Raw genomic sequence first — 56,543 nt, forward strand, 5'->3', positions numbered from 1 at the left:
CGCGGCGGGACCGCGCCACCGGCCCGACCTCCTGGCGGCCGACTGCACCGGCTTGCTGCATGCCCATCCGCCGGTGACCGCGGAGGGGGCGGCCTGGCGGTGCGGCGGCTGGACCGTCCGGTCGGTCGAGGGCGGCCACGGGCTGCAGCTCGCCGGTCCCGACGGCGACGTGCCTGCTGCGGACGGGGAGTCCGACGGGCTGGACGGCCTGCGGGCGCTCTGCGTCGCCCACTGGGCCGCACATCCCGACGACGGCGCGCCGGTGCGCGTGGTCGGCACCGGCCGGGCGGCGGCCGACCTGGTGGCGAGCTGGGGCCTCGCGGCGCCGGGGGGCAGCTGACCTGCCGCCGTCAGAGCAGCTTGCGCAACCGCAGCAGGTCGCGCAGTCCCGCCTCCAGCTTCACCCGGCCGCTGGCCCACGCCGAGCCGAACGACAGCCGGCCGTCGGTCAGGGCCACCAGGTCGTCGCTGGTCATGGTCAGCCTGATGTCGGCCTTGGGAACAGCCGGCCCGTCGGGAACCGAGTGCAGATTGCGGACGGCACCGGAGCTCAGCCGGCCGAGCACCACCTGGTCCAGGTCGGTGAGCCGGCAGGAGAGGCTGCGGTCCAGCCCCGCGGCAGCCGGGTTAGCGGCGAGGTCGCCGAGGATCCCGGTCAGGGCGGTCATGCACTGATCCATCGTGGCCACGCGGGCAGGTCTCCCCTGGGGTCGGCGGCGGGCGGTCGTCCCGACGCTATCGCGCTGCTGCGTCCGGCCCGTCCGCGTCGCCCCCGGCCGGTAACCTCCGCAGGAGACCCCGGCACGGGCCGCAGCTCCGCCCCACCCCCGCCGGCCGCCGCCCGACCCTGCATCCGAGAGGCGCACCCATGACCGAGCCGACCGCGTCGCGACCGGTACCCGGGCCGTTCCGGCCCGGACCCCGGCCGGTGCCGGTTCCGGCTCGTGACGCCGCCTCCGCCCCGGCCGCGGCGCCCGAGGGCGAACCGATCGATGCCGCGGACTCGCCGACGGGGGAGGGCGCGGACACCCAGCGTGCGCTCGCCCGTCTCACGGAGCTGCCCGTGGCCGAGCACGTCGCCGTCTTCGAGGCCGAGCACGCGCGCCTGCAGCGCGAGCTCGGCACGATCGACCCCCGCTGATGGCCCGTCGCTCCCGGCTCGACGCCGAGCTCGTCCGCCGCGGCCTTGCCCGGTCCCGCGAGCACGCCGTCTCCCTCATCGCGGAGGGGCGGGTCGCGGTCGCCGGTCAGGCCGCCACCAAGCCGGCCACCGGCGTGGAGGCGGGCACCCCGGTCGTCGTGCGGACCGATCCCCACCAGCCGTCCTGGGTCTCGCGCGGGGCGCACAAGCTGCTCGGCGCGCTCGAGGCGTTCCCCGTCGCCGTCGAGGGGCGTCGTGCGCTGGACGCCGGTGCCTCCACCGGCGGGTTCACCGAGGTGCTGCTGCGTGGCGGCGCCGACGAGGTCGTCGCGGTCGACGTCGGGTACGGGGAGCTGGCGTGGTCACTGCGCACCGACGAGCGCGTCCGGGTGCACGAGCGCACGAACGTCCGCACGCTGACGCCGGAGGCGATCGGCGGGCCGGTCGACCTCGTGGTCGCCGACCTCTCGTTCATCTCGCTGCGGCTGGTGTTGCCCGCGCTCACCGCCTGCGCCCGGCCCGGTGCCGACCTGCTGCCCATGGTCAAGCCTCAGTTCGAGGTCGGCCGCGAGCGGCTGGGCGCCGGCGGGGTGGTGCGCGATCCCGAGCACCGCGTGCAGGCGGTGCTCGACGTGGGCAGAGCAGCGGCAGCACTCGGCTGGGGAACCACCGGCGTGGTGGCCAGCCCGCTGCCGGGCCCCGCCGGCAACGTGGAGTTCTTCCTCTGGCTGCGGTCCGACGCCGGGCCGATCGAGGAGGACGCCGTCCGTCGAGCAGTTCAGGAGGGACCGCAGTGAGCAAGCCGAGCACGGCATCGCCCGACGGGCAGGAGGCCCGGCGGGTCCTGCTCACGGTCCACACGGGGCGGCGCGACGTCGTCGAGCTGGCCCAGACATCCGCGGCGCGGCTGCTCCGCGGGGGCATCGAGGTGAAGATCCTCGAGGAGGAGGCCCCTGGCCTGGACATCCCCGGCGCCGAGGTCGTCCCGTGCGACGAGGCCGCCGCCCAGGACGCCGAGATCGTCATGGTCTTCGGTGGCGACGGGACGTTCCTGCGCGCCGCCGAGCTGGCCCGGTACACCGACGCGGCACTGATGGGGGTCAATCTCGGCCGCGTCGGTTTCCTCGCCGAGACCGAGCCCGAAGCCGTCGAGGAGACCCTGGCCGCCATCGAGAACTGCGAGTACTCGGTCGAGGAGCGGCTGGCCATCCGGGTCGACGTCCTCGACGCCGCCGGCACGGTCGTCGGCGGCACGTGGGCGCTGAACGAGGTGTCGGTGGAGAAGGCCGAGCGCTCCCGCGTGCTCGACGTCGTCATCGCGATCGACGGGCGGCCGCTGACCAGCTTCGGCTGCGACGGCGTGCTGTGCGCCACCCCCACGGGGTCCACCGCCTACGCCTTCTCCGCCGGCGGCCCGGTGGTGTGGCCCGACGTCGAGGCGCTGCTGCTGGTCCCCACGAACGCGCACGCGCTCTTCGCCCGGCCGCTGGTCACCTCGCCGAACTCGGTGCTCACCGTGGCGGTCCCCGCCGACGGCAACCGGGCCCGGGTGTCGGCCGACGGACGGCGCACCGTGCAGGTCCCCGACGGCGGCCGGGTCGACGTGCGGCGAGCCAACCGGCCGGTGCGCATCGCCCGCGTGCACGCCGCCACCTTCGGTGACCGGCTGGTCGCGAAGTTCGGCCTTCCGGTGCGCGGTTTCCGCGATGCCCGGCACGCCGGACCGGGGCACGAGCTGTTCACCAGCCGCAATGTCCTGGCCCGCGACGTCCTCACCGCCGACGGCGCGGACGTCCCGGCCCCGGCGCGGGAGGTGAGCGGTGGCGGCACGCACGACGACGTCTGAGCGACCGACCCCGGCGACGACCGCCGCCGGCCGTCTCTCCGAGCTGCGCATCCGCGGCCTCGGCGCCATCGACGACGTCATGCTGGAGCTCGGCCGTGGGCTGACCGTGGTGACGGGGGAGACCGGCGCTGGGAAGACCATGGTGGTGACGGGCCTGACCCTGCTCTTCGGCGGCCGCGCCGACCCGGGGCGGGTCCGGTCGAGCGGGCGAGCGGGGGTCGAGGGACGGCTGGAGCTGCCGCCCGAGTCGCCGGCCTGGGCCCGCGCCATCGACGCCGGCGCCGACCCCGACGACGACGGCAGCCTAATCCTGGCGCGCACCGTCAGCGCCGAGGGCCGGTCCCGCGCCTACCTGGGCGGGCGCAGCGTTCCGGTCGGGGTCGTCGCCGAGCTGGCCGAGAACCTGCTGGCCGTGCACGGGCAGACCGACCAGCTGCGCCTGTCGCGGCCGGCCGAGCAGCGCCGGGCGCTCGACCGGTACGCCGGCGCCGACCACCTGGCCCTGCTGGAGCGGTACCGCCAGGCGCACCAGCGCTGGCGCGCGCTCGCGGCCGACCTCGAGCGCCGGCACGGCCAGGCCCGGGAGCTGGCGCAGGCGGCCGACGTGCTCCGGCACGGCCTCGAGGAGATCGAGACGGTCGCGCCGGAGCCCGGGGAGGACGAGGCGCTCGACACCCAGGCGAAGCGGCTCAGCGACGCCGACGCGCTGCGCGCCGCCGCCGACGAGGCGCGCATGGCGCTGATCGGCGACGTGACCGGCGACCTCGGTGGCGGCGAGCTGCCCCAGGACGCCACCGCCGCGCTGGCCATCGCCGAGCGGGCGCTGGCCGCCTCCGACGACCCCACCCTGGTCCTGCTCGCCCAGGACCTCGCCGACGCCGTCGCCGTGGTGTCCGACGTCGCCGGTCAGCTCGCCGGGTACGTCGCCGACCTGGACGCCGATCCGGGTCGGCTGGCCGAGGTGCTCGACCGGCGGGCCGTCATCACCGCGCTGGTCCGCAAGTACGCCGACGCGGGCGCGGGCGTGGCGGGGATGCTCGTCTGGGCCGAGGACGCGCAGCGTCGGCTCGCCGAGCTCGACGTCTCCGACGAGGCGCTGGAGGCGCTGGCGGCCGAACGGGACGCCGCCCGCGCCGAGGTCGACCGGCTGGGCGCGGGGATCTCGGCCGGCCGCCGGGCCGCCGCGGAGGGCTTCGCCGCCGACGTGGGCGCCGAGCTGGCCGGCCTGGCGATGAAGAGCGCCCGGGTCTCCTTCAGCATCGACAGCCACCCCGACGACCCGGGCCCGGACGGCATCGACGAGGTGGCGCTGCTGCTCGCCGCCCACCCCGGCGCGCCGCCACGGCCGGTGCACAAGGGCGCCTCCGGCGGTGAGCTCTCCCGGGTCATGCTGGCCATCGAGGTCGTGTTCGCCGGCGCGGACCCGGTGCCCGTCATGGTCTTCGACGAGGTGGACGCCGGCGTCGGCGGTCAGGCGGCCGGGGAGATCGGCCGGCGGCTGGCCCGGCTGGCTCGGGACCACCAGGTCGTCGTCGTCACGCACCTGGCGCAGGTGGCGGCTTTCGCCGACACCCACCTCGTCGTGGACAAGTCGCCGGACACCGGCGCCGGGGTCACCGCCACCGACATCCGCTCGGTCGACGGCGAGGACCGGGTGCGCGAGCTCGCCCGGATGCTCTCCGGCCTGGCCGACAGCGACACCGGCCAGGCGCACGCCCGGGAGCTCCTCGCCGTGGCCGCGGCCGCCCGCTGACCCTGTGTCGCCGGGTCGGGGTGACCGGGGGAGTGCCGCGGTGCGCGGCGGGGTAGGGGGCGCCGGTGACCTGCTTCTCCTCCACCGACGAGTCCGCGCACTACGGGTTCTCGGTGTGCATGCTGCTCGACCAGTACCGCGACCAGCTGCCCTGGGCGGAGGAGGGCGTCGACGAGCTGGGCACCGGTGACGCCACCGCCATCGCCGACGTCGTGCGCGCGCTCGCCGGGCTGCGGGTGCGCAGCTACGACATCAGCGCGCCGTCGGTCGAGCGGGCCCGCGCCAACATCGCCGAGCTCGGGGTCGCCGACCGCTACACCGTGGAGCTGGGTGACTTCTTCGACCAAGCTGACTCGGCCGGTGGGCACCAGGCGACCACGGTGATCTCCAACCCGCCCTACCTCCCGGCCCCTGACCGCGACATCCTGATGCCCGAGCTCTGGGGCGGCGTCCGCGGCAACGACCTGGTGCTGCAGCTGCTCAAGGCCGGGTACACCAACGTCATCTCCGCCGTGGCCAGCTACTCCGATCCGCAGGGAACCCTGCGCACCGCCGAGGACCTCGGCTACCGCGTCGTCAACTTCCTCGCCATGGGCCTGGACTACGGGCCCTACAGCAGCGAGCCGAAGGTGCGGGAGCACATCCGCCGGCTGTGCGAGGACGGCCACGGCTGGGCGGGGGAGGACGGCTACATGGTCGCCGTCGCCCTCTTCACCCGGGACCCCGGCCTCCCGGGCGACCGCGCCGACCAGCTGCTGAACTCGCTTCAGATCACTCCGTGATCCGACCGCGGCCAGGTGCCGTGCCCCGGATGGGCTGAGCCGTTGTCCGCGCCCCCTCGGGGAGCCTCCGGCCCCCCCTCGGCGGCTCGCCTCGCGGGGGCGGCTCCGCGACCTCCTCGGGGACCCTTCGGGCCCCCTCGTCGGTCACCTCCGCTTGGCGTAGCCGGCGAGGCCGAACTGCAGGAGTGCGAGCCCGCGACGGCCCTGCCGGCGCAGCTCAGCGGACAACTCCGGCCCGCTGATCCCGTCGAGCACCCGGTCCCGTGCCAGGTCGAGCAGGGAGGCGTACAGCCCCAGGATGGCGTGCGCGGCCAGCCAGGGCTCGATCTGGCCCGGCTTCGCGGCGGTCTCCTCGGCGATGAGATCGGCCAGCGAGCCGGTGAGCTCGCCGAGGATCTCCCGTTCACGGATCTGCAGCGTGCGGCTGCCCCGGATCACCCGCGCCATCTGCCCGACGCCGTCGGCCGCCTCGGGCGTTCCGAGCAGGCTGATCGCCGCGACGACGAAGCTGCCGGCGGCTGCGGCCACGGACTCACCGGCGGGGCGTCGGCGCACGGCGTCCAGCAGGGCCGCGCGCATGGGCGGGTCGGCGTCGAAGACCAGGCCTTCCTTGACCGGGAAGTGGTTGAACACCGTCTTCTCCACGACCCCGGCGCGCTGGGCGATCTCCACCACGCTGACCGCGTCGAACCCACGCTCGGCGAACAGTTCGGTCGCGGCGTCGACGATCCGGTTGCGCGTCTGCTGGCGACGGCGTTCCCGTAGTCCGGATCCGCGCAGAGCCCGGCGACCGCGGCGCCGGTCGTCCCCGTCACCCTCGGTCACGCCGGCCGGACCGCCGCCGGCCGGCGCGCTCGTGGTCCCGGTGGCCGGCTCGGCGGCCGCGGCGGCCGCCGGCGGGGCGGGTTGGGCGGGCGGGCGAGTCAGCGCCACCGCCGGCCCGGCGGACGGCTGCGCCGGTGGGGCCGGCGCCGTCGCGATCGGGTCGTCGACGTGGTCGGGCTCGGAACCGCCCAGATCAGGCGCAGGGACCGCCCGGATCACCGCGCCACCGACGGGCGCCACGGCGTCCTGGTCGGTCTGCGGGTAGGACGACGCAGTCGTCAGCGCACCTGCCACTCCAGTCACGAGGGCAACGTTAGTCACAACTCGGTAACGGTCCCGCGCAGGCGGCGCGAGGACGTCGCCGGCGTGTCGGCCGGACCCGGTGTCGGACACGGTCCGTGACCGGAACGTCGCCCATGCGCGTCGGACGAACGGCCGCGGAACTTCGCGTGGCAGCATGCGGTGTCATGCGCATCGGCACCGTTCGCCGCGGCCGGGCACAGGAGACAGGGTCCGGCGTCGCCGGCACCGTCCGTCTGGACCGCCGCACCAAGAACCTGACGAAACGGCTGCGCCCCGGCGACATCGCCGTCATCGACCACGTCGACATCGACCGGGTCTCCGCCGATGCGCTCGTCGGCTGCAAGGTCGCCGCGGTGGTCAACGCCGCCCCCAGCATCTCCGGCCGGTATCCGAACCTGGGCCCCGAGATCCTGATCAACGCCGGCATCCCGCTGCTCGACGACGTCGGCAAGGACGTGTTCGCCAAGCTCAAGGAGGGAACCCGGGTCCGCCTCGACGACGGCAAGCTGCTCGACGAGCAGGGCGCGGTGGTCGCGGAGGGCACCGTCCACGACAGCGCGACGGTGGCGGCCGCGATGGCGGATGCCAAGGCCGGTCTCTCGGTGCAGCTGGAAGCGTTCGCCGCCAACACGATGGAGTACATGAAGCGGGAGCGCGCGCTCCTGCTCGACGGTGTCGGCGTCCCCGACGTCACCACGTCCATCGAGGGCCGGCACGTACTCGTGGTCGTCCGCGGCTACGACTACAAGGAGGACCTGCACGCCCTCCGCTCCTACATCCGCGACTACCGCCCGGTCCTCATCGGCGTCGACGGCGGCGCCGACGCGCTGGTCGAGGCCGGCTACTCGCCCGACATGATCATCGGCGACATGGACTCGGTTAGCGACGACGTCCTGCGCTCCGGCGCCGAGGTGGTCGTGCACGCCTACGCCGACGGCCGCGCTCCCGGCCTGGCCCGGGTGCAGGACCTCGGCGTGGAGGCCATCACCTTCCCCGCCGCCGCCACCAGCGAGGACATCGCGATGCTCCTCGCCGATGAGAAGGGCGCCACGCTCATCGTCGCCGTCGGCACCCACGCCACCCTCGTGGAGTTCCTGGACAAGGGCCGCGGGGGCATGGCCTCGACCTTCCTCACCCGCCTGCGCCTCGGCGGCAAGCTCGTCGACGCCAAGGGCGTCAGCCGGCTTTACCGCAGCCGCATCTCGACCACCGCCCTCGTGATCCTGGTGATCGCCGCCCTCATCGCCATCGGATCGGCGCTGGCCCTCTCCGCAGCCGGGCGCGTCTACCTGGATCTGCTGCTCGACCAATGGAACAGCTTCATGTTCTGGCTGGAGAACCTCTTCTCGTGATCGACTTCCGTTACCACCTGGTCTCGCTGATCGCGGTCTTCCTGGCGGTGGCGCTGGGCATCGTCATCGGCACGACCGCGCTCAACGAGCCGATCCTGGCCGACATCGAGAACCAGGTCGCCGCTCTCGAGCGGGACAAGCGGAACCTCGAGGACCGCACCCAGGAGCTGCAGTCCCAGCTGGACACCTCTCAGGAGTTCGAGGAGGCCGTGGGCCCCGCACTGGTCGAGGGCACGCTCACCGACCGCAGCGTCCTGCTGATCCCGACCAACGAGACCGTCACGCCGGAGACGGTCGAGGCGGTCACCGACCTGATCGGCGAGGCCGGCGGCTCGGTCAGCGGCGTGGTGCGGCTGGAGCCCGCGTACAGCGACCCGGCGACCGGCGCCGCCCTGCAGAGCTACGTCACCGGCTCCGGCCTCCCCGCGGGTGTGCAGCTGCCCGAGAGCGGCGACGCCGACGCGCTGGTGGCCTCGTTGCTGTCCCAGGTCCTGATGGTCCCGCCGGGCGGCCCGGTCCCCGACCCCGCCGCGGTGTCCTCGGTCCTCGCCGGCCTCAGCTCGCTGGACGTGCTCATCCCCGAGGGCGCGTCGGTCACGCCCGCCGACCACGCGGTGCTCCTCACCGGGAGCGGTTTCACCGGCGACGACGCCGAGCGCCGCAACGCCGCCCTCGTGGAGCTGGCCACCGCGCTGGACGCCCGCGGGCAGGGGGCCGTCGTGGCCGGCGACGCGACATCGGCCCGCCCGAACGGGCTCATCGGCACCATCCGTGCCGACCCGGCGCTCGCGACGGCGATCTCCACGGTCGACAACGTCGCCACCGTCGTCGGGCGGATCAGCACCGTCCTGGCGCTGGGGCAGGAGTCGCAGGGCACGTCGGGCAAGTACGGGACCGGCGAGGACACCCAGCCGGTGCCGCCGGTGCCCGCCGCCGCGCAGTGAGCGGCCGGCGCCCCGCGCTGCTCGCGCTGGCCGGCGTCGCGTCGGCGCGGGCCGCCCTCGCCGGAGCCGCCGCGCTGACCGACCGCCCGGCCGGCGCGCCGTGGCGGCGGACCAACTACGCCGGTCGTCCGGTGAGCCTGCTCGGGGGCCCCGCGCTGGCGTTCTCGGCCACGGCGGGCGCGGTGCTGGGCGCACCGCCCGGTACCCGTGCCGCGGCTGCGCTCGTCGGCGCCGTGTCGGGTCTGGTGGGCGGTTACGACGACCTCGCCGGCGCCCGACCGGAGCAGGCCCGCGACAAGGGGCTGGCCGGGCACCTGCGGGCGCTGCGGGAGGGCCGGGTCTCGGCCGGCGCGGTCAAGGTGACCGGCATCGGTGCCGCCGCTGCCGCGGCCGCGTTCCTGACCCGCGGCCCCGGCCGGGGGAGCGCGGCCCTGGTCGACGGCGTCCTCACCACCGGCCTGGTCGCTGGAACCGCCAACCTCCTGAACCTCCTGGACCTGCGGCCCGGGCGCGCGGCCAAGGCCGGGGCGATCGCCGCGGTCGCCGGTCTCGGCGGTCCGGCCGGCGGTCTGGTGGCCGGGCCGCTCGGGGCGACCCTCGCGGTGCTCCCCGAGGACCTCGGGGAGCGGATCATGCTCGGCGACTGCGGCGCGAACGCGCTGGGCGCCCTCCTCGGGCTGCGGCTGGCCGGAGCGCACTCGCGCGGGGCCCGGGCCGGCGCGCTCGCCGCGATCACCGCGCTCACCCTGGCCAGCGAGCGGATCAGCTTCACCAGGGTCATCGAGGCCACCCCGGGACTCCGCGATCTGGACCGCCTCGGTCGCCGCTCGTCGTGAGCACCCGGCAGGTGGCGCGCGGGGTGGCCGGCGCCGCCGCCCTGATCGCGGCGCTCACCCTCCTGGCCCGGCTGGCCGGCTTCGGCCGCACGCTGGTGTTCACCAACACGGTGGGCGCCGGCAGCACCGGTGACGCCTACCTGGCGGCCAACAACGTCCCGAACATCGTCTTCGAGGTCGTCGCGGGCGGCGCGCTGGCCAGCCTGGTCGTGCCGATGCTCGCCGGCGGCATCGCCGCGGGCGACCGCGAGCAGGTGCGCCGCACCGCCTCGGCCCTGCTCGGCTGGACCCTCCTGCTGCTGATCCCGCTGGCGGTCCTGCTCGCGGTGCTCGCCGAGCCGATCGCCCGGCTGCTGCTCGGCGGGGGCGACGAGGTCGAGGTGGCGCTGGCCAGCCGCTTCCTGCTGGTCTTCGCGCCGCAGGTCGTCCTCTACGGGGTCGGCATCGTCCTCACCGGCGTGCTCCAGGCGCACCGGCGCTTCGCCGGCCCGGCGCTGGCGCCGCTGCTGTCCAGCGTGGTGGTGGCGACGACGTACCTGCTCTTCGCCGCCATGGGCGGCGACCGGGACGTCGCCGGGCTCTCCACCCCGGCGGAGCTGGTGCTCGGCGTCGGGACGACGGTCGGCGTGGTCGCCCTCAGCCTGAGCCTGCTGCTCCCGATGCGGGGGCTACGCCTGGGCCTGCGGCCCGCCTTGCGCTTCCCGGTCGGCGCGGCGCCCCGGGTGCGCCGGCTCGCCCTGGCCGGCGTGCTCACCCTCGCGGGGCAGCAGCTGCTGGCCGCCGTCGCCATCCGGCTGGCCAACGACGGGGCTCCCGACGGCACCCAGGTGATCTACGCGGCCGGCCTCACCGTCTTCCTCCTGCCCTGGGCCGCCCTGGCCGTCCCGCTGGCGACGTCGGCCTACCCCGGGCTGGCCGAGCGGGCCGAGAGCGGCGACGAGGCCGGTTACCGCCGTGCGCTCGCGCCGGTCACCGTGCTCACGGTCACCGCCGTGGCCGTCGCCGCCGCGGCCCTGGTCGCGACCGCCGGGCCGATGGCGCGCGTCTTCCTCGGGTCGGGCACGGACGCCGAGGTGTCCGCGCTGCGCGACACGATCGTCGCCTTCGCTCCGGGCCTGCTCGGCTACGGGCTGGTGGCGCTGCTGACCCGGGCGCTCTACGCGCGCGGCGTGTGGCAGGCGCCCACCGTCTGCCTGCTCGGCGGGTGGCTGCTCGCCGTCGTCGCCGACATCGTGCTCGCCCGGGCCCTGCCCGCCGAGGACCGGGCGCTGGCGCTCGGGCTGGGGCACACCGTCGGCGTGACCGTCGCCGGGGCCGGGCTGCTGGTCGTGGTCGCCCGCGTCGCGGGCCGGGGGGCGCTGGGGGGCCTGGCCCGCACCGGCCCCGCGGCGGTCCTGGCGGCAGCCGCGGGCGGGGCCGCCGGGCTCTGGCTCGCCCGGGCCCTGGACGCGGATCCGGTGCCTGACGGTGGGCTGCTGGCCACGCTCGCCGCCGGCATCCTGGCCGGGGGAACCGTGCTCGTCGTGGCGCTGGCGGTCATGATGGGCACGGCCCGCGCGCAGCTGGTGGGGGCGATCCGGGAATTGCGGTCCACGGGCGAGCAGGAGGTGCGCAGTGGCTGAGCCGGCCCTGCGGGACCGCCGGATCATCGAGGTGCTGGCCACCAGCACCGGCGGGGTCGGCACCCACGTGCGCTCGGTGCTGCCGGCGCTGGTCGCCTCCGGCGCCGCCGTCGATGTCTGCGGGCCGCGGGCCACCGACGAGCTGTTCGGTTTCTCCGGCCGGGGCGCGACCTTCACCCCGGTGGAGATCTCCGCCGGGCTGGCGCCCGGGGCCGACGCCCGGGCGGTGCAGGCGCTCCGTGCGGCGCTGGCCGGCAGCGACCTGGTGCACGCCCACGGTCTGCGCGCCGGCCTGGTCGCCGCGGCCGCGCGGCGGCTGGGCGCACCCTCGACCCGGCTGGTCCTCACGCTGCACAACGCCCTGCCGGAGGGCGGCGGGCTGCGCCGCCGGGTGCTGGAGCGGGCCGAACGGGCCACCGTGCGCGCTGCGGACGTCGTGCTGGCCGCCTCGGCGGACCTGGCGGAGAACGCCCGGCGGCTGGGCGCCGGGGACGTGCGCCTGGCACCGGTGTCCGCTCCGCTGCTGCCGCCGGCCACGCGCGCCCCCGGCGAGGTCCGCGAGGAGCTCGGGCTCGATGACGACCGGGCGCTGGTCGTGGCGGTCGGCCGGCTGCACCCGCAGAAGGGATACGACGTCCTCCTGGACGCGGTGGCCCGCTGGTCGGCCGACCAGCGCCTGCGCCCCGCGCCCCTGGTCGTCGTCGCCGGCAACGGGCCGCTGCACGACGAGCTGACCGCGCGGATCCGTGCCGAGGCGCTGCCGGTGACCCTGCTCGGCCGGCGGGACGACGTCCCCGACCTGCTCGCCGCCGCCGACCTCTGCGTGCTGCCCTCCCGCTGGGAGGCGCGGTCGCTCACCGCCCAGGAGGCACTCCGCGCGGGCGTCCCGCTGGTGGCCACCCGCACCGGCGGGCTGCCGGAGCTGCTCGGCGACGCCGCCGAGCTGGTTCCGGTGGGTGACGCCGACGCGCTGGCGGAGGCGGTGGTGCGGGTGCTGTGCGACAGGGCGCACGCCGCCGAGCTCACCGCGGCGGGGCTCCGGCAGGCGGCCAGCTGGCCCGACGAGGAGGGCACGGCCGCCCAGCTGGTCGGGATCTACCGCGAGCTGCTGGGGACGACGGCCCGGCCCGGGGCATGAACGGCCCGGCGGTGCGGACCGCGCGCCGGGCCACCGCCCTCCTGGCGCTCCTCGTGCTGCTCCTGGTCGGCCTGCCCGCCCGGGCCGGCGCGGCGGCGGACGGGAGCCCCTACCCGGCCGACCGGGTCGTGGTGGTGGGCGTGCCAGGGTTGACCTGGGCCGACCTGGACCCGGATACCACCCCCGAGCTGTGGTCGCTGGCCGAGGAGTCGGCCATCGGTGCGACCTCGGTGCGGGCCGCCCGCTCGACCAGCTGCCTGCTCGACGGCTGGGCGACGCTGGGCGCGGGCAACCGGGCACGCTTCCCGGGCACTGACGACGGGCTGCCCCCGGTGCCGCTGCCCACGGTGCCCGTGCCCGACGGCGGGGGCGAGCCCGTGCCGGACGGCGAGGGCGCCGAGCAGCCGGAGGCCGCCGAGGAGCCGCGGCTGGACACCTCGCTCACGCACTGCGGCCTGCAGGAGCGGGTGGCGGGAGTCGCGCTGGGCGATCCGCAGGCCACCGTGGCCCGCATCGCCGAGGACGAGGGCACCGTCCGCTTCGGCGCCGAGCCCGGTGCCCTCGGGGAGTCGGTCGGGTGCGCCACGGTGGTCGGCCGGGCCGCGGCCCTGGCCGCCGCCGCGCCGGGCGTGCCGCTCACCGCGGCGCCCACCCTGCCGGGCGATCCGGAGGAGCTCGCCGAGCTGCTCACCGCCTGCCCGCTCGGCCTGGTCTCGCTGGACCAGCTCACCGACGCCGGGGTGCCCGGTGCCGAGCCCACCGACGACGGCACCCGGCCCGAGCCCCGTGCCGCCGCGCTCGGCCGGATCGACGAGGCCGTGGGGCGGGTGCTGACCGCAGTCGACCAGCTGCCGGGGGACACCCTGCTGCTGCTCGCCGGCATCTCCGAGGTCAACGACGGCCGTCCCCAGCTGCACGTCGGGATCGCCACCGGCCCCGGGTTCGGCGCGGGCTGGCTGACCTCCGCGAGCACCGGGCGGGCGCCGTTCGTGCAGCTGATCGACGTCGCCCCGACGGCCCTGCGGGCCCTCGGCCTCCCGACGCCGCCGTCGATGAACGGGCAGCCGTGGCGCAGCACGGGGCAGCGGCCGGCGCTGGCCGAGGCGGTGGCCGAGCTGGAGCGGGTCAACACCGCGGCGATCACCCACCACCGCAACACCGGCGGATTCTTCTGGACCTTCGTGCTCATCGGCGCCGCCGTCGTCGGGCTGGGGATCCTGGTCGTCGGCACCGGCCGGCGGCACCGGCCGCCCGGCACGTGGACGCGGGCGCGCCGGGCGGTGCGCCTGCTCTGCCTGGCGGCGGCCGCGCTGCCCGCGGCGACCTACCTGGCGGGGCTCGCCCCCTGGGAGCGGGCCGGCGCACCGCTGGCCGCACTCGTAGCGGCTGTCGTCGTCGCCGACCTGGTCGTGCTGGCCGTCGCCACCCTCGGACCGTGGCGCCGGCGCCCGCTGGGCCCGCCGCTGGCGGTCCTGGCCATCACCCTCGGCACCCTGGTCGCCGACGTCCTCACCGGCTCACCGCTCGAGCTCAACGGACCCCTGGGCTACGACGCGGTCGTCGCCGGGCGGTTCACCGGCTACGGCAACCTGACCTTCGGGCTGCTCTCGGTGAGCGCGCTGGCGGTCACCGCCGCCCTGGCCACGGCGGCGGGCCGGCGGGCCGCCCCGGCGCGTCGCCGGGTCCGCACCGGGGCGGTCGTCCTCGCCGCGGGGCTGCTGGCCGTCGGGCTCATCGGGGCGCCCCCGCTCGGCCGGGACTTCGGCGGGGTCCTGGCGGCGTTGCCCGGGTTCCTGCTGCTGGCCATGCTGCTCACCGGGGTGCGGGTCACGGTCGTCCGCCTGGTCGCCATCCTGGCCGCCGCCGTCGTCGCCGTGGGGACGGTGGCGGTCCTGGACTGGCTCCGTCCGGCCGGCGAGCGCACCCACCTCGGTCGCTTCATCGAGCAGGTGCAGAGCGGCGAGGCGTGGACAGTGGTCAGCCGCAAGGCCTCGGCCAACATCGGCATCCTGCTCGGCAGCCCGCTGGCCTGGATGCTGCCGGTTGCCCTGGTGGCCGGGGTCTGGCTGCTGCGGCGCGGCGGACCGCTGCGCAGCGCCGCCGCCGGTGCCGGTGCCCCGGCGCGCGGGCCGGGCGGTCTTCCGCCTGCGGACACCGCCGTGCTGCGCGCGACCCTGCTGGCGATCGCGCTGAGCCTCACGATCGGGGCGGCGGTGAACGACTCGGGCGTGGCCGTCCCGGCGACCGCGGCGGCGCTGCTGGTCCCGCTGCTCGTGTGGCTCGCGGTCGTTCCGGACGCCCGGGCCCCCGGAACGGAGGAGGCGACCGGTCGCGGCCCCGACTCCGGTCGGGCAGACGGCGCCGGTCGTGTTACGGTCGTATCCCGTGGGTCGACCGTCTGGAACACGTGATCGCGGGCTTCTGCACAACTCCCAGCCGACGAAGTTCGTCTTCGTCACCGGCGGGGTTGTCTCCTCTCTGGGCAAGGGGTTGACGGCCAGTTCGCTGGGCGCCCTCCTGGCCAGTCGTGGCCTCCGCGTCACGATGCAGAAGCTCGACCCGTACCTCAACGTCGACCCCGGGACGATGAACCCCTTCCAGCACGGCGAGGTGTTCGTCACCGAGGACGGCGCCGAGACCGACCTGGACATCGGCCACTACGAGCGGTTCCTCGACACCGACCTCTCGGGCAGCGCGAACGTCACCACCGGCCAGGTGTACTCCGACGTGATCGCCAAGGAGCGCCGTGGCGAGTACCTCGGCGACACCGTCCAGGTGATCCCGCACATCACCAACGAGATCAAGGCCCGCATCCTCGCCGGCGCCGACAGTGCCGAGCGCGTGGACGTGGTGATCACCGAGATCGGCGGCACGGTCGGCGACATCGAGTCGCTGCCCTTCCTGGAGGCCGCCCGCCAGGTGCGGCACGAGATCGGCCGGGACAACTGCTTCTTCCTGCACATCTCGCTGATCCCCTACATCGCGCCGTCGGGCGAGCTGAAGACCAAGCCGACGCAGCACTCGGTCGCCCAGCTGCGCAGCATCGGCATCCAGCCCGACGCGCTGGTCTGCCGGTCGGACCGGGAGATCTCCGAGGGCCTCAAGCGCAAGATCAGCCTGATGTGCGACACCGACGTCGAGGGCGTGGTGTCGTGCCCGGACGCCCCGTCGATCTACGACATCCCGAAGGTGCTGCACCGCGAGGGCCTCGACGCCTACGTCGTGCGCCGGCTGGGGTTGCCGTTCCGGGACGTCGACTGGACGGTGTGGGGGGATCTGCTCGACCGCGTGCACGCGCCCAAGCAGACGGTCACCATCGCGCTGGTCGGCAAGTACATCGACCTGCCCGACGCCTACCTGTCGGTCACCGAGGCGCTCCGGGCCGGCGGCTTCGCCCACCGCAGCCGGGTGCAGATCCGCTGGGTGCCGTCGGACGACTGCGAGACGCCCGAGGGCGCGGAGAAGGCGCTGGCCGGCGTCGACGGCGTCTGCATCCCCGGTGGGTTCGGCGTCCGCGGCATCGACGGCAAGCTCGGCGCGATCCGGCACGCGCGCGTCAACGGCGTCCCGGCGCTGGGCCTGTGCCTGGGCCTGCAGTGCATGGTCATCGAGTACGCCCGCAACGTCGCCGGCCTGGAGCGGGCCAACTCGGCGGAGTTCGACCCCGAGACCCCCGACGCGGTCATCGCGACCATGGCCAGCCAGGTCGACGTCATCGCCGGTGAGCGGGGCCTCGGCGGCACCATGCGCCTGGGCAGCTACCCGGCCGCGCTGCAGGCGGGCTCGGTCACGGCGGCGGCCTACGGCTCGACCGAGATCACCGAGCGGCACCGGCACCGTTACGAGGTCGCCAACGCCTACCGGGACCGGCTCAGCGACGCCGGGCTGGTCTTCTCCGGCACCTCGCCCGACGGGCTGCTGGTCGAGTTCGCCGAGCTGCCCCGCGAGGCCCACCCGTTCTTCGTCGGCACCCAGGCTCATCCCGAGCTGAAGAGCCGGCCCACCCGGCCGCACCCGCTGTTCGCCGCGTTCGTGCAGGCGGCGGTCGACCACCAGGAGGCCGCGCGCCTGCCGGTGCCGGTCGACGAGGCAGAGAAGGTCGGTATCTGACGATGACCACCCCGAGCTCGGACGACGCCCCGCACGAGTACCGCGTCCTGGACACCCGGCCGGTCTACGAGGGCCGGGTCATCCGCCTGGTCGCCGAGACGGTGGCCATGCCCGGCGGCGGGGACAGCGTTCGCGAGGTGGTGCGCCACCCGGGTGCCGTGGCCGTCGTGGCGCTCGACGACGACGGCAACGTGGTGCTGATCCGGCAGTACCGGCACCCCGTCCGCGGCTATCTCTGGGAGCTGCCGGCCGGTCTCCGGGACGCCGACGGCGAGCCGCCCCTGGAGACCGCGAAGCGTGAGCTGGCCGAGGAGGCCCTCCTCGCCGCGCAGCGCTGGTCGCTGCTGACGACCCACTACAGCAGCCCGGGCTTCTGCGACGAGATGGTGCTGGTCTACCTCGCCGAGGAGCTCAGCGAGGTAGGCCGCCCCGAGGGGTTCACCGTCGAGCACGAGGAGCTGGACATGACCGTCGAGCGGGTGCCGCTCGGCGACGCCGTCCAGCGGGTGTTCGACGGCGAGATCCGGAACTCCGCCGCCGTCGTCGGGCTGCTCGCCGCGGGGCAGGCGCGGGCCACCGGCCCGCGGCTGCGGCCGGTCGACGCCGGGTAGGACGCGCCCGCGAGCCCGTCGGACGGCGCGGCGAGCTCGTCGCCCACCACGGGGACGGCAGGCGCGCGGAACGGTCATGAATGGATGCTCGGCCGGGGCCGGTCGCCGTGCCTACACTCCGGCCGAGGTCCGTCCCGACCGGGCGGCCCACGACGCGGTGGGGTGCCCCGTCACACCCGGAAGCGGCCCGCCGGGACCAGGAGTGAGTCGATGCGGGTCGGGGTTCCCCGAGAGGTCAAGAACCGGGAGTACCGGGTGGCGCTGACCCCTGCCGGGGTGACGGAGCTGACCCGGGCCGGGCACACGGTGCTGGTGGAGCAAGGGGCGGGCGAGGGGTCCTCGATCCCCGACGCGGACTTCGCCGCCGCGGGCGCGCGGATCGTCGCCTCGGCCGACGACGTCTGGGCCGACGCCGACCTGCTGCTCAAGGTCAAGGAGCCGGTGGCCGAGGAGTACGGCCGCCTGCGGGCCGGTCAGACGCTGTTCACCTACCTCCACCTGGCCGCGTCGAGGGAGTGCACCGACGCCCTCGTCGCCTCCGGCACCACCGCGATCGCCTACGAGACGGTGCAGACCGCCGACGGGGCGCTGCCGCTGCTGGCGCCCATGTCCGAGGTCGCCGGCCGCATGGCGCCGCAGGTCGGTGCGCACTGCCTGGAGCGGGTGCACGGCGGCCGCGGGGTGCTGCTCGGTGGGGTCTCCGGGGTCCACGCCGCCAAGGTCGTCGTCATCGGCGCCGGCGTCTCCGGCATGAACGCCGCGGCGATCGCCCTCGGCATGCAGGCCGAGGTCGTCGTCCTCGACCGGGACATCGACAAGCTCCGCGCCGCCGACCGCATCTACCGGGGCCACCTGCAGACCGTGGCCTCCAACGCCTACGAGGTCGAGCGGGCGGTGCTGGACGCCGATCTGGTCATCGGCGCGGTGCTCGTGCCCGGCGCGAAGGCGCCCACCCTGGTGAGCAACGAGCTGGTGGCCCGGATGAAGTCCGGCTCGGTGCTGGTCGACATCGCCGTCGACCAGGGGGGCTGCTTCGCCGACACCCGACCCACCACCCACGACGAGCCGACGTTCCGGGTGCACGACTCGGTGTTCTACTGCGTGGCGAACATGCCCGGAGCGGTTCCCAACACCTCCACCCACGCGCTGACCAACGTGACGCTGCCCTACGTGATGGCGCTGGCGGCCGAGGGCACCGCGGCCGCCGTCCGCCGCGACCCCGCGCTGGCGCACGGCGTGAACGTGGTCGACGGCCGAGTGGTCCTGCCCGAGGTGGCCGAGGCCCACGGCATGGACACCGTTCCCCTGCAGGAGGTGCTCCTCTGAGCAGCGCCCTGTCGGCCGGTCCCGACGTCGAGCGCGTCGTCACCGGCTACCTGGACCACCTGACCGTCGAGCGGGGTCTGGCGACCAACACGATCGCCTCCTACCGGCGGGACCTGCGGCGCTACACCGAGTACCTGGCCACGGCCGGCGTGCGCGGGCTGCGGGAGATCGCCGAGTCCGACGTCGCGGGCTTCCTCGCGGCGCTGCGCCGGGGCGACGACGAGCACCCGCCGCTGTCGGCGACCTCCGCGGCGCGGGCGGTCGTGGCGGTGCGCGGGCTGCACCGGTTCGCGCTGCTCGACGGGCTGGTGCCCGACGACGTGGCCCACGAGGTGCGGCCGCCCACGCCGGGCCGGCGGCTGCCGAAGGCGGTGCCGGTGGAGTCGGTGGTGGCGCTGATCGAGGCGGCGGGGGGGATCGAGGGGCCGCGCGGGCTGCGGGACCGCGCCCTGCTCGAGGTGCTCTACGGCACGGGTGCGCGCATATCCGAGGCGGTGGGCCTGGCCGTCGACGACCTCGACCGCGGTCAGCACACCGTCCGGCTGGCGGGCAAGGGCGGGAAGGAGCGGGTGGTGCCGGTCGGCAGCTACGCGCTGCGCGCCGTCGAGGAGTACCTCGTGCGGGCCCGCCCCGCGCTGGCGGCCGCCGGCAAGGCCGGTGTCCGGGGCGGCGCGCTGTTCCTCAACGTGCGCGGCGGCCCGCTGTCCCGGCAGAGCGCCTGGTCGATCCTGCGGACGGCGGCCGAGCGGGCGGGGCTCACGGGCGAGATCTCCCCGCACACGCTGCGGCACTGCTTCGCCACCCACCTGCTCGACGGCGGCGCTGACGTCCGCGTCGTCCAGGAACTGCTCGGGCACGCGTCGGTGACCACCACGCAGGTGTACACGCTGGTCACGGTCGACCGGCTACGCGAGGTCTACGCCACCAGTCATCCACGCGCTCTCACCTGACAGCTTTCCGGTCGGTCGTTCAGCAGAAACTACGACTGTCTCGACTTGAGTGGTCACAGTGGTTGGCATTCGTCGCCATGTCGACACGTCGACGGCGTGCCGCCTTGGGAAGACCTGCGCGTCTCCCTAGCGTCCTCCTCACCCGAGCGGACAGGACGGCTGGCCGCATCCGGAACGTCCGGACCGGGGCACGAGCTGGAGGCGACAGAACCATGGCGATCCGAGCGGACGCGGCCTCTGCCGTCGCGCGCCCGCACGACACCGACCCCGAGATGGGGGCGGCCGCGCTGCGGCTGGACCCGGCACGGGCGCGTCAGCGCCGCCTGCCGGACCCCAAGCCGCTGACCCAGCACGGCCCGGCCCGCGTCATCGCGATGTGCAACCAGAAGGGGGGCGTCGGCAAGACCACGTCCACCATCAACCTGGGCGCCGCGCTGGTCGAGTTCGGCCGCAAGGTGCTGCTCATCGACCTCGACCCCCAGGGGGCGCTGTCGGTGGGACTCGGCGTGCCGGCGCAGAACCTCGACCGGACGATCTACAACGTGCTCATGGAGCGGCGGACCAGCCTGCGCGACGTCCGGGTGGCCACCGACATCCCGGGCCTGGACCTGGTGCCCAGCAACATCGACCTGTCGGCCGCGGAGGTTCAGCTGGTCAGCGAGGTGGCGCGCGAGCAGACCCTGCTGCGCGTGCTCGCCGACGTCGTCGACGAGTACGACTACGTCCTGATCGACTGCCAGCCGTCGCTGGGGCTGCTGACGGTCAACGCCCTCACCGCGGCCCAGGGCGTGGTCATCCCGCTGGAGTGCGAGTTCTTCTCGCTGCGCGGCGTGGCCCTGCTCGTCGACACGATCGACAAGGTGAAGGAGCGGCTCAACCCGTCGCTGGAGATCAACGGCATCCTCGCCACCATGTACGACTCCCGGACGGTGCACTGCCGGGAGGTGTTCAGCCGGGTCGTCGAGGCGTTCGGTGACACCGTGTTCCAGACCGTCATCCAGCGCACCGTGCGGTTCCCGGAGACCACGGTCGCCGGGCAGCCGATCACCACGTGGGCTCCCACGTCGACGGGTGCCGCGGCGTACCGCGACCTCGCCAAGGAGGTGCTGGCGCTGTGACCGGGCTCGCGAGGGCACAGATGGACACGGCGACTCGGGTCGTGCAGCCGACGAGCGCCGGCCAGGAGGTGTCGGCATGACTCGCCGGCCCGTGCTGCCCGGCGCCTCGGAACTGTTCCGCCGCACCGACACCGCGGCGCCCCCCGAGGTCACCGAGCTGCCCAGCCTGCCGACGCCGGCGAGCTCCCCGGCGCTGCGCAGCGCCCGGCGCGCCGGCGAGTCCGTGGCCGAGGCGGCAGCGGCGCTGACCCTCGTCCCCGGGGGCGCGCAGCCGGCCGACGATCTCGCCGCCTTCCGCGGGGCGCCCGCCGAGCCGGCCCCGGCCCCGGCCCCGGTGCTGCAGCCCAGGGTCGCCACCCGCGGGCGGCCCGCCCGGGGGCGCGCGGAGCGGACCAAGCACGACGAGAAGATCACCGTCTACATCTCCGCCGACGAGCTGCTGGCGCTGGAGTCCGCCCGGCTGACGCTGCGCGCCCACCACGGGGTGGCCGCCGACCGCGGCCGGATCGTCCGCGAGGCGATCTCGGTGCTGCTGGCCGACCTCGCCGAGCGCGGCGAGGACGCCGTCCTCGTCCGTCGCCTCCAGGGCAAGTGACCCGGGCCGCCTACTCTCGGCGACCGTGAGCGAGACCTCCGGAGCGGTTCCGCCGGCCGACCAGGCCGCCGGGGCCGCTCCGGCTCGTTTCACCGTGCGGCTCACGAACTTCGAGGGCCCGTTCGACCTGCTGCTGCAGCTGATCGGCAAGCACAAGCTCGACGTCACCGAGATCGCGCTGTCGACGGTCACCGACGAGTTCATCGCCCACCTGCGCGCGCTGGGCGATGTGCTCGACCTGGACCAGGCCAGCGAGTTCCTGGTGGTCGCCTCCACGCTCCTCGACCTCAAGGCCGCCCGGCTGCTGCCGGTCGCGGAGGTCGACGACGAGGACGACCTCGAGCTGCTGGAGGCCCGCGACCTGCTCTTCGCCCGGCTGCTGCAGTACAAGGCCTACAAGCAGGCCGCCGCCTTCTTGCGGGTCCGCGAGGCGGAGGCGGCCCGGCGGTTCCCGAGGCAGGCGGGGCTGGAGCCGCGGTTCGCCGAGCTGGTGCCGGAGGTCCTGCTGGACCTGACCCCCGCCCAGTTCGCTGCCCTTGCCGCCCGGGCGCTGGCGCCCAGGGTTCCCGAGACGGTGAGCGTCTCCCACCTGCATGCGCCGCCGGTCAGCGTCTCCGAGCAGCTGCTCCTCGTGCGCAACCAGCTGCTCCGCTCGGGCACGGCGAGCTTCCGCTCCCTGACCGCCGACTGCGGGCACACCCTCGAGGTGGTGGTGCGGTTCCTGGCCCTGCTGGAGCTGTACCGGCAGCAGCGGGTGGTCTTCGAGCAGCTGACGCCGCTGGGCGAGCTGCACGTGCGGTGGACCGGCGACGCCGTCCCCGATCCGGCCGGGTCCCCGGCCGCCGACGCCGACGAGGAGTACCGGTGAGCGACGAGCGCCCTGACCAGGACCACGCCCCCATCTCGTGGGACGCGCTCGCCGCGGAGCTGGCCGCCACCCGGGAGGAGGCGGCGCGGCGGGGCGACGCCGACCCCGCCGCCTGGGACGCGGTGGCCGCGGAGCTCGCGGCCCGGGTCGCCGACCGCCCGGTGGAGGAGCAACCGGTGCCCGCCGTGCCGGCCGAGGACGAGCCGGCGCCGGCGCGGGAACCTGCACCCGCGCCGGAGCCCGAGCCCGAGCCGCTGGAGCTGCTGGACCCGGGAGAGCTGCTCGGCGGACTGGAGGCGCTGCTGTTCGTGATGGACGACCCGGTCGACGAGGAGACCCTCGCCGCCGCGCTGCGCTGCCCGCCGGACCAGGTGCGGGCCGGGCTGGCCGAGCTGGCGGCGGGCTACGACCGGCGGTCGGCCGGGATCACGCTGCGCCGGGTCGGGGAGGGGTGGCGGCTCTACACCCGCGAGGAGCACGCCGCCGTCGTCGAGCGGCACCTGGTGGACGGCCAGCGCAGCCGGCTGACGCAGGCGGCCCTCGAGACGCTCGCGGTCATCGCCTACCGGCAGCCGGTGACCCGTGCCCGGGTGTCGGCCATCCGCGGCGTCGGCGTGGACGGCGTGATGCGCACCCTGATCTCCCGCGGGCTCGTGCACGAGGTCGGCAGCGACCCCGACAGCGGCGGTGGGCTGTACGCGACGACGCCGCTGTTCCTGGAACGGCTGGGGCTCACCGGCCTGGACCAGCTGCCCGAGCTCGCCCCGCTGCTGCCCGAGACCGCCACGGTGCTGGACGAGCACCCCGACGTCTGACGCGCGGTCGGTGGGAGACTGGGCGGCGATGAGCGACACGACCCCGAACGACGAGAGCAGCACCGCGGCGGGCGACGGCTGGTCCGAGGACATGGAACTGGCCCCGGAGCACCCGGGGGACCGGCCGGCCCCCGAGCCCGGCGACGACCGGCAGGGGGAGCGGCTGCAGAAGGTGCTCGCCCGGGCCGGGGTCGCGTCGCGCCGCGTGGTCGAGGACATGATCGACGCCGGCCGGATCGCGGTGAACGGCCGGCAGGTGCGGGTGCAGGGCATGCGGGTCGATCCGCAGCACGACAAGATCGCCGTCGACGGCGTGCGCCTGGAGATCCGGGACGACCGGGTGAGCTACGCGCTGAACAAGCCGCCGGGCGTGATCACCGCGATGAGCGACGACCGGAACCGCCCGTGCGTCGGGGACATGGTCGGTGACCTGGCCAAGGGGCTGGTGCACGTCGGCCGGCTGGACCAGGACACCGAGGGGCTGCTGCTGGTCACCAACGACGGCGAGCTCGCCCACCGCCTGGCCCACCCCAGCTACGGGGTGCGCAAGACCTACCTGGCCCAGGTGTCGGGCTCGGTGCCCCGCGACCTGGCCAAGCGGCTGCGGTCGGGGATCGACCTCGAGGACGGGCCGGTGCAGGTCGACTCGTTCCGCGTGGTCGACACCCACGCCGGCCAGTCGGTGGTGGAGGTCGTCCTGCACGAGGGCCGCAAGCACGTCGTCCGCCGCCTGCTGGCCGCGGTCGGCCTGCCGGTCTCGCGGCTGACCCGCACCGCGGTCGGCCCCATCGAGCTGCGGGCCATGCGGTCGGGCACCATCCGCCGGCTCAGCCGGCAGGAGGTCGGCGCCCTCGAGGAGCTCGTCGGGCTCTGAGCGGGGCCCCCGCTCCAGCCGTCGAGCGCTGGACGGTGGTGTCGACCTGAGTCGGTTCCTGCTGTCCAGGGGAAGCAGGAACCCACCGTCGGGAGCACCGTGGCCCGGGCCGCCGGGCGGCGACCGCCTGCGTGGTGGCGGCGGCTCCCTAGAATCGTCCGAGGTGCCCGGGCAGCGGTGTGCCGACGGAGCCGCCGGGTCGCGCGCTCCGCTCTCGCGTACCGGGCGAGCGGCGGACCGACCGGGCCGGCACCGGAACCGACCCGAAGGAGGAGCGCGCATGGCCGTCCGAGCCGTCCGGGGAGCGACCCAGGTCGACGCCGACGACCGCGACGAGGTGCTGGCGGCGACCCGCGAGCTGGTCGCCACGGTCATGGAGCGCAACGAGCTGACCTCCGAGGACCTGATCAGCATCCTGTTCACGGCCACGCCCGATCTCGTGTCGGAGTTCCCGGCGCTGGCTGCGCGGGAGCTGGGGCTCGGCGACGTGCCGCTGATGTGCGCCACGGAGATCGCCGTGCCGCACGCGCTGCCGCGGGTCCTGCGGCTGATGGCCCACGCGGAGACCGACCGGCCGCGCGCCGAGATCCACCACGTCTACCTCCGGGGCGCAGCCGCGCTCCGCCGCGACATCGCCCAGTGAGCGGGCACCGCAGGTCGGCCCCGCCAGGAGGCGGTAAGCCCGGGCGCGACGACAGTGCCCGCGGATCCGGGCACGGAGAGCAGTGAGTGAGCAGATGACATTCCGAGGCCAGGTGACCCTCGACGGACCGTCCGGCACCGGCAAGTCCAGCGTGGCGCGCGGCGTCGCCGCCCGCCTGGGCGCCGCGTACCTCGACACCGGCGCCATGTACCGGGCGGCCACGGTCGCGGTGCTCGACGCCGGGGTCGACCCGGCCGACGCCGACGCCGTGGCCCGCACGGTGGCCGGGGCGCGCATCGAGGTCGGCACCGACGCCGCCACCGAGACCGTCGTCGTGAACGGCGTGGACGTCGCCACGCGCATCCGGGGCGCCGAGGTGACCCGGTGGGTGTCCGCCGTGTCGGCGGTACCGGCTGTCCGCCGTCAGCTGGTCGACCAGCAGCGCGCGCTGGTCGCCGCGGCCGATGCGGTCGTCGTCGAGGGGCGGGACATCGGCACCGTCGTCCTCCCCGAGGCTGCGGTGAAGGTGTACCTGACCGCCGCGCCGGAGGCCCGCGCCCAGCGCCGGGCCGCCCAGCTGGGCATCGAGGAGCCGGCGGAGATCGCCGCGCTCGCGGCGGACCTGCGCCGCCGCGACGAGTTCGACAGCAGCCGGGCCGACAGCCCGCTGCGGCCCGCCGCCGACGCGGTGGTCGTCGACAGCACCGAGCTGGACCAGCAGGGCGTCGTCGAGCGGGTCGTCGACCTGGTCGGGACCACCGTGCCGGCGGGGGAGCGGGCATGACCGAGGAGATCACCGGGCCGCTGCCCGTCGTCGCCATCGTCGGCCGGCCCAACGTCGGCAAGTCGACCCTGGTCAACCGGATCCTCGGCCGCCGCGCGGCGGTCGTCCAGGACACTCCCGGCGTCACCCGGGACCGCATCGCCTACGAGGCGCTGTGGAACGGCAAGCGGTTCACGGTGGTCGACACCGGTGGCTGGGACCCCAAGGCCGCCGGTCTGGGCGCCTCCATCACCCGGCAGGCCGAGTACGCCATGAAGACCGCCGACGTCATCGTGTTCGTCGTCGACAGTCAGGTGGGCGCCACGGAGACCGACCTCGCGGCCGCCCGCGTGCTCCGGCGCAGCGACCGGCCGGTGCTCCTGGTGGCCAACAAGGTCGACGACGAGCGCAGCGAGGCCAACGCCGCCGAGCTGTGGAGCCTCGGCGTGGGCGAGCCGCACGCGGTCAGCGCGCTGCACGGCCGGGCCAGCGGTGACCTGCTCGACCTCATCCTCGACGCGATGCCCGAGGCGCCGCGGGAGCAGGAGGAGGAGGGCGGACCCCGCCGCGTGGCGCTGGTCGGCCGGCCGAACGTCGGCAAGTCCAGCCTGATCAACCGGCTCGCCAAGGAGGAGCGCTCGGTCGTCGACTCCGTCGCCGGCACCACGGTCGACCCGGTCGACTCGATCGTCTCCCTCGGCGGCGAGGACTGGCGCTTCGTCGACACCGCCGGCCTGCGGCGCAAGGTCAACACCGCCAGCGGCATGGAGTACTACGCCAGCCTGCGCACCGAGGCCGCCATCCAGGCCGCCGAGGTCGCGGTGGTGCTGCTGGCCGCCGACGAGGTCATCAGCGAGCAGGACCAGCGGGTGATCAGCCAGGTCGTGGACGCCGGCCGGGCGCTGGTCATCGCGATCAACAAGTGGGACACCCTGGACGAGGACCGGCACTACCAGCTGGAGAAGGAGATCGAGCGGGAGCTGGCGCGGGTGCGCTGGGCCACGCGGGTCAACATCTCCGCCGCGACCGGGCGCGGGGTGGCCAAGCTGGCCGACCACCTGCGCGCCGCGCTCGCCTCGTGGGAGACCCGGGTGCCCACCGCCGAGCTCAACACGTTCGTGCGGTCCCTGGTGCAGGAGACGCCACCGCCGGCCCGGGGCGGCCGCGCGCCGAAGATCAAGTACGTCACCCAGGCCGACATCCGCCCGCCGCGGTTCGTCGTCTTCTCCACCGGCTTCCTGGAGGCCGGCTACCGCCGCTTCCTGGAGCGGAAGCTGCGTGAGCAGTTCGGCTTCCACGGCACCCCCATCGAGATCTCGGTGAAGGTGCGCGAGGGCCGGGAGAAGGACGGCAAGCGCGGCTGACCGCCGTCGAGGCCGGCCATCCCCGTGCGGTAACCTTCCGGGGCGGTCATCACGCGGTCCGGGGAGAACCTGGCACGCGGGTGGCTCGCGGGCTGTAGCGCAGCTTGGTAGCGCACTTGACTGGGGGTCAAGGGGTCGCAGGTTCAAATCCTGTCAGCCCGACAGTGAGACCGCAGTGAGAGGCGGGTCGGCCGTGTAGGCCGGCCCGCCTCCCGCATGAGTACAGCAGCGCGTTCCGGCCGCCGGCAGGAAGCGCGCCGCGGTGGACGGCTCTGCATCGAACCCGGTGCGGAGGCCTCTTCCGCACCGGATCCGCCGTCGACCTGCCCGGCGGCCGTCGATGAGAATCCGGGCCGCTCTCCTCGTCGGCCGCCGATCGCGTCGGCGGCAAGGGGCGCCTGAACGCGGTCCCTTTGCCGTCGTTCAGGTGCTTGCCTGCGTCCTCGACTGGGCGCTCGACCGGCTGGTGACGGTCTTCCACCCCTGGCACGGGCCCAGGGCGGGGCTCAGACGCGCGTTCCGGTGAGTCGGGCGATGCGCTCGACGGTGGGCGGGTGGGTCATGAAGAGCACCGAGAGCGAACGCCCGTGGCCGGTGAGCGGGTTGACGATGTACTTCGAGGCCTGCGCCGGCTCGACGCGCATGGGCGTGCTGCGGGCGACCTGCTCGATCTTGGCCAGGGCGCTGGCGAGGGCATGCCCGTCGCCCAGCAGCGCGGCTCCGGTGCGGTCGGCCTCGAACTCCCGGCTGCGGGAGAGCGCCAGCTGCAGCAAGGCGGCGACGAACGGAGCGACCAGCGCGGTGACGAGGGTGGCCAGCAGTCCCGGGTCCTCGTCGTCGTCCGACGCGCCGAAGAAGGGCAGCCAGCCGATCAGGTTCGCGAAGAGGCTGATCCCGGTGGCCAGAGCTGCCGCGACCGAGGTGAGCAGCACGTCCCGGTTACCCACGTGGGCCAGTTCGTGGGCCAGCACCGCCTTGAGCTCCCGGGGGGTGAGCAGGTCGAGAAGTCCGCGGGTGACCGCAACGGCCGCATGCCGCGGGTTGCGTCCGGTGGCGAAGGCGTTGGGCTGCCGGTCCGGTGTCACGTACAGCCGTGGCATGGGCAGGCCCGCCTCGGCGGAGAGTTCCTGCACGATGCGGTGGTAGACCGGCATCTCCCGGGCAGTCACGGGGACGGCGCCGGCGGCCATGAGGGCCAGTCGGTCGGAGAACCAGTACGAACCACCCACGGTGGCCAAACCGAGCAGCAGACCGACGAGGGCGCCGACCCGGCCGAACAGCGACCCGAGGGCGACCAGCAGCCCGCCGAGGCCGGCCAGGAGCACGGCCGTCTTGACGCCGTTCCAGCCCCGGCGCGCGGGCGAGAAGAACCGGCGGCGCGGCACGGGTCCGGTCGGGGGGAAGTGCCGGCCCCCGCCCCGTGTGCTCGGGCGCGCGGTCCGGGAGTGGGTGAGCGGCGGTAGCACTGTGGTCATCGTTGTCCCTCCCTCCTCCTCAGGGGGGCGTCCGCGCCGCATCTCTGCGGCGATCGTGTGTGACACCCGGAGAGACGCACACGCCGTAGGGTGTTGTTCCCGCACTCTCCGACGCCGGATGCCGTTCACAGGTCCGACGCCCCGAGGGGCTGAGGCATGGGTGGTCCGAGGCGCCGGGCGCGGCGAGGAGTGGTCGACCGTGGCCATGGTCGGTGGACGGGGAGGTAGCGGTGGCGGTCCGGAAGAGCCGGCGGATCCTCTGGTCCCTGCTGGCCGTCGTGCTCGTCAGCGGTGGGTGCACGGGCACTGACGACGCTCCGGATGATGCCGCTTCCCCCACGACCCATCCGGCGGAGCAGGCCGGGGCCGCCACGTTGGATCTCGTCCCGGAGGTGGCCGCGCGGTTGCAGCCGAGCGTGGTGACCATCCTGACCGCCGGCGGCAGCGGCAGCGGGGTCGTCTACGACGCGGACGGCTTGATCGTCACCAACGAACACGTGGTGCGCGGTGCGACGGCGGTCGAGGTCGCCTTCGCCGACGGGCAACGTGTGGCCGGCACCGTGCTCGCCACCGACGTCGTCACCGATCTCGCACTGGTCGAGGCAGACCGGACCGGACTGCCTGAGGCGCGTTTCCAGCCCGGGCTGCCCCGGATCGGGGAGCTCGCCATCGTGATCGGCAGTCCGCTGGGGTTCGAGAGCACCGTGACGGCCGGAATCATCTCTGGGCTGCACCGCGAGATACCCGGGAGCGCCAGGCAGAGTCAGGCCCTGGTCGACCTCATCCAGACCGACGCCGCGATCAGCCCCGGCAACAGTGGTGGGGCTGTGGTGGACCGGGACGGCGACGTCGTCGGGATCAGCGAGGCCTACATCCCCCCGCAGGCCGGGGCGGTGTCCCTCGGCTTCGCCATCCCGTCGGCCACGGTGATCGACGTGGTCGAGCAGTTGCTCGAGGACGGGCAGGCAGCACACGCCTTTCTCGGTGTGGAGCCGGCCCCGATCACTGCTCAGATCGCCGAGCATCTCGGGCTACCCAGCAGCGAGGGGGTCATCGTCGCGGCGGTGGTTCCCGGAGGTCCCGCGATGGCCGCCGGGATACGCCCCGGTGACGTGATCCTGGCCGTGGACGACGAACCCACCACGAGTCCCGAGGAGTTGCTGGCGGTTCTGCGCGCCCGCGAACCCGGCGACACCATCACCATGACCGTCCGCTCCACCGACGGCGAGGAGCGTGAGGTGGACGTCGTGCTCGACGCCCGCCCAGGATCCACCGACTAGGGATCCCGTTCCCGCGGGCGTGCGGCGCCGGGTGCGGTGGGGCCTCCCTTCCCGCCAGGGGCCGCCGTCCCACCGCGTCCGGAACCTGCTGCCGACGCCTGTTCGTGAGGTATACGGGCGGGGAACATCGCCTCGGCGACGGCGACGGCCGGTCCACCGTCGGAGGAGCAGGTGGCCTGCCGTGGGCGGCAGCGCGTAGGTCCGGGTGTGAGCTGTGGAAGGGGGCGCTCGATGACTGGCCGGGACGATGGGGCCGTCACCGGCCGTGGCCCGGAGCTGAACCGGCGCCACCCTGCCGGTCGGGGCAGCGGCAACGGCCTGCGATGGCGGCCCCCGTGGCGGGTGGAGGGGGAACGGCCGGACACCGAATCCGACCGGTGGGTCGACAGCTGGCGCCGGCCCGGCGGTAGCCGGTTCTGGCTGGTGCTCGCCGGCTTGCTGACGCTGAACTGGCTGCTGTCGGGACTCCTGCTCGCCCCACCGCAGCGCCTGGAGGTTCCGTACACGGTCTTCCGTGAGCAGGTCGAGGCGGGAAACGTCGCCGAGGTCACCGCGATCGGGGACACCATCGAGGGACGATTCGAGCAGGCGGTGACCTATCCCCCCGATAGGCAGGGGACCGGCTCGGATCAACAGCTGCCCGCACCCGGCGATCAGGCGCGGAGCGCAACCCTGTTCTCGACCCAGCGCCCATCATTCGCCGACGACGGTCTGATGATCCTGCTGCTGCGGGAGAACGTCACCGTGAACGCCGAGCCGCCGGACCGTGTCCCGGTATGGCAGCAACTGCTGCTCGGTTTCGGTCCCACCATCCTGCTCGTCCTGCTGCTGGTGTGGTTGGCCCGCCGCTCGGCCGCTGGAGCCGGGCTGGGAGGTGGTCTGGGTCTGGGCAAGTCCAAGGCCCGCCGGTACACCCCCGACGCCGGGCCCCGCACCACGTTCGCCGACGTGGCCGGCATCGACGACGTGGAGGAGGAGGTCAAAGAGGTCGTCGACTTCCTCCGCACCCCCGATCGCTACCGACGCCTGGGTGCCACCGTGCCCAAGGGCGTCCTGCTCGCCGGACCCCCCGGTACGGGCAAGACGCTGCTGGCACGCGCCGTGGCCGGTGAAGCCGGGGTCCCGTTCTTCTCGGTCTCGGCCGCTGAGTTCATCGAGATGATCGTCGGGGTCGGGGCCAGTCGGGTGCGTGACTTGTTCGAACAGGCCAAGAAGGAAGCCCCCGCGATCATCTTCATCGACGAGCTCGATGCCATCGGCCGGGCACGTGGCGGTGGGGTCACGGTCGGAGGGCACGACGAGCGGGAGCAGACGCTCAACCAGATCCTGACCGAGATGGATGGCTTCGACGGCAGCGAAGGCGTCGTCGTCATGGCCGCAACCAATCGCCCGGAGATCCTCGACCCGGCGTTGCTGCGAGCCGGCCGGTTCGACCGCCGAGTCGCGGTCAACCCACCCGACACGAACGGTCGGCAACAGATCCTCGCCGTGCACACCCGCGGCGTGCCGACCGCGGACGACGTGGACCTGGCCGTGCTCGCGTCGGCCACCTCAGGAATGGTCGGCGCCGACCTGCGCAACCTCGTCAACGAGGCCGCGCTTCTCGCCGCCCGTCGCAGCCATGACCGTGTGCAGATGGCCGACTTCACCGACGCCTTGGAGAAGATAGTTCTCGGCGCGGAACGGAAGATCCTGCTGTCTTCGGAGGAGCGGGAGCGCACCGCCTACCACGAAGCCGGCCACGCACTGCTGGGCATGCTCACCCCCGGCGCCGACCCGGTCCGCAAGATCTCCATCATCCCGCGCGGCATGGCCCTCGGTGTCACCCTGCAGAGCCCCGAGACCGACCGCTACGGCTACAGCCGGCGATATCTGCGCGGCCGCATCGTCGGAGCTCTCGGCGGCCGTGCGGCGGAGGAACTCGCCTACGGCGACATCACGACGGGTGCAGAGAACGACCTGGAACAGGCCACGAGGATCGCCCGTCAGATGGTGGGCCGGTGGGGCATGTCCGATGCCGTGGGGCCGGTGTCGGTGCTGCCGGACCCCCGAGCCGAGCAATCCGTGGCGCTGGACGGAAACGGGCCCGCTCCGGCCACGCGGGAACTGGTCGACACCGAGGTTCGCCGCCTCCTGGACGAGTGCTACGCCCAGGCCCGCGACACCCTGGCTCAACACCGTGACGGGCTCGAACGCCTGGCTCGCGCACTGCTGGCTGCCGAGACCCTTGACGCCGACCAGGCCTGTGCGTCCGTCGGACTGCCCAGGCGAGCGTTCGCAGATGCCACGCGCCCTCCGGCCGGAGAAGACCACAGTCCGGCTGCGCACGTCGGCCGGTCCGCGGATCCGATGACGCTCCGCGGACGCTAGATGGCTCGTCCACGGGGCGGAACCACCCCTCGGCCCCCAGCTCGGCACTGTGGAGCGGGGCCCTGAGCAGCCTGAAGCAGGCCGACCCGAGAGAACGTCGTCGGGAGGACCTGCAGCGGGAATCTACAGCGCTCGTTGCAGGTTTGAGGTGGTGTCACTGCGGCCATTGCATGGTCGCAGCCCATCTTCCGGTTCGAGAGGAGGTTGACTCAGATGACACTGCCTGTCCGTTCACGGTCGCGTGCAGTCGCCAGTTGGGATCCCTTCCGTGAGCTGGACGAGCTGACCGAGCGCGTGAACTCCCTGTGGGAGGCGAACCTCGACGGGGCTCTGCACGGCTGGGCCCCGCTCGCCGACGTGGAGGAGACCGACGACGCCTACGTCGTCGAGATCGACCTGCCGGGGGTCAAGCGCGACGACATCGACATCCAGCTCGGTGACCGTCGGCTCACCGTCTCCGGTGAGGTCAAGGACAAGGAGCGGACGGGGATCCTCCGTCGCCGCACCCGTCGCATCGGGCAGTTCCAGTACTCGGTCACCCTGCCCGCCGAGGTCGACGCGGACGAGGTCAGCGCTCAGCTCGATGAGGGTGTGCTGACCGTTCGGGTGCCCAAGCCCGAGCAGGCCAAGCCGCGACGCATCCAGATCAGCCGCTGATCTCCCGACTGGCCCCACCGGGCAAGACGTCTGTAGCCCAGGCTCAGAGCGGCTCTCACCCGAGGCCCTCCGAGCAGACATCCGGGGGTGTCCCGGGTTGGCGTGCTGTCCCCCTGCCGACCCGGGGCTCTCCGGAGTCCAAAGCGATCCTCGCTCACTCGCGAAGAGGTGCGATGCAATGTCCTCCCCTGCAACTCTCGGCGTGCCCAGCCGCCTCCACCAGCTGGAAGAGCGTTTCGCCGAGATCGGCGACCAGCTCGACGACTCGCCTGTCACCGAGGCGCTCTCCGTCCTCCATGCGATCGTGCAGGAAGTGGCCCGGCAGGCCCCGCCACCGATCCAGGGTTCAGCCGACGCCGCAGGTATCACGCTGCGGGATGTGGCTGACCTCTACCTGACGGCGCCACCGATGGCCGGAGCTGCCGAGTCGACCGGTCTTCCCGTCGGAACGACCGCGCCGGATTTCACACTGCCGGACGCCAACGGCGAACCTGTGAGCCTCTCGGACTTCCGCGGGCGAACCGTGGTCCTGGTGTTCTACCCCCTGGACTGGAGTCCCGGGTGCAGTCGCCAGCTGGAGCTCTACCAGCAGGAGCTGGCAGAGTTCGACGCCCGCGACGCGGCACTCATCGGGGTGTCCGCGGACTCCCTCTACAGCCACGGTGCGTGGGCCGCCGTCCGGGGGATCACCTTTCCGCTGTTGGCGGACTTCCATCCGAAGGGCGATGTCGCCCAGCGGTACGGCGTGTGGCGGGAGTCCGACGGCTTCAGCGACCGTGCCCTGTACGTCATCGACCGTGACGGTGTGATCCGTCACGCCCATGTGTCGCCGCGGGTGGAGCACCTCCCCGACATCTACGAACTCTTCGCCACGCTCGACCGGCTGACCGATCAGCAGCCGGCGGCCTGACGGGCGGGTTCTGCTCCCGGCCGGCACGTCGAAGAAGGAAGTGTGCACGAGAAGGAGGTCGCCTCATGGCAATCATGGCAACCCCTGCCATGGCTGGGGGTCGTCCGTCTGTCGGCGTATCCCCGGTCACCGTCTACGGCAGCCGATGGTGCGGGATCACCCAGATGACCCGCCGCATGCTGGACAGAGCCGGTGTGCCCTACCGCTACGTCGACCTGGACCTGCACCCGGAGATGAAGCGACGGCTGCGGTGGATGGCCGGCGGTGACGTACGCAACCCCGTCGTCGACGTCGCAGGCGAGTGGTTGGAACAACCCAGCGCCCGGCAGCTCCACTGGGTGCTCGCTCGGCACGGGCTGATCTGACCGGACCGACGCACATCCGACCATCGCCGCGGCACCAGACCAGGCCGGGTAGTCGACATCCCGGAGCGATGCAGCAGGAAAGGAGCGTCATGCGGTACGACGAGTTCCTCGCCAGAGTCCGCGAACAGGGCGGGTACGCCGATCGATCGGAAGCCGACCGGACGGCACGTGTCGTGCTCGGCTTGCTCAGCCAGCGGCTGGTCGACGGCGAACGGAAGGACCTTGCCGCCCAGCTCCCCGGCGAGCTGCAGGACGCCGTGCTGACCGCCCCGTCCCAGGAGGTGTTCGGCGTGGAGGAGTTCCTGCGCCGGATCGCCCGAGAGCTGTCAGCCACCGAGGAGACCGCCCGCTGGGACGCCAGCGCGGTCCTCACCACACTCGCCGGGGCGATCAGCGGAGGAGAGGTCAATCAGATCCTGACCCAGCTCCCGGCCGGCTACGCCCCCCTGTTCGGCAAGACGGATCTCGCCTGACGGCGGCCGGAACCGCCGGGCTCCGCCGAGGAGGGGTCCGGGCTGGCGCGGCAACCGTGGTCCGTCCCGCCAGCGGTGGGACGGACCACGAGCGCTCGGCGATGTTCCATCGAGTTCCATGACGGGGACGGATCCGCAGGAGTCCTACCGGAGGGCTCGGTTCACCACCGCAAAAAATCTCTGTTTGCGGCTGCAAGTTTGGGGAAGGCTGGAGGTGCGGCGGGTCTCCTCGACGGAGGGAGCAAGCCGCTCGCGTCCACAACCGTCAGGAAGGAGTGTGACCATGAGCGTGATGCGCTACGAGCCGTTCGGGGAGCCCTTCCGGGGCCTTGATCGGCTCACCAGCCAGTTGGTGTCGGGCAGGCGCACGCCGATGGGCATGCCGATGGACGTGTGGCAGGCCGACGACGGTTACCACGTGGCCTTGGACCTGCCGGGCATCGACCCGAGCAGCGTGGAGATCACCTGCGAGCGCAACGTGCTGACCATCCGCGCCGAACGCCGGGCGGAGTACGAGGAGGGCCACAACGTCCTGCTCGCTGAGCGTCCGCAGGGCGGCTTCACCCGGCAGCTGCAGGTCGGCGATGCCCTGGACACCAGCAAGGTGCAGGCCACCTACGACAACGGTGTGCTGATGCTGACCATCCCGGTGGCCGAGTCGGCCCAACCCCGCCGGATCGAGGTGCAGACCGGGCGCGGTGGCCAGAAGTAGCTCTCGGCCGAGGGCGACTCGCAGCCGAGCGGCGTGCAGCTCGGCGCCACAGCCGGCCGGCGGGGCTGATCTGGACAGTGGGCGGTGCGCGAGCCGGCGGCGGGCGTGCCGCGCACCCGACGAGGTCCCAGGGCACGGCCGGCTGTGGCGGTCCTCCAGTGCGGCCGCACCCGCCCACCGACCTCGGGGACATGATGGCGGGAGGAGCCTCGCCGCGATCTGCCAGGGGTCCCTGTGCCGGTCTGCAGCGGCCTCAGCGGAGGAGAGCCCTAGCCCACGTCCCCGGCCGAAGCTGCTGGCTCCCGTGCGTTTCCCCTACTCACTCTTCTTCCTACCGAGCACAACAGGAGGTCGAGATGGCTAAGGCGGTCGGTATCGACTTGGGTACCACCAACTCGGTCATTGCGGTCACCGAGGGCGGCAAGCCCACTGTCATCGCCAACGCCGAAGGTTCTCGCACGACCCCATCGGTGGTCGCGTTCAGCGAGTCCGGCGAGCGGCTGGTCGGCCAGCTGGCCCGTCGGCAGGCGATTCTGAACTCCCAGGGCACGATCTCCTCGGCCAAGCGATTCATCGGCCGTCGCTACGAGGAGGTGACCAGCGAGAAGGACGCGGTCACCTTCGACGTCGCCAGCGGCCCCGAGGGCGCGGTGCGCTTCGACGTCCGCGGCAAGCAGTACGCGCCCGAGGAGATCTCCGCGCAGGTGCTGCGGAAGTTGGTCGAGGACGCCTCGAAGTACCTCGGCGAGAAGATCACCGAGGCGGTGATCACCGTGCCGGCGTACTTCAACGACGCCCAACGGCAGGCCACCCGTGACGCCGGTCGGATCGCCGGCCTCGAGGTGCTGCGCATCATCAACGAGCCCACCGCGGCGGCGCTGGCCTACGGCCTGGACAAGAACAAGAACGAGACCGTCATGGTGTTCGACCTCGGGGGCGGCACGTTCGACGTGAGCCTGCTCGACGTCGGCGACGGTGTCGTGGAGGTACGGGCCACCGCCGGCGACGGGCACCTGGGGGGGGACGACTTCGACCGGCGGCTCGTCGACCACCTGGCCGAGGAGTTCCAGCGCGCCGAGGGCATCGATCTGCGCAAGGACCCGCAGGCGCTGCAGCGGCTGTTCGAGGCAGCGGAGAAGGCGAAGGTCGAGCTGTCCTCGGTCACCCAGACGACGGTGAACCTGCCGTTCATCACCGCAGACGCGAACGGCCCCAAGCACCTCAACACCACCGTGATGCGGTCGACCTTCGAGTCCATCACCGGTGATCTCGTCGAGCGGTGCATGGGACCGGTGCAGCAGGCGATGGCGGACGCGAAGGTGACCGCCGACGACATCGACGAGGTGATCCTCGTCGGTGGTTCCACCCGCATCCCGGCCGTGCAGAACCTGGTCCGGCGGCTGACCGGCGGCAAGGACCCGAACATGTCGGTCAACCCCGACGAGGTCGTCGCGCTCGGTGCCGCCCTGCAGGCAGCGGTGATCAAGGGCGAGGTCAAGGACGTCCTGCTGCTCGACGTCACCCCGCTGTCCCTGGGTGTGGAGACCATGGGCGGAGTGATGACGAAGGTCATCGAGCGCAACACCACGATCCCCGCCCGCCGTTCGGAGACCTTCTCCACCGCCGAGGACAACCAGCCCGCCGTCGACGTCGTGGTGCTGCAGGGCGAGCGTGAGCGGGCCAGCGACAACCGGGTCCTGGGCCGGTTCCGGTTGGAGAACATCCGGCCGGCGCCGCGGGGGGTGCCGCAGGTCGAGGTGACCTTCGACATCGACGCCAACGGCATCCTCAACGTCACCGCGAAGGACAGGGACACCGGGCAGCAGCAGCAGATCACCATCAGTGAGAGCTCCAATCTCGACAAGAGCGAGGTGGAGCGGATGGTGGCCGACGCGCAGCGGCACCAGGCCGAGGACGCCCGGCTTCGTGAGCTGGTCGAAGCCCGCAACACCCTCGATACGGCCGCGTACCAGGTGGAGCGGCGGCTGGCCGAGCTCGGCGAAGCCGTGCCGGTGCACGAGAAGGCGCGGGCCGAGATGCTCATCGGCGACGCCCGCCAGGCGGTCAAGGAAGAGGCCCCGTTGGAGCGGCTGCGGTCGCTGACCGGTGAGCTGCAGCAGATCTTCCACGGCATGGCTGCCGGATCTCCCGGCGGCACCGGACCCACCTCAGGCGCCGGACCGTCGTCACCGGGCGGGCCCGATGACGACGTGATCGATGCCGAGGTCGTCAACGAGTGAGGTGATGGCGATGGCCGACCACGACATCTCCACCGCCGGGCCCGGCGCCACCGCCTCCGAAGCCCCGGCCACCGGCGCTTCCGCCGGCGGCGGGACCGACGCCGGCGGCCGGGACCCCCACGTCGCCGAACTGCAGCACCAGGTCGCGGGACTGCAGCAGCAGGTCAGCGAGCTGGAGGACCGGTGGCGGCGCGCCCTGGCCGAGGCGGACAACCTCCGCAAGCGGTACGAACGTGAGGCCGTCCAGCAGCGTGCCCGGGAGCGGGCACAGGTGGCGGCGGCCTGGCTGCCGGTGCTCGACCACCTGGAACTCGCGCTGGCGCACGCCGCGGCGAACCCCTCGGCGATCATCGAGGGTGTGCGCGGCGTCCGCGACCAGGCGCTCGCCGTGCTCACCGGCCTGGGCTATCCGCGGCGCGAGGACATCGGCGCCACCTTCGACCCGGCCCGGCACGAGGCGGTGGCTGCCACGCCGGTCGATCATGTGCCGGCCGGCACGGTGCTGGAGGTGGTGCGCCCGGGCTACGGGGAAGGGGAGCGGCTGCTGCGCCCGGCAGCGGTGGTCGTCGCAGCCGCCCCTTCGACTCCCGAGGGCGACGACAGCGGTAGGGAAGACCAGCGGGATCCGGGGGCGCGGTGATGGCTGACCGGGACTACTACGCAGCCCTGGGGGTCGCCCGTGGCGCCAGCCAGGAGGAGATCCAGCGCGCCTACCGCAAGCTGGCCCGTCGGTACCACCCCGATGTCAACAAGGACCCCGGGGCCGAGGAGAAGTTCAAGGACGTCTCCGAGGCCTACGACGTGCTCTCCGATCCGGAGACCCGCCGCCGTTACGACGCCTTCGGCCCGGACTTCCGCCAGGTGCCCGACGGCGTCGATGCCGAGACCTGGCGGCGCGCCCGTGCCGGCGCGGCCGCTGGGGCAGGAGCTCGCTCGGGGGGCGGCCGGTCGCCCGGCTGGGGCCCACAGGGGCAGCAGGTCTGGGTCGACGGCGGCAGCGGCTTCGGCGGCGGGTTCGGTGACGGCATCGATCTCGAGGACCTGCTCGGCGGCATGTTCGGCGGACAGGCCCCTGGCGCAACGGGAGCCGGCCGTGGCCGCCGGGGCTGGGGCCGCGTCGCCGGCGCCGACCAGGAGGCTGAGCTGGAGCTCACCGTGGAGGACGCCTACTCCGGTGGGCGCCGGTCGCTGACGCTGTCGGGCCCGGACGGGCCGCGCTCACTGGAGGTGAACATCCCGGCCGGGGTCACCGATGGTCAGCGGATCCGACTGGCCGGTCAGGGCGGTCAGGGCAGCGGCGGCGCACCCGCCGGGGACCTGTACCTGGTGATCAGGCTGGCGCCGCACCCTCGCTACCGGGTGGAGGGACGCGACGTGTACGTGGATCTGCCGCTGAGCCCCTGGGAGGCGGCGTTGGGCACCTCGGTGGCGATCGACACCCCCGGCGGGGAGGCCAAGGTCAAGGTCCCCGCCGGTACCTCGAGCGGACGGCGGCTTCGCCTGCGCCGCCGGGGGCTGCCCAACCCGCGCGGTGAGGCGGGCGATCTGTACGCCGAGGTGCGTGTCCTCGTGCCTCATCGGCTGACCGAGGCCGAGCGCACGCTGTTCTCCGAGCTGGCCGCGGCCTCCACCTTCGACCCGCGCGAGCACGCCAGGAGGGCGTCATGACCTACACCCTCGTGCGCCGCAGCCGCGCACACCTGCTGGACCTGGACACCTTCGCAGCCCGGGCGCGTCTGCACCCCGACCTGGTGCGCCGTCTGGTCGCGCTGGGCCTGCTGGAGGCCGAGCGCGATCGCGGCGACGTCTACTGGCTGAACCCGGGGGAACTCGCGACGGTCGCCAGGATCCAGCGGCTGCGGGCCGGGTTCTCGCTAACTACGCCGCCGTCGGACTGGTCCTGGACCTGCTCGATCGCATCGATGCCCTGGAGGCAGCCCTGCGACGGCAACCGGCCCGGCCGATAGCGAGCATCACCACCCCCACCACGACCCGACGGAGCTTCATCGGAGGCTGACGTGGACCTCAACCGACTTACCCAGAAGTCTCAGGAGGCCCTCCACGACGCGCAGACCAAGGCGCTGCGGTTCGGCCACACCGAGGTCGACGGCGAGCACCTGCTGCTCGCGCTGCTCGACCAGCCCGAGGGGCTGACCCCTCGGCTGCTGTCCCAGACCGGCGCCGATCCCCATGCTCTGCGTGCCGACCTGGAGGCCGAACTCGGCCGCCGGCCGAAGGTGACCGGCCCGGGCGCCGCGCCCGGGCAGGTGTACGTCACCCAGCGGCTGTCCCGGCTGTTCGACGCCGCCGAGCGGGAGGCGCAGCGGCTCAAGGACGAGTACGTCTCGGTCGAGCACCTGGTGATCGCGTTGCTGGAGGAGGGGAGCGCCACCGCCGCGGGGCGGTTGCTGCGCGGCGGAGGCCTCACCCGGGAGAAGTTCCTCGCGGCGCTCACCGACATCCGCGGCAACCAGCGCGTCACCTCCGCCATGCCCGAGGTCGCCTACGAGGCGCTGAGCAAGTACGGCCGGGACCTCGTGGCCGAGGCAGCCGCCGGCAAGCTGGACCCGGTCATCGGTCGCGACACCGAGATCCGCCGCGTGGTGCAGATCCTGTCCCGCAAGACCAAGAACAACCCGGTGCTCATCGGTGACCCCGGCGTCGGCAAGACCGCCATCGTCGAGGGCCTGGCGCAGCGGATCACCCGAGGCGACGTCCCCGAAGGACTGAAGGACAAGACCATCTTCGCCCTCGACATGGGGTCGCTGGTGGCCGGCGCCAAGTACCGCGGTGAGTTCGAGGAACGGCTCAAGGCCGTGCTCAACGAGGTCCGCGCCGCCGAGGGCCGCATCCTGCTGTTCGTGGACGAGATGCACACCGTCGTCGGCGCCGGGGCGGCCGAGGGCGCGATGGACGCGGGCAACATGCTCAAGCCGATGCTCGCCCGCGGTGAGCTGCACATGGTCGGCGCGACCACCCTGGAGGAGTACCGCAAGCACGTGGAGAAGGACGCCGCCCTGGAACGACGGTTCCAGCCGGTGATCGTCGACGAACCTTCCGTGGAAGATGCCGTCTCCATCCTGCGCGGCCTGCGGGAGCGCCTGGAGATCTTCCACGGCGTGAAGATCCAGGACGGTGCCCTCGTCGGTGCGGTCACCCTGTCCCACCGCTACATCTCCGACCGGTTCCTGCCCGACAAGGCCATCGACCTGGTCGACGAGGCATGCGCCATGCTGCGCACGGAGATCGACTCCATGCCGGCCGAGCTGGACGAGTTCACCCGCCGGGTGCGGCGCCTGGAGATCGAGGAGGCGGCGCTGGCCAAGGAGACCGATCCCGCCAGCCAGACCCGGCTGACCGAGCTGCGGCGCGAGCTGGCCGATCTCCGCGCCGAGGCCGACGCCATGCACGCCCAGTGGGAGGCCGAACGGCACGCGCTGCGCAAGGTGCAGGCGCTGCGCGAGGAGCTGGAGCAGGTCCGCCAGGAGGCCGAGCAGGCCGAGCGGTCCTACGATCTCAACCGGGCCGCGGAGCTGCGCCACGGCCGGCTGCCGGAGCTGGAGCGACGGCTGGCGGCCGAGGAGGAGCAGCTGGCGGCCGAGCAGGGAGGCAGGCGGCTGCTGCGCGAGGTGGTCACCGAGGCCGAGATCGCCAACATCGTCTCCCGCTGGACCGGCATCCCGGTCAGCCGGCTGACCGAGGGGGAGCGGGAGAAGATCCTGCGCCTGGACGCCGTCCTGCACGAACGCGTGGTCGGCCAGGACGAGGCGGTGCAGCTGGTCGCCGACGCGATCATCCGCGCCCGCTCCGGGATCAAGGACCCCCGCCGGCCGATCGGCTCGTTCGTCTTCCTCGGCCCCACCGGCGTCGGGAAGACCGAGCTGGCCCGCTCGCTGGCCGCCGCCTTGTTCGACACCGAGGACAACATCGTGCGGCTGGACATGAGCGAGTACCAGGAGCGCCACACCGTGTCCCGACTGGTCGGCGCCCCTCCCGGCTACGTCGGCTACGAGGAGGGCGGCCAGCTGACCGAGGCCGTGCGGCGCAAGCCCTACTCGGTGGTGCTCTTCGACGAGATCGAGAAGGCGCACGCCGACGTCTTCAACACGCTGCTGCAGGTGCTCGACGACGGCCGGCTCACCGACGCCCAGGGCCGCACCGTCGACTTCCGCAACACCGTGGTGATCATGACGTCGAACATCGGCTCCCAGCACCTGCTCGACGGGGTCACCGGCGGCAGCGAGATCACGCCGGAGGCCCGGGAGGCGGTCATGGCCGAGCTCCGCGGCCACTTCCGGCCGGAGTTCCTCAACCGGGTCGACGACATCGTGCTGTTCAAGCCGTTGACCCTCGCCGAGATCGAGACCATCGTCGAACTCATGGTCAGCGACCTGCGGGCCCGGCTCGCCGACCGGCAGATGAGCCTGGAACTGACCGAGGACGCCCGCCGGTTCATCGCCGGCCAGGGCTTCGACCCCGTCTACGGAGCTCGGCCGCTGCGCAGGTTCATCGCCCGCGAGGTCGAGACCCGCATCGGCCGGGCCCTGCTCTCCGGGGATGTCATCGACGGCGCCACGATCCGCGTCGATGCCACGGAAGGCCAGCTGGACGTCCGCTGGGAGAACGCCGCCGGCCCCGCGCAAGCCGCCGCATGAGGAGGTGAACGGTGACAGCCCACTCGATCGTCTCCTGCGGCACCTGCGGACGCCGGAACCGGGTGCCCGCCGCAGCGGCGGGCACCCCCCGCTGCGGACAGTGCCACACCGCCCTGCCCTGGACCGCCGACGCCGGCGACCAGGAGTTCACCGAGATCGTCGAACGCTCCCCGATCCCGGTGCTGGTGGACCTGTGGGCCCCCTGGTGCGGTCCATGCCGGATGGTCAGTCCCGCACTCGAGGACCTGGCCCGCACCCGGGCAGGGCAGATGAAGCTGGTCAAGGTGAACGTCGACACCGCGCCGCAGACGGCCCAGCGGTTCCAGGTGCAAGCCGTACCTACGCTCATCCTGCTGGAGCGGGGAAACATCGTCGCCCGTCGAGCCGGTGCCGCGCCACCGGCGGCGCTGAGCAACTGGCTGGACGACGTGCTGCCCGGAGTCGGCACCCCGCAGTAGGACGTGGCTGTTCGCCGGCGAGGCCGCAGGACCCGCCGGCGGACACCTTCGCGGCACCCCACGGTCAGGGACGCCAGCGCGACCCTCGACGCCGGGGACCGGGTCCCCGCCGGGGGCAGTCCGCTTCTCCCGTGCACGGCGTCGGCACGGGACGGCGGGACGATGACCATCACCGCCGCCGCCACCTACCGGCTGAGCGGCTCGCTCGACGGACAGGTCGTCGTCGACACCACGGACGAGGGCGTCGTCCGGATCGTCCTGGACGACGCCGGGATCTCCTCGTCCACCACCTCGGCGCTCGCGTTCCTCGACGCCGGCACCGCGATGGTCGTCCTCGCCGACGGCTCGGCCAACTCGCTCGGCGACGGCTCGGGCTATGCCGCCGACGGCTCGGAGCCGAACGCGGCGTTGTACAGCGCCGCGGACCTGACGATCACCGGCACCGGGTCGCTCGAGGTCACCGGCAACGCCAACGACGGGATCGCGGGCAAGGACGGCCTGGTGCTCGACTCGGGGACGATCACGGTCGGCGCGGTGGACGACGGCATCCGCGGCAAGGACTACCTCGTCGTCCAGGACGCCGACGCCACGGTCACCGCGGGTGGCGACGGGCTGAAGGCGGACAACGCCGAGGACACCGCGGCCGGCTACGTCCACGTGGCCGGCGGATCCGTGGACGTGACCGCGGCCGGCGACGGCATCTCCGCCGAGACCGACGTGATCGTGGGCGGCGGGGAGGTGACGGTGGCATCCGGTGGCGGCAGCGGTCGGACCGTCGCCGACGACACCTCCGCCAAGGGCCTCAAGGGCACGGTGAGCGTGGTGATCGGCGGCGGGACCGTCGACGTCGACGCGGCCGACGACGACGTGGTGCACTCCGACGGCGTCGTGAGCATCACCGACGGCACGCTGACCGTGGCCACGGGGGACGACGGCGTGCACTCCGACGCCGACGTGAGCATCGCCGGCGGAACGCTCACCGTCACGGCGTCCTGGAGGCGCTCGAGAGCGCCGTCATCACGATCAGCGGCGGCGACCTGGACCTGACGGCGAGCGACGACGGGCTCAACCTGGCCGGCGGCAACGACGGCTCGGGGCAGATGGGGCCCGGCGGCGGGGCTGACTCCTTCGCCGCCGCCGCCGCCGCGTCGGCGGACTACCAGCTGACGAGGGGATCGTCGGCCGAGGTCCGGCCCCGGACGCCGGCCGACGAGGGTGCGGTGACCATGCCGAAGAGGTCCTCGGGGTCCTCGGCCTCGGCCACGAGGTCGAGGACGTCGACCCACGGCGTGGCACAGCGCCGCGAGGTCCGCCACGGCGAAGCGCACCGAGTCGAACACCGTCAGCTGGTCCGCCGAGACGCGCCCCGGACGGCGGCCGGCCACGGCCTCGCGGCGACGTCCGATGTCGACCGTTATCCCCAACATCGAAGGCATCAGACAAGGAAGCGAAAGACGAACAACAATCGGACGACCCGGACCCTCAAGTGCCGGTGATCCGTCGGCAGTCGGGGCAGGGATCGGCCGAGCCCAGGCCCCGGGGACCGTCCCAGCGGCCTTGGACCACGTCGACGGAGGCACCGCACACCGCTGCCCACGGTGCGGGCAGGTCGGCCGTGCTGCGGAGGACGGCGTGCGCCCGACCGGTCTCCTGGTCGCGGCCGGCCGCGTGGTCGGTGCTCATACCGCCCAGCATGCGTCCCGCGCGTGCGGCCGGAGCGACGGGGTAGGCCAGCGGCCATGGCGAGCGCGCGCGACACCACCGTCCAGAGCCCCCGGCGGATGCCCACCCGGGTGACCGGCCTGCTCTACGGCCTCGGCTTCGGCGGGTTCGTCGACGGGATCGTCCTGCACCAGATGCTGCAGTGGCACCACATGGTGAGCGCCGTGGAGGGCCAGGAGCCGACGACGCTGGCCGGGCTGGAGGTCAACACGCTCGCCGACGGCTTCTTCCACGCCGGCGCCTGGGTGCTGGCCTTCGCCGGGACCGTCACCGCGCTGGTCGCGTGGCGGCAGGACCGCCTGGCGCCCAGCTGGAGCTTCCACTTCGGGCTCGTGCTCGTCGGCTGGGGGTTGTTCAACCTGGTGGAGGGGCTCGTCGACCACCAGATCCTGGGCATCCACCACGTGCGCGACGACCTGGGCGGGCCGCTCAGCTGGGACCTGGGGTTCCTGGGGGTCGGCGTGCTGCTGGTCGCGGGCGGCTGGCTGCTGCACCGGCGGGGCGCCCGCCATCTCCAGGAGCGGGCCGCCGTGCGACGGGGTTGAACCGGCTCACCGGGGTCTTGTCCCCGCTCGCACTCCCCGGCAGGCTGTGGCGCAGGACACAGCAGCGAGCAGGGAGTCGCCGTGGCAGCCCAAGCAGCGCATCCGTTTCCGGCCCTCGCCAGGCGCGGCTGAGGAGGACCGATGGTCAAGGACGTCCCGCCGGCCCCGGCTCCGCGGCCGGCCGTGAAGGTGCGCAACGTGGCGCTGGTCGGCCGCGCCGGGGCCGGGAAGACGACGCTCGCCGAGGCCCTCCTCGCCGCGACCGGCGCGGTGACCCGGGCCGGCCGGGTGGAGGACGGCACCACCTGCCTCGACAGCGAGGAGGTCGAGATCCGCCAGCAGCGGTCGATCTCGCTGGGCGTGGCCGCCGTCGAGCACGCCGGCCACCGGCTCACCCTGCTGGACACCCCCGGCTCGCCGGACTTCGTGGGCGAGCTGCGGGCCGGGCTGCGCGCCGCCGACTCGGCGCTCTTCGTCGTCTCCGCGGTGAGCGGGGTCGACGCCGCCACGGTGCAGCTGTGGGAGGAGTGCGCCGCGGTCGGGATGCCGCGCGCGGTCGTGCTCACCCAGGTCGACCGGCCGCGGGCGGACGTGGACGAGGCGGTGCGCCTCTGCCAGCTGATGCTGGGGGAGGGGGTCTACCCGATGCACCTGGTCGACCGCGGGCCCGACGGTGCGGCCCGCGGGCTGGTCTCGCTGCTGGAGCCCGACGTCGACGCCACCCGGGCGGTCAGCGACGACGCCGACCGGCTCCGGGCCGAGCTGATCGAGGGCATCATCGGCGAGAGCGAGGACGAGACGCTCATGGAGCGCTACCTGGCCGGCGACGAGCTGGCCGTCGCCGACCTGGTCGCCGACCTGGAGACCGCCGTCGCCCGGGGGCACTTCCACCCGGTGCTGTGCGTCTCACCCCTGACCGGCGTCGGCATCGGCGAGCTGCTCGACCTGCTGGTCTCCGCCTTCCCGTGCCCCCTGGAGCACGGCTGCCCGCCGGTCACCCGGCCCGACGGCTCCCCCGCGCCCGTGCTCGCCTGCGACCCCGACGGGCCGCTGGTCGCCGAGGTGGTGAAGACGACCACCGATCCCTACGTGGGCCGCCTCTCGCTGGTGCGGGTCTTCTCCGGCACGCTCCGGCCGGACGTCACGGTGCACGTGTCCGGGCACGGCATGGCCGACCGCGGGCATCCCGACCACGACGCGGACGAGCGGATCGGCGTGCTCTCCGCGCCGCTGGGCGCGACTCTGCGGCCGGTCGCCGCGTGCCCGGCAGGTGACGTCTGCGCGGTCAGCAGGCTGTCGACCGCGGAGACCGGCGACACCCTCAGCTCGCCGGAGGACCCCCGCCTCGTGCCGCCGTGGGACCTCCCCGTGCCACAGCTGCCCGTCGCGGTCGAGGCGGTCTCCCGGAGCGACGAGGACCGCATGGCGACCGCGCTGGCCCGGCTGGTCGCCGAGGACCCCACGGTGCGGCTCGAGCGGCGCTCCGACACCGGCCAGCTGCTCCTGTGGTGCGTCGGGGACGCCCACGCCGAGGTGCTGCTGGACCGGTTGCGGACCCGCCACGGGGTCGCCGTCGCGACCGTGCCGGTCCGGGTGCCGCTGGTGGAGACGCTCTGCGGCCCCGGCCGGGTCACCGGCCGGCACGTCAAGCAGTCCGGCGGGCACGGGCAGTACGCCGTCGTCGTCATCGAGGGGGAACCCGGGCCCCCTGGGTCGGGCATCGTCTTCGAGCAGCGCATCGTCGGCGGCACCGTGCCCGGCCAGTTCCACGGCAGCGTCGAGAAGGGCATCCGCGCACAGGCGCAGCGCGGGGTCAACGGCGACCGGCCGCTCGTCGACCTCCGCGTGACCCTCGTCGACGGCAAGGCCCACTCGGTCGACTCCTCCGATGCCGCCTTCCAGGCCGCCGGGGCGCTGGCGCTGCGGGAGCTGGTGGCCGCGGTGGGCACCCGGGTGCTCGAGCCGTGGTGCGAGATCGAGGTCCGGGTGCCCGGTGAGTACGTGGGGGCGGTGATGAGCGACCTGTCGTCCCGGCGGGCCCGGGTGACCGGCAGCGAGGCGGATCCCGAGCGGGACCGCACCACGGTGCGGGCGGAGGTCCCCGAGGTCGAGCTGCTCGGCTATCCGGGGGTGCTGCGCTCGGTCACGCACGGCACCGGCAGCTACGACCGGCGTCCCCTCGGCCACGAGCCCGCCCCGGCGGCGATGGCGGTTCCCGCCTGAGGTGAGGCCCGTCCGGGGAGCCGGGGACCACCGCCGCGGGCCGCGGCGGTGCGCCGCCGACGAGGACCCGGGAACGGGCCACTAGCCTCGGCCACGGTCGGGTGCAGGGGCTGGAGGGAACGTGACGTCGTCGAACGGGTCGTCGGCTGCCGCACCCGTACCCCGGGCCGGCGCCGCGACGCCGGCCGTGGGTGACCGGGAGGCCCTGCCGGACCGCGTCTGGACCCTGCCCAACGCCCTGTCGGTGCTGCGCCTGCTCGGTGTGCCGCTGTTCCTGTGGCTGCTGCTGGGGCCCGAGGAGGACGGGTGGGCCCTCGTGGTCCTCATGGTCTCCGGGTTCACCGACTGGCTCGACGGGAAGCTCGCCCGGTGGCTGGACCAGGGCAGCAGGCTGGGCGCGCTGCTGGACCCGGCCGCCGACCGGCTCTACATCGTCGCCGCCCTCGTCGCGCTCGCGCTGCGCGGGGTCGTGCCGGTGTGGCTGGTGGCGCTGCTGGTCGCCCGGGAGCTGGTCCTCGGCGTGACGTTGCTGGTCCTCCGGGCGCACGGCTACCCCCCGCTGCAGGTGCACTACCTGGGCAAGGCCGCCACCCTCCTGCTGCTCTACGCCTTCCCGGGGCTGCTGATGGCGAGCGGGGACGGCGCGCTGGCCACCGTCGCCGCGCCGTTCGCCTGGGCGCTCACCATCTGGGGCACGGCGCTGTACCTGCTCGCCGGCGTCTTCTACGTCGTCCAGGCCGTCGGGCTGGTCGCCGCCGAGCGGTCGGCGCGCTCCCGGAGCCCGCGGTGACCGGTGGACGGCCGGCCGGGGGAGTGCGCTCGCTGGGCGCCTCCCTGCTGGACGACGTCCTCGCCGAGACCCTCGACCCCGCGTACGCGCAGGCCGCCGCCGCCCGCGAGGAGCGGGGCGAGCCGCCCCGCCGCGGCCGGGGCCGGGTGCTCGTCGCGCTCACGATGGCCGCGGCCGGCCTGCTGGCGACGGTGACCTACGACCAGGCCGTCGCCAAGGCGCAGGGCCGCCAGGAGATCCGCGAGGCGCTCGTCCGCGACATCCAGGACGAGTCCGCGAGCAGCGACGACCTGGCCGCGCAGCTGGAGGAGCTCCGGGTCGAGGTCAGCCGGACCAGCGACGAGCTGCTCGCCGCCACCGTGGTGGGCCAGCGGGCGCTGGACGCCCTGGCGCGCGCCGAGCAGGGCACCGCCGCCGTGGCCGTCACCGGGCCGGGGCTGCTGGTGACGCTGGCCAACGCCGAGGCCGCCGCCGACGACGACCCGCTCGGCGGGACGGCGGGGGAGGGGCGGGAGGTGCGGGTGGCCGACGGGGACCTGCAGCTGGTGGTGAACGCCCTGTGGGCGGCCGGTGCCGAGGCGATCGGCATCAACGGCCAGCGGCTGGGCCCGACCAGCGCCGTCCGGTTCGCCGGTGAGGCGGTGCTCGTGGACTTCCGCCCGGTCACCAACCCGTACCAGGTCACGGCGATCGGCGCCCCCGACGCACTGGCCAACGCCTTCCTCGCCAACCCGGAGGTGGTGTCCCTCGCCAGGTTCTCCGCCAACGCGGGCCTGCGTTTCGAGTTCGCCAAGGAGGAGGAGCTGTCCCTGCCCGCCGCCAGCCCGCCCGAGCTCCGCTACGCCGAGCCGGTCAGTCCCCACCGCGCCGCCGGCACCGATCCCACCCCCGGAGGCTGACGCCGTGATCCCGATCCTCGGTCTCGCGGCAGGCGTCCTCCTCGGCCTCCTCTTCGACCCCACCGTCCCGCTGTGGCTGCAGCCGTACCTGCCCATCGCCGTCGTCGCGGCCCTCGACGCGGTGTTCGGCGGGTTCCGTGCCCGCCTGGACGGCATCTTCGACGCCAAGGTCTTCGTCATCTCCTTCGTGTCCAACGTGGTCGTGGCCGCGCTGATCGTCTTCCTCGGCGACCAGCTGGGCGTGGGCGCGCAGCTGTCGACGGCGGTCGTCGTCGTCCTCGGCATCCGCATCTTCGGCAACGCCGCGGCCATCCGGCGGCACGTGTTCCGGGCATGAGCGACCCGCGCCCGCCCGACGGGCCGCCCCCGGAGACCGCCGACGCCCCGCCCGAGGAGGCCGGCGCTGCGGCCGCGCCGCCCCCCGCCGTGCGGCGGCGCCGGGACCCGCTGGCCGCCGCCCTCATCGGCGCGCTCACCCTGCTGCTCGGATTCGCCCTCGCCGTGCAGGTGCGCAACGCCGACGAGGCGCAGATGCTGGCCGGCGCGCGGGAGGAGGACCTGGTCCGGATCCTCGACGAGCTGGGCGGCCGGGAGGAGCGGCTCCGGGCCCAGCTCGCCGAGCAGCGGGCGGCGCTGCGCGAGCTCAGCGGCTCCGGGAGCCGGACCGGAACCGCGCTGGAGGAAGCCCGCGGGCGCGCCCAGGCGCTGGGCATCCTGAACGGCACGTTGCCCGCCCAGGGGCCCGGGTTGACGCTGGCGATCAGCGACCCCTCGGGCGAGGTCCGGGTGTCCGACCTCATCGACGTGGTGCAGGAGCTGCGGGGGGCGGGAGCGGAGACCATGCAGGTCGACGACGTCCGCATCGGCCTGTCGACCGCGGTCACCGGCACGCCCGGCGACCTGCGGGTCGACGGCGCGCCGCTGAGCTCACCGTACGAGTTCGTCGTCCTCGGCGACCCGCAGGGCATGGAGACGGCGATGAACATCCCCGGCGGGGTCGTGCAGCGGATCGAGCGCCGCGGCGGCACCGTCCGGATCACCCAGTTCCCCGACCTCGTCGTGGACGCGTTGCGGCCCCTGGACCGTCCTCAATACGCTTCGCCCGACCCTGGCGGCTGAACCCGCCGTCCACCGCACCGACCACCGGCCCCGCCGGTTCTGGAGACGACCGCCGCATGAGCACGCCCGACGACCGCCGCTACACCGACCAGCACGAGTGGGCGCTGGTGCAGGGCACCGACGGCACGTCGACCGTCGTCCGGGTCGGCATCACCGACCACGCGCAGGACGCGCTGGGGGACATCGTCTTCGTGCAGCTGCCCGAGGTGGGCGTCGAGGTGGCGCCCGGGACCGCCATCGGCGAGGTCGAGTCGACCAAGTCCGTCTCCGATGTCTACGCGCCCGTCACCGGCGTCGTGGCGGCGGTGAACGAGCGCCTCGCCGACGCCCCCGAGACCATCAACGCCGACCCCTACGGGGACGGCTGGCTGGTCGACATCGCCGTGCCGGGGGAGGGCGGCGACCCGATCGGGCAGCTGCTCGACGCCGACGCCTACCAGGCCCTGGTCGAGGGCTCGTAGCGGGGCCGCCGGGAGGCTGACTCCCGGCATCGATCACTATGATCGCGCTGGGCCGGGAACAGCGGGTACCCGTCGGGAACCCGCCCGTCCCGGCTCCGCACGTCCGGTTGACCCTCGGGCCGACCGGCTGGTTCCATGACCCACGGTCCGCCGCCCTTCCGCGGCGGCCGACCCGCGGCGGGCCATCCGGCCCACCGTCCGCCGGCCGCCCGCGGCCCGTTCGAGGGCCGCGGCGGGCCCCTCGCACCGGAGGAGACGCAACGTGCACTGCACTCGATGTGGCCACGAGAACCCCGAGGGCAGTCGCTTCTGCGCGCAGTGCGGTGCGGCGCTCGCCCCCGAGCGCATCGGCGAGGCCACCAGCGTGATCCCGAAGGTCGGCGGTGAGGACTCCGGCGAGCAGCCCGAGGTCACCGAGGCCGCCGACGCGCACGCCGGGGCGGTGGAGTCGCTGCCGGCGGGTTCGGCGCTGCTGGTGGTCAAGCGCGGCCCCAACGCCGGGAGCCGCTTCCTGCTCGACCAGGACGTCACGACGGCCGGCCGGCACCCCGACAGCGACATCTTCCTCGACGACGTCACGGTCAGCCGTCGGCACGTCGAGTTCCACCGCGAGGGCGGTGGCTTCTCGGTGCACGACGTCGGCAGCCTCAACGGCACCTACGTCAACCGGGAGCCGGTCGACGTCGCCAACCTCGCCGGCGGTGACGAGGTGCAGATCGGCAAGTTCCGGCTCGTGTACCTCACCGGCCCGCGCACGGGCGAGCCGGCCGCTCGCTAGTGCACCGACCGGCGATCTTCCGCATGTGGGGACCGCGGCCGGTTGCACCGGAACGGTGCTCCGGCGGGAGAGGGGCGTGACCGCCGTGCCCGAGCGCGAGCGTGCGCTCGGGGACGCCGGCGACCAGCACGCGCCGCGCCTGACCATCGGCGAGGTGCTGGCTGTGCTTCGCGACGACTTCCCCGACGTCACGATCAGCAAGATCCGCTACCTGGAGTCCGAGGACCTGGTCCACCCGCAGCGCACGCCGTCGGGGTACCGGAAGTTCTCGCGGGCCGACGTCAGCCGGCTGCGGTACGTGCTCACCGCCCAGCGGGACCACTACCTGCCGCTGCGCGTGATCAAGGACCACCTGGACGCCCTCGACCGCGGTGAGCCGCTGCCCGGCACCGGCAACGCCTCGGCGCCGCTGCCCCCCGCCTCCACCGAGGAGGGGGCGGCGGCGCCGCTGACCGCCGAGCAGTTCGCCCGCGCCGCCGGGCTGGAGCCGCAGCAGCTGGCCGACTGCGTGCAGTTCGGTCTGCTCACGACCGATGCCGACGGCCGGCACCCCGCCGCGGACCTGCCCATCGCGCGGGCGGCGGCGGGGCTGGCCCGGCACGGCATCGAGCCGCGGCACCTACGCGTCTACCGCAGCGCCGTGGAGCGCGAGGCCGGGCTCGTCGAGCAGGTCGTCGCCCCGGTCCTCAGGGCGCGCTCGGACGAGGCCCGCACGCGGGCCACCGAGAAGCTGCAGGAGCTGACCGCCCTCTCCGCGCAGCTGCACACGGCTCTGCTCGAGACTCGCCTGCGGGACCTCCTGCGCCCCTGAGCGGGCGTACCGTGGACCCGTCGCCGCCGGCCCGACCGCCCGGGCCGGCGAGTCACCGGCCGCTTGACCACACCGTCCCGCCCGAACCCGGGCCGCAGCCGAGGGAGCCGCACCGTGCAGGAGCTTCGAGTCGTCGGCGTCCGCGTCGAACTGCCCGGCAACCAGCCCATCCTGCTGCTGAAGGAGATGCAGGGGGAGCGTTACCTGCCGATCTGGATCGGCGCCGTCGAGGCGGCCGCCATCGCCTTCGAGCAGCAGGGCGTGCGTCCGGCCCGCCCCATGACCCACGACCTGCTCCGCGAGGTCGTGCGCACGCTGGGCGCCGAGCTGGAGGCGGTGAACATCACCGAGATGCGCGACGGCATCTACATCGCCGAGCTGGTGTTCGGTGACGACCGGATCGTGAGCGCCCGGCCGTCGGACGCGGTGGCGCTGGCCGTCCGCACCGGGGCGCCGATCTTCGGTGCCGACGACCTGCTCGACGAGGTGGGCATCGAGATCCCCGACGAGCAGGAGGACGAGGTGGAGAAGTTCCGCGAGTTCCTCGACCAGATCTCGCCGGAGGACTTCGGGGCCGGCTCGGGCTCCGGCGGCGGCCCCGCGTAGGGGCGGACCTCCCGCCCTCGACGGGGTCGAAGCCGCCATCAGATCCCTATCGGCAGGCCGCTGCCGCATCTTCACCCGAAATGGGGCAGGTGTGACGACACGCCGCCCCCGTCAGTTGACCGGCCCCCTGGCCCGGCTTACCGTCGGCGAACAACAACGGTGTGACACCTGAGGTCACGGGTGCCGAGCCGTCGACCTGCCGCGGTACGTGGCGGGGATGAGGAGGACGCTGGACGTGAGCGACGAGGAGAACGGATCGCAGGGTCAGCTGTTCAGCGACGCCGCCGTCGGGGCGCCGTCGTACGACGCAGTGGACACCGACCTCGTGGGCTACCGCGGGCCGACCGCCTGCGCCGCCGCCGGCATCACCTACCGGCAGCTGGACTACTGGGCCCGGACCGGTCTGGTGTCCCCGTCGGTGCGCAGCGCGACCGGCTCGGGAACCCAGCGGCTCTACTCCTTCCGCGACATCCTCGTGCTCAAGGTCGTCAAGCGGCTGCTCGACACCGGCGTCTCCCTGCAGAACATCCGCAAGGCCGTCGACCACCTCCGTCAGCGCGGGGTGAAGGAGCTGGCCAACGTCACGCTCTTCTCCGACGGCGCGACGGTCTACGAGTGCACCTCCGCCGAGGAGGTCGTCGACCTGCTCGCCGGCGGCCAGGGCGTCTTCGGGATCGCCGTCTCCGGCGCCCTCCGCGAGCTCTCCGGTGAGCTGGCCGAGCTGCCGGCCGAGCGGCTCGACGGCGGCCAGGTCGTCCCCTCCGACGATGAGCTCTCGATGCGCCGCCGTCGCCGGGCGCGGACCGCCTAGATCGCCCGAACGGTGCGCGCTGTCGCGCAGCTGCGGGGCTCGGAACCGCGCATCAGCGCACACCCGCACGGGGCCGGGCGTCCGGCCCAGCGCTGGTAGCGTGCCGGTAATGGTCGACGGTTCCGAAAACCTCCCGCCGCTCGCCGGGCCGCTGCCCTCCCTGAACGCGCTGGACACCGCCGGCTCCTTCGCCGGCCGCCACATCGGGCCACGCCCCGGTGACACCGCCGCGATGCTCGCGGCCGTGGGCCACCCGTCCCTGGAGTCGCTGGTCGACGCATGCGTTCCCGAGGGGGTGCGCGACCGCGCCGTCCTGGACCTGCCCCCGGCCCAGGACGAGGCCGCCGTGCTGGCGCTGCTGCGCGAGCGGGCGGCCGCGAACGAGGTCTTCACCTCGATGATCGGCCTGGGCTACCACGGCACGTTCACCCCGCCGGTGATCCAGCGGACGGTGCTGGAGAACCCGGCCTGGTACACCGCGTACACGCCGTACCAGCCCGAGATCAGCCAGGGCCGGCTCGAGGCGCTGATCAACTTCCAGACCACCGTCGCCGACCTGACCGGCCTGCCGGTCGCCGGTGCCTCGATGCTCGACGAGGCCACCGCCGCCGCCGAGGCCATGACGCTGGTGCGCCGGGCCGGGCGTGCCAAGGCCGACGCCGTGTTCGTCGTCGACGCCGACACGCTGCCGCAGACCCTCGGGGTGCTGCGGACCCGCGCCGAGCCGCTGGGCATCAGGCTGCACGTCACCGACCTCTCCGCGGGCTGGCCCACCGACCTGCCCGCGGCCGGCGCCTTCGGCGTCCTGCTGTCGTACCCGGGGGCGAGCGGAGCGGTCCGGGACCACCGGGCTCTGGTGACGGCGGCCCACGAGGCCGGCGCGTCGGTCGTGGTGGCCGCCGACCTGCTCGCGCTCACGCTGCTCGAGGCCCCGGGGGAGTGGGGGGCCGACGTCGCCTGCGGAACGACCCAGCGCTTCGGCGTCCCCATGGGCTACGGCGGTCCGCACGCCGGGTACCTCTCCGTCCGGGAAGGCCTGGCCCGGCAACTGCCCGGCCGCCTGGTGGGCGTCTCGGTGGACGCCGACGGTGACGTCGCCTACCGCCTGGCGCTGCAGACCCGCGAGCAGCACATCCGTCGCGAGAAGGCGACCAGCAACATCTGCACCGCGCAGGTGCTGCTGGCCGTGCTGGCCGGCGCGTACGCCGTCTACCACGGTCCCGAGGGGCTGGCCGCGATCGCGGCGCGGGTGCACCGCAGCGCCACCGCGCTGGCCGGCTGGCTGACCGCCGGCGGCCTGCGCCTGGTGCACCAGCGGTTCTTCGACACCCTCACGGTCGCCGTGCCCGGCCGGGCGGCGGACGTGGTCGCCGCGGCTGCACAGCGCCGGATCAACCTGCGCCAGGTCGACGCCGACACGGTCGCCGTCGCCTGCGACGAGACGACCACGCCGGCGATCCTGCGCGATGTCGCCGCGGCGTTCGGCGTGGCCGTCGACGAGGCCGCCCTCACCGACGACGGCGCCGACGCGCTGCCGCCGGAGCTCCGCCGCCGGACGCCGTTCCTCACCCACCCGGTCTTCTCCGCGCACCGCTCGGAGACCGCGATGCTGCGCTACCTGCGCATGCTCAGCGACAAGGACCTGGCGCTGGACCGCACGATGATCCCGCTGGGCTCCTGCACCATGAAGCTTAACTCCGCCACCGAGATGGCCGCCATCACCTGGCCGGAGTTCGCGAACCTGCACCCGTTCGTGCCGGCGGAGCAGGCACGGGGCTACGCCCAGCTGATCGAGGAGCTGTGCGACGGGCTGGCCGAGGTCACCGGGTACGCCGCGGTGAGCGTGCAGCCCAACGCCGGGTCGCAGGGTGAGTTCGCCGGCCTGCTGGCCATCCGGGGCTACCACCGCAGCCGGGGCGAGGAGCAGCGCGACGTCTGCCTCATCCCGAGCTCGGCGCACGGAACCAACGCGGCGAGCGCCGTCATGGCCGGCATGCGGGTGGTCGTGGTCGCCTGCGACGAGGCCGGCAACGTCGACCTCGCCGACCTGCGGGCCAAGGTGGACCAGCACGCCGAGCGGCTGGCGGCGATCATGATCACCTACCCGTCGACGCACGGTGTCTTCGAGACCGACATCCAGGACATCTGCGCCGCCGTGCACGACGCCGGCGGGCAGGTCTACGTCGACGGCGCCAACCTCAACGCCATGGTCGGGCTGGCCCGGCCGGGGCGGTTCGGCTCCGACGTCAGCCACCTGAACCTGCACAAGACCTTCTGCATCCCGCACGGTGGTGGCGGCCCCGGTGTCGGGCCGGTCGCCGTCCGCGAGCACCTGGTGCCGTTCCTGCCCAACCACCCGGTGGTGCCGGCTGCGGGGCCGGAGACCGGCCCCGGACCGGTGTCGGCCGCGCCGTGGGGATCGGCGGACATCCTGCCCATCTCCTGGGCGTACATGCGGCTGATGGGCCCCGACGGGCTCACCCGGGCCACGGAGCACGCCATCCTGGCCGCCAACTACCTGGCCGCCCGGCTGCGGGAGCACTACCCGGTGCTCTACACCGGCAAGGACGGGCTCGTGGCCCATGAGTGCATCCTGGACATCCGGCCGCTGACCAAGGCCACCGGCGTCACCAACGACGACATCGCCAAGCGCCTGATCGACTTCGGCTTCCACGCGCCGACGATGAGTTTTCCGGTGGCGGGCACGCTGATGGTGGAGCCCACCGAGAGCGAGGACAAGGCCGAGCTCGACCGGTTCGTCGAGGCGATGGTCACCATCCGCGGCGAGATCGCCAAGGTCGCCACGGGGGAGTACGACCGCACCGACAACCCGCTGCGCAACGCGCCGCACACGCTCGCGATGCTGGCGGGGGAGTGGGACCGCCCCTACCCCCGGACGACGGCGGTCTACCCGGTGCGCGGCCTGCAGGGGCGCGGCTACCTGAGCCCGGTCCGGCGGATCGACCAGGCCTACGGCGACCGCAACCTGGTCTGCTCGTGCCCGCCGCCCGAGGCGTTCGCCGACCACGACTTCGACGGGCACGCACCGGCCGGCGACGGGCAGGTGCCCACCCGGGGTGCCGGGGCACCGGACGACATGGGCACGGCCGCCGACGTGGTGGGCGCCTCCTCCTGAGGCCGACCGGGCGGCTCCGCCTGGTGGCGCGGGCACCACGACCGGCCCGAGCAGGCCGCCCGGCGTCGCGGGGCGAGCCGCGCCAGTTCCTTCAGGCGCTGACGAGCTCGGGGGCCAGCCACACGTGGTGGTCGGGGAACGACCGGCCGTCGGGGAGGAGCTCGCCGTCGTCGTCGAACAGGACGACGCCGTTGCAGAGCAGCCGCCACCCCTGCTCGGGATGGCTGCTCACTACCGCGGCGAGATCGCGGGCCTCGCTGGCGGCCTCCGGGCAGGTGGTGCGATGGGTGCACATGGGAACTCACATCCGTTACGCCGGGGAGAAGTCGGCAGCACTGGCCGTACTCGTCCGATCACCGGACTAGGAAGAGTGTCGGCACGCGCACCGGGTTCGTCACGTGACCTCGGTCACCGAGTCACCCGTCCAGGTCGTCAGTTCCTGCCATGGCGGCCGGGACGACGGCGTGG

At 73.8% G+C, this 56,543-nt stretch carries 55 protein-coding genes and 1 tRNA gene (1 of these 56 running past the window's edge); 51 read left to right on the top strand and 5 right to left on the bottom strand.

What is annotated here, in order from left to right; genetic code table 11:
- Positions 1–340, top strand: the final stretch of a protein-coding gene (locus tag ABC795_RS08505; protein WP_347060568.1) for an HAD-IIA family hydrolase. 776 nt of this gene lie to the left of the window's left edge; the window shows 340 of its 1,116 coding nt (coding positions 777–1,116); its start codon lies off the left edge, out of view; the stop codon is at positions 338–340.
- A 10-nt stretch (positions 341–350) separates the two neighbouring features.
- On the opposite strand, the gene ABC795_RS08510 is transcribed toward ABC795_RS08505, so the two are convergent.
- Positions 351–668: an alkyl sulfatase C-terminal domain-containing protein gene (locus tag ABC795_RS08510; protein WP_347060569.1), complete on the bottom strand. Its 318-nt coding sequence runs from the start codon at positions 666–668 to the stop codon at positions 351–353.
- A gap of 200 nt (positions 669–868) precedes the next feature.
- On the opposite strand from ABC795_RS08510, the gene ABC795_RS08515 reads away from it, so the two are divergent.
- From ABC795_RS08515 to ABC795_RS08535, 5 genes are all read left to right on the top strand, one after another.
- Positions 869–1,141, top strand: a complete 273-nt coding sequence (locus tag ABC795_RS08515) for a hypothetical protein (protein WP_347060570.1) — start codon at positions 869–871, stop codon at positions 1,139–1,141.
- Entirely contained in the window at positions 1,141–1,938 is a 798-nt protein-coding gene (locus tag ABC795_RS08520) for a TlyA family RNA methyltransferase (RefSeq protein ID WP_347060571.1), read from the top strand. The genes ABC795_RS08515 and ABC795_RS08520 overlap by 1 nt, the downstream gene beginning before the upstream one ends.
- Positions 1,935–2,987: an NAD kinase gene (locus ABC795_RS08525; protein ID WP_347060572.1), complete on the top strand. Its 1,053-nt coding sequence runs from the start codon at positions 1,935–1,937 to the stop codon at positions 2,985–2,987. Before ABC795_RS08520 ends, ABC795_RS08525 begins: the two co-directional genes overlap by 4 nt.
- A complete protein-coding gene (gene recN / locus ABC795_RS08530; RefSeq protein WP_347060573.1) occupies positions 2,962–4,740 on the top strand; it encodes a DNA repair protein RecN in 1,779 nt (592 codons plus the stop codon). The genes ABC795_RS08525 and recN overlap by 26 nt, the downstream gene beginning before the upstream one ends.
- Positions 4,741–4,805: 65 nt before the next feature.
- Positions 4,806–5,522, top strand: a complete 717-nt coding sequence (locus ABC795_RS08535; RefSeq protein ID WP_347060574.1) for a methylase — start codon at positions 4,806–4,808, stop codon at positions 5,520–5,522.
- Between the two features lie 144 nt (positions 5,523–5,666).
- Here ABC795_RS08535 and ABC795_RS08540 read toward each other — a convergent pair whose 3' ends face one another.
- On the bottom strand, positions 5,667–6,650 hold the full coding sequence (locus tag ABC795_RS08540) for a TetR/AcrR family transcriptional regulator (protein WP_347060575.1): 984 nt from the start codon (positions 6,648–6,650) through the stop codon (positions 5,667–5,669).
- Between the two features lie 164 nt (positions 6,651–6,814).
- Between ABC795_RS08540 and steA the strand changes: the two genes are divergently transcribed.
- From steA to ABC795_RS08635, 19 genes are all read left to right on the top strand, one after another.
- On the top strand, positions 6,815–8,002 hold the full coding sequence (steA, locus tag ABC795_RS08545) for a putative cytokinetic ring protein SteA (protein WP_347060576.1): 1,188 nt from the start codon (positions 6,815–6,817) through the stop codon (positions 8,000–8,002).
- Positions 7,999–8,946: a copper transporter gene (locus ABC795_RS08550; protein ID WP_347060577.1), complete on the top strand. Its 948-nt coding sequence runs from the start codon at positions 7,999–8,001 to the stop codon at positions 8,944–8,946. Before steA ends, ABC795_RS08550 begins: the two co-directional genes overlap by 4 nt.
- The gene (locus ABC795_RS08555) at positions 8,943–9,782 is read left to right on the top strand and encodes a hypothetical protein (RefSeq protein WP_347060579.1); all 840 of its coding nucleotides are present in this window, start codon (positions 8,943–8,945) and stop codon (positions 9,780–9,782) included. The genes ABC795_RS08550 and ABC795_RS08555 overlap by 4 nt, the downstream gene beginning before the upstream one ends.
- The gene (locus ABC795_RS08560; RefSeq protein ID WP_347060581.1) at positions 9,779–11,404 is read left to right on the top strand and encodes a lipid II flippase MurJ; all 1,626 of its coding nucleotides are present in this window, start codon (positions 9,779–9,781) and stop codon (positions 11,402–11,404) included. Before ABC795_RS08555 ends, ABC795_RS08560 begins: the two co-directional genes overlap by 4 nt.
- A complete protein-coding gene (locus tag ABC795_RS08565) occupies positions 11,397–12,542 on the top strand; it encodes a glycosyltransferase family 4 protein (protein ID WP_347060582.1) in 1,146 nt (381 codons plus the stop codon). Before ABC795_RS08560 ends, ABC795_RS08565 begins: the two co-directional genes overlap by 8 nt.
- A complete protein-coding gene (locus ABC795_RS08570; RefSeq protein ID WP_347060583.1) occupies positions 12,539–14,953 on the top strand; it encodes a hypothetical protein in 2,415 nt (804 codons plus the stop codon). Before ABC795_RS08565 ends, ABC795_RS08570 begins: the two co-directional genes overlap by 4 nt.
- Positions 14,928–16,652, top strand: coding sequence for a CTP synthase (locus tag ABC795_RS08575; RefSeq protein WP_347060584.1), 1,725 nt, complete (start codon positions 14,928–14,930; stop codon positions 16,650–16,652). The genes ABC795_RS08570 and ABC795_RS08575 overlap by 26 nt, the downstream gene beginning before the upstream one ends.
- A 2-nt stretch (positions 16,653–16,654) precedes the next feature.
- The gene (locus ABC795_RS08580) at positions 16,655–17,263 is read left to right on the top strand and encodes an NUDIX hydrolase (protein WP_347060585.1); all 609 of its coding nucleotides are present in this window, start codon (positions 16,655–16,657) and stop codon (positions 17,261–17,263) included.
- Between the two features lie 210 nt (positions 17,264–17,473).
- On the top strand, positions 17,474–18,589 hold the full coding sequence (ald, locus tag ABC795_RS08585; protein WP_347060586.1) for an alanine dehydrogenase: 1,116 nt from the start codon (positions 17,474–17,476) through the stop codon (positions 18,587–18,589).
- A gap of 8 nt (positions 18,590–18,597) precedes the next feature.
- Positions 18,598–19,539: a site-specific tyrosine recombinase XerD gene (locus ABC795_RS08590; RefSeq protein ID WP_347060699.1), complete on the top strand. Its 942-nt coding sequence runs from the start codon at positions 18,598–18,600 to the stop codon at positions 19,537–19,539.
- A gap of 212 nt (positions 19,540–19,751) precedes the next feature.
- Positions 19,752–20,657, top strand: a complete 906-nt coding sequence (locus ABC795_RS08595; protein WP_347060587.1) for an AAA family ATPase — start codon at positions 19,752–19,754, stop codon at positions 20,655–20,657.
- Between the two features lie 76 nt (positions 20,658–20,733).
- Entirely contained in the window at positions 20,734–21,252 is a 519-nt protein-coding gene (locus ABC795_RS08600; protein ID WP_347060589.1) for a hypothetical protein, read from the top strand.
- A gap of 25 nt (positions 21,253–21,277) precedes the next feature.
- On the top strand, positions 21,278–22,120 hold the full coding sequence (locus ABC795_RS08605; protein ID WP_347060591.1) for a ScpA family protein: 843 nt from the start codon (positions 21,278–21,280) through the stop codon (positions 22,118–22,120).
- Complete coding sequence (scpB, locus tag ABC795_RS08610) at positions 22,117–22,935, top strand: SMC-Scp complex subunit ScpB (RefSeq protein WP_347060592.1); 819 nt, start codon at positions 22,117–22,119, stop codon at positions 22,933–22,935. The genes ABC795_RS08605 and scpB overlap by 4 nt, the downstream gene beginning before the upstream one ends.
- A 28-nt stretch (positions 22,936–22,963) precedes the next feature.
- On the top strand, positions 22,964–23,809 hold the full coding sequence (locus ABC795_RS08615) for a pseudouridine synthase (protein ID WP_347060594.1): 846 nt from the start codon (positions 22,964–22,966) through the stop codon (positions 23,807–23,809).
- 280 nt (positions 23,810–24,089) lie between these two features.
- Positions 24,090–24,452: a chorismate mutase gene (aroH, locus tag ABC795_RS08620; RefSeq protein ID WP_347060595.1), complete on the top strand. Its 363-nt coding sequence runs from the start codon at positions 24,090–24,092 to the stop codon at positions 24,450–24,452.
- Between the two features lie 94 nt (positions 24,453–24,546).
- On the top strand, positions 24,547–25,236 hold the full coding sequence (cmk, locus tag ABC795_RS08625) for a (d)CMP kinase (protein ID WP_347060597.1): 690 nt from the start codon (positions 24,547–24,549) through the stop codon (positions 25,234–25,236).
- Positions 25,233–26,579, top strand: coding sequence for a ribosome biogenesis GTPase Der (gene der, locus ABC795_RS08630; protein WP_347060598.1), 1,347 nt, complete (start codon positions 25,233–25,235; stop codon positions 26,577–26,579). Before cmk ends, der begins: the two co-directional genes overlap by 4 nt.
- Positions 26,580–26,667: 88 nt before the next feature.
- Positions 26,668–26,741 (top strand) — tRNA-Pro (locus ABC795_RS08635).
- A 344-nt stretch (positions 26,742–27,085) separates the two neighbouring features.
- On the opposite strand, the gene ABC795_RS08640 is transcribed toward ABC795_RS08635, so the two are convergent.
- Positions 27,086–28,054, bottom strand: a complete 969-nt coding sequence (locus ABC795_RS08640; protein ID WP_347060599.1) for a M48 family metalloprotease — start codon at positions 28,052–28,054, stop codon at positions 27,086–27,088.
- A gap of 230 nt (positions 28,055–28,284) precedes the next feature.
- Between ABC795_RS08640 and ABC795_RS08645 the strand changes: the two genes are divergently transcribed.
- From ABC795_RS08645 to ABC795_RS08710, 14 genes are all read left to right on the top strand, one after another.
- Positions 28,285–29,334: a trypsin-like peptidase domain-containing protein gene (locus ABC795_RS08645; RefSeq protein WP_347060600.1), complete on the top strand. Its 1,050-nt coding sequence runs from the start codon at positions 28,285–28,287 to the stop codon at positions 29,332–29,334.
- A gap of 231 nt (positions 29,335–29,565) precedes the next feature.
- Positions 29,566–31,704 carry an ATP-dependent zinc metalloprotease FtsH gene (gene ftsH, locus ABC795_RS08650; RefSeq protein WP_347060602.1) on the top strand — a complete coding sequence of 713 codons (2,139 nt, stop codon included), beginning with the start codon at positions 29,566–29,568 and terminating at the stop codon, positions 31,702–31,704.
- Between the two features lie 294 nt (positions 31,705–31,998).
- Positions 31,999–32,361 (top strand): Hsp20/alpha crystallin family protein, encoded by a 363-nt coding sequence (locus ABC795_RS08655; protein ID WP_347060603.1) that lies wholly within the window; start codon positions 31,999–32,001, stop codon positions 32,359–32,361.
- A 202-nt stretch (positions 32,362–32,563) separates the two neighbouring features.
- Positions 32,564–33,271, top strand: coding sequence for a peroxiredoxin (locus tag ABC795_RS08660; RefSeq protein ID WP_347060605.1), 708 nt, complete (start codon positions 32,564–32,566; stop codon positions 33,269–33,271).
- An 89-nt stretch (positions 33,272–33,360) separates the two neighbouring features.
- Positions 33,361–33,636 carry a glutaredoxin domain-containing protein gene (locus ABC795_RS08665; RefSeq protein ID WP_347060700.1) on the top strand — a complete coding sequence of 92 codons (276 nt, stop codon included), beginning with the start codon at positions 33,361–33,363 and terminating at the stop codon, positions 33,634–33,636.
- Positions 33,637–33,725: 89 nt separating this feature from the next.
- Positions 33,726–34,109 carry a DUF2267 domain-containing protein gene (locus ABC795_RS08670; RefSeq protein WP_347060606.1) on the top strand — a complete coding sequence of 128 codons (384 nt, stop codon included), beginning with the start codon at positions 33,726–33,728 and terminating at the stop codon, positions 34,107–34,109.
- Positions 34,110–34,392: 283 nt separating this feature from the next.
- The gene (locus tag ABC795_RS08675) at positions 34,393–34,821 is read left to right on the top strand and encodes an Hsp20/alpha crystallin family protein (protein ID WP_347060607.1); all 429 of its coding nucleotides are present in this window, start codon (positions 34,393–34,395) and stop codon (positions 34,819–34,821) included.
- A gap of 356 nt (positions 34,822–35,177) precedes the next feature.
- Complete coding sequence (gene dnaK, locus ABC795_RS08680; RefSeq protein ID WP_347060608.1) at positions 35,178–37,061, top strand: molecular chaperone DnaK; 1,884 nt, start codon at positions 35,178–35,180, stop codon at positions 37,059–37,061.
- Between the two features lie 10 nt (positions 37,062–37,071).
- Positions 37,072–37,701, top strand: a complete 630-nt coding sequence (locus tag ABC795_RS08685; protein WP_347060609.1) for a nucleotide exchange factor GrpE — start codon at positions 37,072–37,074, stop codon at positions 37,699–37,701.
- On the top strand, positions 37,701–38,729 hold the full coding sequence (locus ABC795_RS08690; RefSeq protein WP_347060610.1) for a DnaJ C-terminal domain-containing protein: 1,029 nt from the start codon (positions 37,701–37,703) through the stop codon (positions 38,727–38,729). Before ABC795_RS08685 ends, ABC795_RS08690 begins: the two co-directional genes overlap by 1 nt.
- A complete protein-coding gene (locus ABC795_RS08695) occupies positions 38,726–39,028 on the top strand; it encodes a hypothetical protein (RefSeq protein WP_347060611.1) in 303 nt (100 codons plus the stop codon). The genes ABC795_RS08690 and ABC795_RS08695 overlap by 4 nt, the downstream gene beginning before the upstream one ends.
- Positions 39,029–39,079: 51 nt before the next feature.
- A complete protein-coding gene (gene clpB, locus ABC795_RS08700; RefSeq protein ID WP_347060612.1) occupies positions 39,080–41,716 on the top strand; it encodes an ATP-dependent chaperone ClpB in 2,637 nt (878 codons plus the stop codon).
- An 11-nt stretch (positions 41,717–41,727) separates the two neighbouring features.
- Complete coding sequence (gene trxA, locus ABC795_RS08705) at positions 41,728–42,174, top strand: thioredoxin (protein ID WP_347060613.1); 447 nt, start codon at positions 41,728–41,730, stop codon at positions 42,172–42,174.
- Positions 42,175–42,336: 162 nt separating this feature from the next.
- Positions 42,337–43,221, top strand: coding sequence for a carbohydrate-binding domain-containing protein (locus ABC795_RS08710; RefSeq protein WP_347060614.1), 885 nt, complete (start codon positions 42,337–42,339; stop codon positions 43,219–43,221).
- A 435-nt stretch (positions 43,222–43,656) separates the two neighbouring features.
- On the opposite strand, the gene ABC795_RS08715 is transcribed toward ABC795_RS08710, so the two are convergent.
- Complete coding sequence (locus ABC795_RS08715; protein WP_347060615.1) at positions 43,657–43,857, bottom strand: hypothetical protein; 201 nt, start codon at positions 43,855–43,857, stop codon at positions 43,657–43,659.
- A 56-nt stretch (positions 43,858–43,913) separates the two neighbouring features.
- Here ABC795_RS08715 and ABC795_RS08720 point away from each other — a divergent pair, with 56 nt between their 5' ends.
- The 12 genes from ABC795_RS08720 (at position 43,914) to gcvP (ending at position 56,075) form a co-directional block, all read left to right on the top strand.
- On the top strand, positions 43,914–44,441 hold the full coding sequence (locus ABC795_RS08720) for a DUF2243 domain-containing protein (protein WP_347060616.1): 528 nt from the start codon (positions 43,914–43,916) through the stop codon (positions 44,439–44,441).
- 141 nt (positions 44,442–44,582) lie between these two features.
- Complete coding sequence (locus ABC795_RS08725) at positions 44,583–46,664, top strand: elongation factor G-like protein EF-G2 (RefSeq protein ID WP_347060617.1); 2,082 nt, start codon at positions 44,583–44,585, stop codon at positions 46,662–46,664.
- Positions 46,665–46,785: 121 nt separating this feature from the next.
- Positions 46,786–47,454 carry a CDP-alcohol phosphatidyltransferase family protein gene (locus ABC795_RS08730; protein WP_347060618.1) on the top strand — a complete coding sequence of 223 codons (669 nt, stop codon included), beginning with the start codon at positions 46,786–46,788 and terminating at the stop codon, positions 47,452–47,454.
- Positions 47,451–48,353 (top strand): DUF881 domain-containing protein, encoded by a 903-nt coding sequence (locus tag ABC795_RS08735; RefSeq protein ID WP_347060619.1) that lies wholly within the window; start codon positions 47,451–47,453, stop codon positions 48,351–48,353. Before ABC795_RS08730 ends, ABC795_RS08735 begins: the two co-directional genes overlap by 4 nt.
- A 4-nt stretch (positions 48,354–48,357) precedes the next feature.
- Positions 48,358–48,690: a small basic family protein gene (locus ABC795_RS08740; protein WP_041775731.1), complete on the top strand. Its 333-nt coding sequence runs from the start codon at positions 48,358–48,360 to the stop codon at positions 48,688–48,690.
- The gene (locus tag ABC795_RS08745) at positions 48,687–49,472 is read left to right on the top strand and encodes a DUF881 domain-containing protein (protein WP_347060620.1); all 786 of its coding nucleotides are present in this window, start codon (positions 48,687–48,689) and stop codon (positions 49,470–49,472) included. Before ABC795_RS08740 ends, ABC795_RS08745 begins: the two co-directional genes overlap by 4 nt.
- A gap of 56 nt (positions 49,473–49,528) precedes the next feature.
- Positions 49,529–49,933, top strand: coding sequence for a glycine cleavage system protein GcvH (gcvH, locus tag ABC795_RS08750; RefSeq protein WP_347060621.1), 405 nt, complete (start codon positions 49,529–49,531; stop codon positions 49,931–49,933).
- Positions 49,934–50,195: 262 nt separating this feature from the next.
- The gene (locus ABC795_RS08755) at positions 50,196–50,711 is read left to right on the top strand and encodes an FHA domain-containing protein (protein ID WP_347060622.1); all 516 of its coding nucleotides are present in this window, start codon (positions 50,196–50,198) and stop codon (positions 50,709–50,711) included.
- A 76-nt stretch (positions 50,712–50,787) separates the two neighbouring features.
- The gene (locus ABC795_RS08760) at positions 50,788–51,522 is read left to right on the top strand and encodes a MerR family transcriptional regulator (protein WP_347060624.1); all 735 of its coding nucleotides are present in this window, start codon (positions 50,788–50,790) and stop codon (positions 51,520–51,522) included.
- 114 nt (positions 51,523–51,636) lie between these two features.
- Positions 51,637–52,128 carry a bifunctional nuclease family protein gene (locus ABC795_RS08765; protein ID WP_347060625.1) on the top strand — a complete coding sequence of 164 codons (492 nt, stop codon included), beginning with the start codon at positions 51,637–51,639 and terminating at the stop codon, positions 52,126–52,128.
- Positions 52,129–52,363: 235 nt separating this feature from the next.
- A complete protein-coding gene (locus ABC795_RS08770; protein ID WP_347060626.1) occupies positions 52,364–52,939 on the top strand; it encodes a MerR family transcriptional regulator in 576 nt (191 codons plus the stop codon).
- 109 nt (positions 52,940–53,048) lie between these two features.
- Complete coding sequence (gene gcvP / locus ABC795_RS08775) at positions 53,049–56,075, top strand: aminomethyl-transferring glycine dehydrogenase (RefSeq protein WP_347060627.1); 3,027 nt, start codon at positions 53,049–53,051, stop codon at positions 56,073–56,075.
- A 91-nt stretch (positions 56,076–56,166) separates the two neighbouring features.
- Here the strand turns inward: gcvP and ABC795_RS08780 are convergent, their stop codons facing one another.
- Positions 56,167–56,370 carry a DUF5999 family protein gene (locus ABC795_RS08780; protein ID WP_347060628.1) on the bottom strand — a complete coding sequence of 68 codons (204 nt, stop codon included), beginning with the start codon at positions 56,368–56,370 and terminating at the stop codon, positions 56,167–56,169.
- Positions 56,371–56,543 lie beyond the last annotated feature (173 nt).

The organism is Blastococcus sp. HT6-30, from assembly GCF_039729015.1.
GTDB lineage: Bacteria > Actinomycetota > Actinomycetes > Mycobacteriales > Geodermatophilaceae > Blastococcus.

What these genes read in the sequence shown, in the direction of transcription:
- ABC795_RS08725 (WP_347060617.1), top strand. Translation starts at nt 44,583, where the DNA reads ATGGTCAAGGACGTCCCGCCGGCCCCGGCTCCGCGGCCGGCCGTGAAG.
- ABC795_RS08600 (WP_347060589.1), top strand. Translation starts at nt 20,734, where the DNA reads ATGACTCGCCGGCCCGTGCTGCCCGGCGCCTCGGAACTGTTCCGCCGC.
- ABC795_RS08510 (WP_347060569.1), bottom strand. Translation starts at nt 668, where the DNA reads ATGACCGCCCTGACCGGGATCCTCGGCGACCTCGCCGCTAACCCGGCT.
- ABC795_RS08595 (WP_347060587.1), top strand. Translation starts at nt 19,752, where the DNA reads ATGGCGATCCGAGCGGACGCGGCCTCTGCCGTCGCGCGCCCGCACGAC.
- ABC795_RS08580 (WP_347060585.1), top strand. Translation starts at nt 16,655, where the DNA reads ATGACCACCCCGAGCTCGGACGACGCCCCGCACGAGTACCGCGTCCTG.
- der (WP_347060598.1), top strand. Translation starts at nt 25,233, where the DNA reads ATGACCGAGGAGATCACCGGGCCGCTGCCCGTCGTCGCCATCGTCGGC.
- ABC795_RS08710 (WP_347060614.1), top strand. Translation starts at nt 42,337, where the DNA reads ATGACCATCACCGCCGCCGCCACCTACCGGCTGAGCGGCTCGCTCGAC.
- ABC795_RS08640 (WP_347060599.1), bottom strand. Translation starts at nt 28,054, where the DNA reads ATGACCACAGTGCTACCGCCGCTCACCCACTCCCGGACCGCGCGCCCG.
- ABC795_RS08720 (WP_347060616.1), top strand. Translation starts at nt 43,914, where the DNA reads ATGGCGAGCGCGCGCGACACCACCGTCCAGAGCCCCCGGCGGATGCCC.
- aroH (WP_347060595.1), top strand. Translation starts at nt 24,090, where the DNA reads ATGGCCGTCCGAGCCGTCCGGGGAGCGACCCAGGTCGACGCCGACGAC.
- gcvH (WP_347060621.1), top strand. Translation starts at nt 49,529, where the DNA reads ATGAGCACGCCCGACGACCGCCGCTACACCGACCAGCACGAGTGGGCG.
- ABC795_RS08515 (WP_347060570.1), top strand. Translation starts at nt 869, where the DNA reads ATGACCGAGCCGACCGCGTCGCGACCGGTACCCGGGCCGTTCCGGCCC.
- cmk (WP_347060597.1), top strand. Translation starts at nt 24,547, where the DNA reads ATGACATTCCGAGGCCAGGTGACCCTCGACGGACCGTCCGGCACCGGC.
- ABC795_RS08615 (WP_347060594.1), top strand. Translation starts at nt 22,964, where the DNA reads ATGAGCGACACGACCCCGAACGACGAGAGCAGCACCGCGGCGGGCGAC.
- ABC795_RS08685 (WP_347060609.1), top strand. Translation starts at nt 37,072, where the DNA reads ATGGCCGACCACGACATCTCCACCGCCGGGCCCGGCGCCACCGCCTCC.
- gcvP (WP_347060627.1), top strand. Translation starts at nt 53,049, where the DNA reads ATGGTCGACGGTTCCGAAAACCTCCCGCCGCTCGCCGGGCCGCTGCCC.
- ABC795_RS08670 (WP_347060606.1), top strand. Translation starts at nt 33,726, where the DNA reads ATGCGGTACGACGAGTTCCTCGCCAGAGTCCGCGAACAGGGCGGGTAC.
- ABC795_RS08520 (WP_347060571.1), top strand. Translation starts at nt 1,141, where the DNA reads ATGGCCCGTCGCTCCCGGCTCGACGCCGAGCTCGTCCGCCGCGGCCTT.
- ABC795_RS08715 (WP_347060615.1), bottom strand. Translation starts at nt 43,857, where the DNA reads ATGAGCACCGACCACGCGGCCGGCCGCGACCAGGAGACCGGTCGGGCG.
- ABC795_RS08695 (WP_347060611.1), top strand. Translation starts at nt 38,726, where the DNA reads ATGACCTACACCCTCGTGCGCCGCAGCCGCGCACACCTGCTGGACCTG.
- steA (WP_347060576.1), top strand. Translation starts at nt 6,815, where the DNA reads ATGCGCATCGGCACCGTTCGCCGCGGCCGGGCACAGGAGACAGGGTCC.
- ABC795_RS08745 (WP_347060620.1), top strand. Translation starts at nt 48,687, where the DNA reads ATGAGCGACCCGCGCCCGCCCGACGGGCCGCCCCCGGAGACCGCCGAC.
- ABC795_RS08665 (WP_347060700.1), top strand. Translation starts at nt 33,361, where the DNA reads ATGGCTGGGGGTCGTCCGTCTGTCGGCGTATCCCCGGTCACCGTCTAC.
- ABC795_RS08690 (WP_347060610.1), top strand. Translation starts at nt 37,701, where the DNA reads ATGGCTGACCGGGACTACTACGCAGCCCTGGGGGTCGCCCGTGGCGCC.
- ftsH (WP_347060602.1), top strand. Translation starts at nt 29,566, where the DNA reads ATGACTGGCCGGGACGATGGGGCCGTCACCGGCCGTGGCCCGGAGCTG.
- ABC795_RS08675 (WP_347060607.1), top strand. Translation starts at nt 34,393, where the DNA reads ATGAGCGTGATGCGCTACGAGCCGTTCGGGGAGCCCTTCCGGGGCCTT.
- ABC795_RS08570 (WP_347060583.1), top strand. Translation starts at nt 12,539, where the DNA reads ATGAACGGCCCGGCGGTGCGGACCGCGCGCCGGGCCACCGCCCTCCTG.
- ABC795_RS08780 (WP_347060628.1), bottom strand. Translation starts at nt 56,370, where the DNA reads ATGTGCACCCATCGCACCACCTGCCCGGAGGCCGCCAGCGAGGCCCGC.
- ald (WP_347060586.1), top strand. Translation starts at nt 17,474, where the DNA reads ATGCGGGTCGGGGTTCCCCGAGAGGTCAAGAACCGGGAGTACCGGGTG.
- dnaK (WP_347060608.1), top strand. Translation starts at nt 35,178, where the DNA reads ATGGCTAAGGCGGTCGGTATCGACTTGGGTACCACCAACTCGGTCATT.